The organism is Serratia sp. CY33802 (assembly GCF_052169095.1).
In the GTDB taxonomy this organism is placed as follows: domain Bacteria; phylum Pseudomonadota; class Gammaproteobacteria; order Enterobacterales; family Enterobacteriaceae; genus Serratia; species Serratia bockelmannii.
This window is the reverse complement of the sequence record NZ_JBJNLL010000008.1, coordinates 1-57,211: the sequence shown is the minus strand read 5'-3', so window position 1 is coordinate 57,211 and position 57,211 is coordinate 1. Positions and strand designations below refer to the sequence as shown.

At 59.9% G+C, this 57,211-nt stretch carries 48 protein-coding genes and 1 tRNA gene (1 of these 49 cut by a window edge); 14 read left to right on the top strand and 35 right to left on the bottom strand.

The window, feature by feature from the left end; genetic code table 11:
* On the top strand, positions 1–240 hold the 3' portion of the coding sequence (locus ACJ8HA_RS20140) for an NAD(P)H-binding protein (RefSeq protein ID WP_442515471.1). 399 nt of this gene lie to the left of the window's left edge; only the last 240 of its 639 coding nucleotides appear in the window; the start codon falls outside the window, past its left edge; the stop codon is at positions 238–240.
* On the opposite strand, the gene phnP is transcribed toward ACJ8HA_RS20140, so the two are convergent.
* Genes phnP through phnF form a run of 11 tightly spaced genes read right to left on the bottom strand, consistent with a single transcriptional unit; the run spans position 191 to position 8,496 of the window.
* Positions 191–973: a phosphonate metabolism protein PhnP gene (phnP, locus tag ACJ8HA_RS20135; RefSeq protein WP_167324761.1), complete on the bottom strand. Its 783-nt coding sequence runs from the start codon at positions 971–973 to the stop codon at positions 191–193. The genes ACJ8HA_RS20140 and phnP overlap by 50 nt on opposite strands.
* A 14-nt stretch (positions 974–987) precedes the next feature.
* A complete protein-coding gene (locus ACJ8HA_RS20130) occupies positions 988–1,590 on the bottom strand; it encodes a DapH/DapD/GlmU-related protein (RefSeq protein WP_049294737.1) in 603 nt (200 codons plus the stop codon).
* Complete coding sequence (phnN, locus tag ACJ8HA_RS20125) at positions 1,587–2,156, bottom strand: ribose 1,5-bisphosphokinase (protein WP_016929305.1); 570 nt, start codon at positions 2,154–2,156, stop codon at positions 1,587–1,589. Before phnN ends, ACJ8HA_RS20130 begins: the two co-directional genes overlap by 4 nt.
* Positions 2,156–3,292: an alpha-D-ribose 1-methylphosphonate 5-triphosphate diphosphatase gene (gene phnM / locus ACJ8HA_RS20120; protein WP_197813002.1), complete on the bottom strand. Its 1,137-nt coding sequence runs from the start codon at positions 3,290–3,292 to the stop codon at positions 2,156–2,158. The genes phnN and phnM overlap by 1 nt, the downstream gene beginning before the upstream one ends.
* A complete protein-coding gene (gene phnL, locus ACJ8HA_RS20115; RefSeq protein WP_049208804.1) occupies positions 3,292–3,996 on the bottom strand; it encodes a phosphonate C-P lyase system protein PhnL in 705 nt (234 codons plus the stop codon). Before phnL ends, phnM begins: the two co-directional genes overlap by 1 nt.
* Positions 3,997–4,012: 16 nt before the next feature.
* Positions 4,013–4,801, bottom strand: a complete 789-nt coding sequence (phnK, locus tag ACJ8HA_RS20110; RefSeq protein WP_197813001.1) for a phosphonate C-P lyase system protein PhnK — start codon at positions 4,799–4,801, stop codon at positions 4,013–4,015.
* Positions 4,801–5,661 carry an alpha-D-ribose 1-methylphosphonate 5-phosphate C-P-lyase PhnJ gene (locus tag ACJ8HA_RS20105; RefSeq protein WP_197813000.1) on the bottom strand — a complete coding sequence of 287 codons (861 nt, stop codon included), beginning with the start codon at positions 5,659–5,661 and terminating at the stop codon, positions 4,801–4,803. Before ACJ8HA_RS20105 ends, phnK begins: the two co-directional genes overlap by 1 nt.
* Positions 5,654–6,739: a carbon-phosphorus lyase complex subunit PhnI gene (locus ACJ8HA_RS20100; protein WP_442515470.1), complete on the bottom strand. Its 1,086-nt coding sequence runs from the start codon at positions 6,737–6,739 to the stop codon at positions 5,654–5,656. Before ACJ8HA_RS20100 ends, ACJ8HA_RS20105 begins: the two co-directional genes overlap by 8 nt.
* Positions 6,739–7,320 (bottom strand): phosphonate C-P lyase system protein PhnH, encoded by a 582-nt coding sequence (gene phnH / locus ACJ8HA_RS20095; RefSeq protein WP_049208806.1) that lies wholly within the window; start codon positions 7,318–7,320, stop codon positions 6,739–6,741. Before phnH ends, ACJ8HA_RS20100 begins: the two co-directional genes overlap by 1 nt.
* A 3-nt stretch (positions 7,321–7,323) precedes the next feature.
* Positions 7,324–7,767, bottom strand: a complete 444-nt coding sequence (gene phnG / locus ACJ8HA_RS20090) for a phosphonate C-P lyase system protein PhnG (RefSeq protein ID WP_019453314.1) — start codon at positions 7,765–7,767, stop codon at positions 7,324–7,326.
* Positions 7,768–8,496 (bottom strand): phosphonate metabolism transcriptional regulator PhnF, encoded by a 729-nt coding sequence (gene phnF / locus ACJ8HA_RS20085; protein WP_049186943.1) that lies wholly within the window; start codon positions 8,494–8,496, stop codon positions 7,768–7,770.
* Between the two features lie 226 nt (positions 8,497–8,722).
* On the opposite strand from phnF, the gene ACJ8HA_RS20080 reads away from it, so the two are divergent.
* Positions 8,723–9,778, top strand: coding sequence for a permease (locus tag ACJ8HA_RS20080; protein ID WP_442515469.1), 1,056 nt, complete (start codon positions 8,723–8,725; stop codon positions 9,776–9,778).
* Positions 9,779–9,822: 44 nt separating this feature from the next.
* The gene (locus ACJ8HA_RS20075) at positions 9,823–10,014 is read left to right on the top strand and encodes a hypothetical protein (protein ID WP_421117579.1); all 192 of its coding nucleotides are present in this window, start codon (positions 9,823–9,825) and stop codon (positions 10,012–10,014) included.
* 209 nt (positions 10,015–10,223) lie between these two features.
* Here ACJ8HA_RS20075 and ACJ8HA_RS20070 read toward each other — a convergent pair whose 3' ends face one another.
* The 4 genes from ACJ8HA_RS20070 to ACJ8HA_RS20055 all read right to left on the bottom strand — a co-directional run bounded on the left by ACJ8HA_RS20070 (position 10,224) and on the right by ACJ8HA_RS20055 (position 17,365).
* Positions 10,224–13,121 carry an AAA family ATPase gene (locus tag ACJ8HA_RS20070; RefSeq protein ID WP_197812998.1) on the bottom strand — a complete coding sequence of 966 codons (2,898 nt, stop codon included), beginning with the start codon at positions 13,119–13,121 and terminating at the stop codon, positions 10,224–10,226.
* A 313-nt stretch (positions 13,122–13,434) separates the two neighbouring features.
* Positions 13,435–13,899, bottom strand: a complete 465-nt coding sequence (gene nrdG, locus ACJ8HA_RS20065; RefSeq protein ID WP_197812997.1) for an anaerobic ribonucleoside-triphosphate reductase-activating protein — start codon at positions 13,897–13,899, stop codon at positions 13,435–13,437.
* 168 nt (positions 13,900–14,067) lie between these two features.
* Entirely contained in the window at positions 14,068–16,206 is a 2,139-nt protein-coding gene (gene nrdD / locus ACJ8HA_RS20060; RefSeq protein ID WP_049294746.1) for an anaerobic ribonucleoside-triphosphate reductase, read from the bottom strand.
* 244 nt (positions 16,207–16,450) lie between these two features.
* Entirely contained in the window at positions 16,451–17,365 is a 915-nt protein-coding gene (locus tag ACJ8HA_RS20055) for a LysR family transcriptional regulator (protein WP_049294747.1), read from the bottom strand.
* 105 nt (positions 17,366–17,470) lie between these two features.
* Here ACJ8HA_RS20055 and ACJ8HA_RS20050 point away from each other — a divergent pair, with 105 nt between their 5' ends.
* Positions 17,471–17,995: an NAD(P)H-dependent oxidoreductase gene (locus ACJ8HA_RS20050; protein WP_089181587.1), complete on the top strand. Its 525-nt coding sequence runs from the start codon at positions 17,471–17,473 to the stop codon at positions 17,993–17,995.
* 28 nt (positions 17,996–18,023) lie between these two features.
* Here ACJ8HA_RS20050 and treC read toward each other — a convergent pair whose 3' ends face one another.
* The 3 genes from treC to treR all read right to left on the bottom strand — a co-directional run bounded on the left by treC (position 18,024) and on the right by treR (position 22,256).
* Positions 18,024–19,688, bottom strand: coding sequence for an alpha,alpha-phosphotrehalase (gene treC / locus ACJ8HA_RS20045; RefSeq protein WP_089181588.1), 1,665 nt, complete (start codon positions 19,686–19,688; stop codon positions 18,024–18,026).
* Positions 19,689–19,755: 67 nt separating this feature from the next.
* Complete coding sequence (gene treB, locus ACJ8HA_RS20040) at positions 19,756–21,171, bottom strand: PTS trehalose transporter subunit IIBC (protein WP_025305107.1); 1,416 nt, start codon at positions 21,169–21,171, stop codon at positions 19,756–19,758.
* A gap of 137 nt (positions 21,172–21,308) precedes the next feature.
* Positions 21,309–22,256: a trehalose operon repressor TreR gene (gene treR, locus ACJ8HA_RS20035; protein ID WP_033641688.1), complete on the bottom strand. Its 948-nt coding sequence runs from the start codon at positions 22,254–22,256 to the stop codon at positions 21,309–21,311.
* Positions 22,257–22,680: 424 nt separating this feature from the next.
* On the opposite strand from treR, the gene mgtA reads away from it, so the two are divergent.
* Both mgtA and ACJ8HA_RS20025 read left to right on the top strand, forming a co-directional pair.
* Complete coding sequence (mgtA, locus tag ACJ8HA_RS20030) at positions 22,681–25,389, top strand: magnesium-translocating P-type ATPase (protein ID WP_265527288.1); 2,709 nt, start codon at positions 22,681–22,683, stop codon at positions 25,387–25,389.
* A 211-nt stretch (positions 25,390–25,600) separates the two neighbouring features.
* Positions 25,601–27,991: a beta-N-acetylhexosaminidase gene (locus ACJ8HA_RS20025; protein WP_197812995.1), complete on the top strand. Its 2,391-nt coding sequence runs from the start codon at positions 25,601–25,603 to the stop codon at positions 27,989–27,991.
* 36 nt (positions 27,992–28,027) lie between these two features.
* On the opposite strand, the gene ACJ8HA_RS20020 is transcribed toward ACJ8HA_RS20025, so the two are convergent.
* The 6 genes from ACJ8HA_RS20020 to argF form a co-directional block, all read right to left on the bottom strand.
* On the bottom strand, positions 28,028–31,012 hold the full coding sequence (locus ACJ8HA_RS20020) for a non-ribosomal peptide synthetase (RefSeq protein WP_167324775.1): 2,985 nt from the start codon (positions 31,010–31,012) through the stop codon (positions 28,028–28,030).
* Positions 31,013–31,216: 204 nt separating this feature from the next.
* The gene (gene ridA / locus ACJ8HA_RS20015; RefSeq protein ID WP_004933379.1) at positions 31,217–31,603 is read right to left on the bottom strand and encodes a 2-iminobutanoate/2-iminopropanoate deaminase; all 387 of its coding nucleotides are present in this window, start codon (positions 31,601–31,603) and stop codon (positions 31,217–31,219) included.
* A 159-nt stretch (positions 31,604–31,762) separates the two neighbouring features.
* Positions 31,763–32,227, bottom strand: a complete 465-nt coding sequence (gene pyrI, locus ACJ8HA_RS20010; RefSeq protein WP_004933377.1) for an aspartate carbamoyltransferase regulatory subunit — start codon at positions 32,225–32,227, stop codon at positions 31,763–31,765.
* Positions 32,228–32,239: 12 nt separating this feature from the next.
* Positions 32,240–33,175 carry an aspartate carbamoyltransferase gene (gene pyrB, locus ACJ8HA_RS20005; RefSeq protein ID WP_049204480.1) on the bottom strand — a complete coding sequence of 312 codons (936 nt, stop codon included), beginning with the start codon at positions 33,173–33,175 and terminating at the stop codon, positions 32,240–32,242.
* Positions 33,176–33,464: 289 nt separating this feature from the next.
* The gene (locus ACJ8HA_RS20000; protein ID WP_141997134.1) at positions 33,465–35,033 is read right to left on the bottom strand and encodes an ABC transporter substrate-binding protein; all 1,569 of its coding nucleotides are present in this window, start codon (positions 35,031–35,033) and stop codon (positions 33,465–33,467) included.
* 195 nt (positions 35,034–35,228) lie between these two features.
* Positions 35,229–36,248, bottom strand: a complete 1,020-nt coding sequence (gene argF, locus ACJ8HA_RS19995) for an ornithine carbamoyltransferase (protein WP_049294756.1) — start codon at positions 36,246–36,248, stop codon at positions 35,229–35,231.
* A gap of 162 nt (positions 36,249–36,410) precedes the next feature.
* Between argF and rraB the strand changes: the two genes are divergently transcribed.
* Entirely contained in the window at positions 36,411–36,836 is a 426-nt protein-coding gene (rraB, locus tag ACJ8HA_RS19990) for a ribonuclease E inhibitor RraB (protein ID WP_025305115.1), read from the top strand.
* 177 nt (positions 36,837–37,013) lie between these two features.
* Positions 37,014–37,778: a tRNA isopentenyl-2-thiomethyl-A-37 hydroxylase MiaE gene (gene miaE / locus ACJ8HA_RS19985; protein ID WP_015376459.1), complete on the top strand. Its 765-nt coding sequence runs from the start codon at positions 37,014–37,016 to the stop codon at positions 37,776–37,778.
* A 15-nt stretch (positions 37,779–37,793) separates the two neighbouring features.
* On the opposite strand, the gene ACJ8HA_RS19980 is transcribed toward miaE, so the two are convergent.
* From ACJ8HA_RS19980 to pepA, 5 genes are all read right to left on the bottom strand, one after another.
* Positions 37,794–39,401: a GMC family oxidoreductase gene (locus ACJ8HA_RS19980; protein ID WP_442515468.1), complete on the bottom strand. Its 1,608-nt coding sequence runs from the start codon at positions 39,399–39,401 to the stop codon at positions 37,794–37,796.
* A 226-nt stretch (positions 39,402–39,627) separates the two neighbouring features.
* Complete coding sequence (locus ACJ8HA_RS19975) at positions 39,628–40,131, bottom strand: GNAT family N-acetyltransferase (RefSeq protein WP_004933360.1); 504 nt, start codon at positions 40,129–40,131, stop codon at positions 39,628–39,630.
* Positions 40,132–40,330: 199 nt separating this feature from the next.
* The gene (locus ACJ8HA_RS19970) at positions 40,331–43,207 is read right to left on the bottom strand and encodes a valine--tRNA ligase (RefSeq protein ID WP_049294759.1); all 2,877 of its coding nucleotides are present in this window, start codon (positions 43,205–43,207) and stop codon (positions 40,331–40,333) included.
* A 12-nt stretch (positions 43,208–43,219) separates the two neighbouring features.
* Positions 43,220–43,669 (bottom strand): DNA polymerase III subunit chi, encoded by a 450-nt coding sequence (locus ACJ8HA_RS19965; RefSeq protein WP_025305119.1) that lies wholly within the window; start codon positions 43,667–43,669, stop codon positions 43,220–43,222.
* 231 nt (positions 43,670–43,900) lie between these two features.
* Complete coding sequence (gene pepA / locus ACJ8HA_RS19960; RefSeq protein WP_004933352.1) at positions 43,901–45,412, bottom strand: leucyl aminopeptidase; 1,512 nt, start codon at positions 45,410–45,412, stop codon at positions 43,901–43,903.
* A gap of 282 nt (positions 45,413–45,694) precedes the next feature.
* On the opposite strand from pepA, the gene lptF reads away from it, so the two are divergent.
* Together lptF and lptG are read left to right on the top strand one after the other, a co-directional pair.
* A complete protein-coding gene (gene lptF / locus ACJ8HA_RS19955) occupies positions 45,695–46,789 on the top strand; it encodes an LPS export ABC transporter permease LptF (RefSeq protein WP_025305120.1) in 1,095 nt (364 codons plus the stop codon).
* A complete protein-coding gene (gene lptG, locus ACJ8HA_RS19950; RefSeq protein ID WP_019453290.1) occupies positions 46,789–47,859 on the top strand; it encodes an LPS export ABC transporter permease LptG in 1,071 nt (356 codons plus the stop codon). Before lptF ends, lptG begins: the two co-directional genes overlap by 1 nt.
* 61 nt (positions 47,860–47,920) lie before the next feature.
* Here the strand turns inward: lptG and ACJ8HA_RS19945 are convergent, their stop codons facing one another.
* Positions 47,921–48,679, bottom strand: a complete 759-nt coding sequence (locus ACJ8HA_RS19945) for a DeoR/GlpR family DNA-binding transcription regulator (protein WP_033636877.1) — start codon at positions 48,677–48,679, stop codon at positions 47,921–47,923.
* Positions 48,680–48,879: 200 nt separating this feature from the next.
* Here ACJ8HA_RS19945 and ACJ8HA_RS19940 point away from each other — a divergent pair, with 200 nt between their 5' ends.
* The gene (locus ACJ8HA_RS19940; protein WP_033636878.1) at positions 48,880–49,596 is read left to right on the top strand and encodes a helix-turn-helix transcriptional regulator; all 717 of its coding nucleotides are present in this window, start codon (positions 48,880–48,882) and stop codon (positions 49,594–49,596) included.
* Here ACJ8HA_RS19940 and ACJ8HA_RS19935 read toward each other — a convergent pair whose 3' ends face one another.
* The 5 genes from ACJ8HA_RS19935 to deoC all read right to left on the bottom strand — a co-directional run bounded on the left by ACJ8HA_RS19935 (position 49,597) and on the right by deoC (position 55,534).
* On the bottom strand, positions 49,597–50,241 hold the full coding sequence (locus ACJ8HA_RS19935; protein ID WP_043139423.1) for an acyl-homoserine-lactone synthase: 645 nt from the start codon (positions 50,239–50,241) through the stop codon (positions 49,597–49,599).
* A 1,262-nt stretch (positions 50,242–51,503) separates the two neighbouring features.
* The gene (locus tag ACJ8HA_RS19930) at positions 51,504–51,896 is read right to left on the bottom strand and encodes a VOC family protein (protein WP_049208826.1); all 393 of its coding nucleotides are present in this window, start codon (positions 51,894–51,896) and stop codon (positions 51,504–51,506) included.
* Between the two features lies 1 nt (position 51,897).
* Entirely contained in the window at positions 51,898–53,229 is a 1,332-nt protein-coding gene (gene fucP, locus ACJ8HA_RS19925; RefSeq protein ID WP_442515467.1) for an L-fucose:H+ symporter permease, read from the bottom strand.
* A complete protein-coding gene (locus ACJ8HA_RS19920; RefSeq protein WP_442515466.1) occupies positions 53,226–54,755 on the bottom strand; it encodes a xylulokinase in 1,530 nt (509 codons plus the stop codon). The genes fucP and ACJ8HA_RS19920 overlap by 4 nt, the downstream gene beginning before the upstream one ends.
* A gap of 65 nt (positions 54,756–54,820) precedes the next feature.
* Entirely contained in the window at positions 54,821–55,534 is a 714-nt protein-coding gene (deoC, locus tag ACJ8HA_RS19915) for a deoxyribose-phosphate aldolase (RefSeq protein ID WP_217429009.1), read from the bottom strand.
* A gap of 279 nt (positions 55,535–55,813) precedes the next feature.
* On the opposite strand from deoC, the gene ACJ8HA_RS19910 reads away from it, so the two are divergent.
* The 3 genes from ACJ8HA_RS19910 to ACJ8HA_RS19900 all read left to right on the top strand — a co-directional run bounded on the left by ACJ8HA_RS19910 (position 55,814) and on the right by ACJ8HA_RS19900 (position 57,013).
* Positions 55,814–55,898, top strand: a tRNA-Leu gene (locus tag ACJ8HA_RS19910).
* Positions 55,899–56,111: 213 nt separating this feature from the next.
* Entirely contained in the window at positions 56,112–56,327 is a 216-nt protein-coding gene (locus ACJ8HA_RS19905; RefSeq protein WP_442515465.1) for a hypothetical protein, read from the top strand.
* Positions 56,328–56,632: 305 nt separating this feature from the next.
* Positions 56,633–57,013, top strand: a complete 381-nt coding sequence (locus tag ACJ8HA_RS19900; protein WP_442515464.1) for a putative T6SS immunity periplasmic lipoprotein — start codon at positions 56,633–56,635, stop codon at positions 57,011–57,013.
* Positions 57,014–57,211 lie beyond the last annotated feature (198 nt).

Genomic DNA, 57,211 nt, shown 5'->3' with positions numbered 1-57,211 from the left:
CGCGAACAGCGCTGGCCGCGCCTGACGCTGGTGCGGCCCTCCATGCTGGTGGGGGATCGCCCTGCGCCGCGCCTGATGGAGCGCCTCACGCTGCCGTTGTTCAGGCTGCTGCCTGGCAAATGGCGCGCCGTCTCCGCCAAAGACGTGGCGCAAACGCTGATGCAGCAGGCGTTCACGCCGGGCGAAGGGGTCAGGGTGCTGGAGTCGGATCGGCTGCACTGCTACCGAGGCTCACGCTGAGGTGATCGAACGCCAGCTCCAGCCCGGCGGGCAGTTCATTGTCCAGCAGCCACCGATCGAGATGATGGCTGATGTGCGTCAGCAGCGTGCGTTTGGGCTGCAGCAACCGCTGCGTCTCCTGCGCGCGGGTCAGGTCATTGTGGTTACGCGGCGCCTGCGGCTGAGGCGGCAGGCTGCAATCGAGCACCAGCAGATCCAGCGCCACGTTCTGCAGATAGTCGGCGGTGGCTGGCGGCAGGCCGACGGTGTCGGTCAGGTAGGCCAGCGCAGCGCCCGCCGCCTGGATCAGATAGCCGTGGGTCAGTTTGGAGTGTTGCAGCGGCAGCGGGGTGATACGCATGCCGCCGAGCTCGACGGGAACAAAAGGCGCCAGCGGCGGCTGAAACGCCAGAATACCGGGGTGTTTGAACAGGTCGTCGCAGCCCTGTTCATCCGGCGGGCCATACACCGGAATGGAATTTCCGCACCCCCAACGCAAAGGAAATAACCCCTGAACGTGATCCATGTGGTAATGTGTCAGTAAAAAACGTTGAATTTGCCCCGCCGAAAATCGCCGCTCCAAAGCCGGCAATCCCGCATCCAATAAGGTCGTTTCTCCCTGATAGTTAAGCATGGCGCTGCACGCGCGCCGCCGAAATGCCGGCTCGCGCCGCGCCCGTTGGCAGCTCAGGCAGTCGCAGCCGAACACCGGCACCTGCTGCGCGCCGCCGGTGCCGAGAAAGGTCAGTTGCATCGCTTCCCTCTCCATTAAAGGTACTTCTGCGCAAAGCGGTGGATGTCGCGAAAATCCGCCAGCCGCGCCTGCAGCGTAGCGTGATCCCAGTGCCACCACTGGCTGCGTTCGATACGCTCGATCAGCGCATCGTCGAAGCGCATGCCGATCTTTTTGGCCGCCACGCCGGCGACGATGCTGTAAGGTTCCACGTCCTTGGTGACCACCGCCGCGCTGCCGATCACCGCGCCGTTGCCGACGCTGACGCCCGGCATCAGAATGGCGTTATGGCCGATCCACACGTCGTGGCCGACGGTGACGTGGTGCTCGCGCCGCCAGTCGAAGAACGCCGCGTCGTCTTCCCCCAGCCCGTATTCGGAAGCGCGGTAGGTGAAGTGATGCTGCGCGATGCGCTGGTAGGTCGGGTGGTTGCCGGGATTGATGCGCGCATAGGAGGCGATGGAAACGAACTTGCCGATGGTGGCGTAAAAGATCTGGTTGTGCCCGGCGGTGTAGGAGTAGTCCCCCATCTCCACCTCTTCCAGGATCGCATCGTCGGCCAGATGCACATACTGGCCGAGCCGGGTGCGGTTAAGGGTCACGTTGTCGCCGATTTTCGGCTGGGCAAAGTCGTTCATGGCGTCGCATCCTGAGCTTGTCGGGTGGCGGTTGGCAGCAGCGCCAACAGCGCCGCCAGGGTATCGTCGAGTGGGCCGTCGTTGTGCAGCACCCGGCAGCCAGCGGGCAGACTCTGCTGATATTCCGCCGCCCGTGCCAGCCGCTGCTCGATCTGTTCAGCGCTTTCCCGTCCGCGATCCTGCAGGCGCCGGCGCAGGATCGCGGCGTTGACCTGCAGGCATACCGGCAGCAGCTGCGCGCCGTAGCGCTGCTGCGCCTGCGGCAGGTGGGCGCGCGAACCGTTGACCGCCACGTCGATCCCCTGCAGCAGCCAAAGATCCACTTCGATCCCGAACGCGTAGCGCTGCTGGTGGGCCTGCCAGTCGAGCGCGAACAGCCCCTTGGCGCGGCGGCGCAGAAATTCGGGTTCGCTCAGCGCGATGTGATTCTCGCAGCCGGCGTCTGCCGGCCGGGTGATGTAGCGGTGCGCCACCAGCGGCGCGCGGTCGGCGTCGGCCCGCAGCGCGGCCAGCAGGCTGTCCTTGCCTGCACCGGAAGGCCCCATCAGATAGATGAGCCGCGCCATCAGAACACCTGCCTGCCCTGGCGCCACACGTTCTGCACGTAAACGTGCTCGCCGTGCGGCCGCGCCAGCACCAGATCCGCCCGCAATCCTTCTGCGATGGCGCCGCGATCCTGCAGATCCAGCGCCCGCGCCGGGTTGCGGGTGATCATGCGCACCGCCTGGGGCAGATCGTAGGCGTTGCGCTCGTCCGCCGCGAGGCGAAACGCCGCGTCCAGCAGGCTGGCCGGGTAATAATCGGAAGAGAGAATATCCAGCACCCCCAGCGCCGCCAGGTGGTGCGCCGCCACGTTGCCGGAGTGCGAACCGCCGCGCACGATGTTCGGCGCGCCCATCAGCACCTGCAGGCCCTGCTGGTGCGAAGCGCGGGCGGCCGCCTCGGTGGTGGGGAACTCGGCAATGGCGCTGCCCAGCGCGTAGGATTCGGCCACGTGCGCGGCGGTGGCGTCGTCATGGCTGGCCAGCGAGATGCGGCGCGCGCGGCAGTGGGCGGCGATCGCCTCGCGGTTCGGCGAGGCCCAGCGGGCGGACAGGGCGACCTGCTGCTCCTCGTACTCGCTCATCTGCTGGTCGTTGAGGTGGTATTTGCCCTGATAATATTCGCGGTACTTTTCGCGCGAGGCGAACTGGCGCTGGCCCGGCGAATGGTCCATCAGCGACACCAGCGACACGCCCGGCTTGTCCATCAGCTGTTCGAACAGCGGCAGGGTGCTCTCGTGCGGCAGCTCGCAGCGCAGATGCAGCCGGTGCTCGGCGCGGTTCACCCCGGCGCGCTGGCTGTGGATCACCGCGTCGATCATCTTTTGCAGGTTTTCCAGCCGGTGGCCGCCGTCGCGCACGTCGCCGATCGCCACCGCGTCCAGCACCGTGGTGATGCCGTTGGCCACCATCAGCGCATCGTGGCTGCTCATCGCCGAATGGGCCGGCCAGTCGACGTTCGGGCGCGGGGTGAAGAACTTGTCCAGGTTGTCGGTGTGCAGCTCGATCAGCCCCGGTAGCAGCCAGCCGCCGTCGCCGTCCAGCGCCTGCGGCAGCCGGCTCGGGCCGTCGGCGAAGCTGCGGATCACGCCGTCCTGCATCTCCAGCGAGCCTTGCACCACCTGGTCATCCAGCACCAGCTTAACGTTATTGACGATCATCAGAGGGCCTCCAGCGCCTGTGGCGCCTGCATATCATAAAGCCGGTCGGCGACCTGTTGGCGGACGCCTTCATCATGAAAAATGCCGACGATCGCCGCGCCGCGCGCCTTGGCGCGTTCGATAAGCTGCACCACCGCCGCGCTGTTGCGGCTGTCGAGCGAGGCGGTCGGTTCATCCAGCAACAGAATGGGGTAATCGACGATAAAGCCGCGCGCGATGTTCACCCGCTGCTGCTCGCCGCCGGAGAAGGTGGACGGCGCCAGCGGCCACAGGCGCGGCGGCACGTTGAGCGCAGCGAGCAGCGCTTCGGCGCGGTCGCGGCACTCGGCGCGCTCGACGCCCTGTTCCAGCAGCGGCTGCATCACCACCTCCAGCGCGCTGATGCGTGGGATCACCCGCAGGAACTGGCTGACCCAGCCCAGCGTATGGCGGCGCACCGCCAGAATTTGGCGCGCATCGGCGCTGACCATGTCCAGCCAGTCGCCCTGGTGGTGGATCCAGATATGGCCACTGTCCGGCAGGTAGTTGGCGTACAGCGAACGCAGCAGGGTGGATTTGCCGCTGCCGGAGTGGCCGTGCAGCACCACGCATTCGCCGCCGTGGACCGTCAGGTTGGCGTCGTGCAGCACCGGCAGGCGGGTGCCGTACTGCTGATGCAGCACAAAGGTTTTACTGAGATGTTCAACTCGGATTTGCATAGTCATCTGTTATCGCCTTGGGTTACGACAGCACCGAAGAAACCAGCAGCTGGGTGTAAGGATGGTGCGGATCGTCCAGTACTCGGTCGGTCAGGCCGCTCTCCACCACTTCGCCCTGTTTCATCACCAGCAGACGGTGGGCCAGCAGCCGCGCCACGCCGAGATCGTGGGTGACGATCACCGCCGCCAGCTGCATCTCCACCACCAGGTTGCGCAGCAGATCGAGCAGACGCGCCTGCACCGACACGTCCAGCCCGCCGGTCGGCTCATCCATAAACACCAGCTTGGGGTGGGTGACCAGGTTGCGGGCGATCTGCAGCCGCTGCTGCATGCCGCCGGAGAAGGTGGTCGGCAGATCGTCGAGGCGCGACAGCGGGATTTCGACGTCTTCCAGCCACTGGCCGGCCTGGCGGCGAATGTCGCCATAGTGGCGCTGGCCGATGGCCATCAGCCGCTCGCCGATGTTGCCGCCGGCGGAGACCTGCGGCCGCAGCCCGTCGAGCGGGTGCTGGTGCACCACGCCCCAGTCGGTGCGCAGCAGGCGGCGGCGATCGCTCTCCGCCATGGCGTACAGATCCTGTTCCTGGCCCGCCTGCGGGCGGTAAAGGATCTGCCCGTGCTGCGGCGCCAGCCGCGCCGAGATCGATTTCAGCAGCGTGGTTTTGCCGGAGCCGGATTCGCCGACGATGCCCAGCACTTCACCGGGGTAGATGTTGAACGACACGTCGCTGAAGCCCTTGCCGGGGGCGTACAGGTGGGTGAGCCGGTTCACCGACAGCAGCGGGGTGGTGCTCAAAGGGGTGGAAGTCATCAGTGCTGCGCCTCTTGCGAAGATTGCTCCAGCTGCTGCCGGCAGTAGTCGGTGTCCGAACAGACGAACATGCGGTTGCCCCGATCGTCGAGCACCACCTCGTCCAGATAGCTGTGGCGCGAGCCGCACAGCGCGCAGGGTTCGTCCCACTGCTGCACGCTGAACGGATGGTCGTCGAAGTCCAGGCTCTCCACCTTGGTGAACGGCGGCAGGGCGTAGATGCGTTTCTCGCGCCCGGCGCCGAACAGCTGTAGCGCCGGCATCATGTGCATTTTCGGGTTGTCGAATTTCGGGATCGGCGACGGATCCATCACGTAGCGATCGTTGACCTTCACCGGGTAGGCGTAGGTGGTGGCGATATGGCCGTAGCGCGCGATGTCTTCGTACAGCTTCACCTGCATCACGCCGTACTCCTCCAGCGCGTGCATCTTGCGGGTCTCGGTTTCGCGCGGTTCGATAAAGCGCAGCGGCTCCGGGATCGGCACCTGATAAATCAGGATCTGGTCTTCGCGCAGCGCCGTTTCCGGAATGCGGTGACGGGTTTGGATCAGCGTAGCCTCCGGCGTGCGTTCGGTGGTTTCCACCCCGGCGACGCGCTGGAAGAAGCGGCGGATCGACACCGCGTTGGTGGTGTCGTCGGCGCCCTGGTCGATCACCTTCAGCACGTCGGCGCGGCCGATAACGCTGGCGGTGAGCTGAATGCCGCCGGTGCCCCAGCCGTAGGGCATCGGCATCTCGCGGCCGCCGAACGGCACCTGGTAGCCGGGGATCGCCACCGCCTTGAGGATGGCGCGGCGGATCATGCGCTTGGTCTGTTCGTCCAGATAACCGAGGTTATAGCCGGTCAATACTTCACTCATCGCGGGCCTCCTGACGCTCGCTGTATTCCTGCCGCAGCCGCTTGAGCAGCTCCAGTTCGGCCTGGAAGTCGACGTAGTGCGGCAGCTTGAGATGGGAGACGAAGCCGGCGGCCTCGACGTTGTCGGCGTGGGCCAGCACGAACTCTTCGTCCTGCGCCGGGCCGGCGACGCCTTCGCCGTAGTCGGGGCTTTGCAATGCGCGATCCACCAACGCCATTGCCATCGCCTTGCGTTCGGCGCGGCCGAACACCAGCCCGTAGCCGCGGGTGAAGTGCGGCGGATGGTCCTTTGGATCGACGAAGCCGTTGACCATTTCGCACTCGGTCAGCAGGATTTCGCCGATATCGATGGCGAAACCGAGCTCTTCAGGCACGATCTCCACCGAAACGTGGCCGGTGCGGATCTCGCCGGCGAACGGGTGGTTGCGGCCGTAGCCGCGCTGGGTGGCGTAGCCGAGCGCCAGCAGAAAACCTTCATCGCCGCGCACCAGCTGCTGCAGGCGCGCCGAGCGCGAGCAGGGGTAGACCGGCGGGTTGCGGGTGATGTCGTCCGGCGCGCTGCCGTCGTCCTGTTCCTCCCGCGCCAGCTGCTGGCGACACAATAGATCGAACACGTGGCTGCAGTTGTCCGGCAGCGGTTCGTCGGCCTGCAGCGCGCGCGGCGCCTCGCCTTCCGCCAGCAGCGCGAAATCCAGCAGCCGGTGGGTGTAGTCGTAGGTCGGCCCCAGCACCTGGCCGCCGGGCAAGTCCTTGTAAACCGCCGAGATGCGCCGCTCCAGCCGCATATTTTCGCTGGCCAGCGGCTCGCTGACCGCCAGGCGCGGCAGGGTGGTGCGGTAGGCGCGCAGCAGGAAGATTGCCTCCACCAGATCGCCGCTGGCCTGTTTGATGGCCAGCGCCGCCAGCTCGCGATCGTAGATGCCGCCTTCGGTCATCACCCGATCCACCGCCAGCCCCAGCTGTTGTTCGATTTGTTCCGCGCCGATCGCCGGCAGCGCCTCGTCGCCGCGCCGCAGCTGTTCCTGCAGCTGATGGGCGGCCTCAATGGCTTTTTCGCCCCCTTTTACCGCTACGTACATCAGCACACCTCCACGCGGGTGGTCCGCGGGATCGCCAGCAGGCGATCGCCACAGGTCAGCAAGACATCCAGCCCCAGCGGGAAGCGCTGCGGGCGGTTGACCAGATAATCCAGCAGCGCCGGCGGCAGGCGCGGCGCAATCAGGCGTTGGCTCTCTATGCCGGGGCCGGTCAGGCGCAGCGCGGCGCCGTTCTCCAGCTCAGCAAGCTGCACCACCACCGTGGCGCCGCATTCCGGCGAGATTTCAGTGCCGTGCGGTAAGGCCTGCAGATCGGCGGCCTGCAGTTGTTCATCGAACAGGGCAAAACAGACCTCCTGCGCCGTGGCGGCCAGCGGCGCGCCGCTGTGAAAACGAATGTTTGTTAGCACTTGCTCACTTTTAAGCGCAGCACACAGCAGCAGCGGCGTTTCCTGATCGGCCAGCGTCAGCAGCGCGGCGGTGCTGGCGGCGTTCAGCGGCGCCCAGGCCGGGCCGTTCGGCAGCGTCACCCGATGGCCCGGTTCGCTCAAGGCTTTAAGAATCAAACGGAAAGCGTGCTGCGATTGGTCTATCGGTTGTTCAAAACCGGTCAATAAACTCATGGTTTAATCCCCTCGCACCAGCGTAAAGAAGTCCACCCGGCTTGCGGCGATCGCCCGGGCGCGCAGCTGGCGCTGCTCGTGCTGCAGCGCGGCCAGCGGCGCGATCAGCTGTTGTTGCAGGCGTTCGCCGTGTTCCGGCTGTTGCAGCAGCGCATCGGCCAGCGCGCACAGCTCGGCGTGCGCCTTGTCGCGCCCGGCGATATAGCTGTAGCCGTAGCCGCCGTTGTCCAGCTGCACCACCGCGCGGGTGACCGTCATGTCCCCCAACACGAAGCGGCGGCCGGTGGCGCCCATGCGCCCCTGCAGCTGGGCCAGGCCGATCTCCGGCGCGCGGATGCTGCGGTAACCCGGGCTGAGGTTCAGCGCCTGCCAGTGGCTGCGCAGCTGCTCGGGCCGGCTGTGCGCCAGCACCGACATCCAGCGTTGTCTCGACTCTAAGGCTTGCATTCAGTGCTCCATCGTCAGTTCAATCATGTCGGCGCGGGCCAGGCTGACGGAGTATTCCGCCACGTCTTCGCCGCCGCTGCGGACGTTAAGGGTGCGCACGCACAGCAGCGGCGCGTGGGTGGCGATCTCCAGCAGCCGGCTCTCTTTGGCCTGCGCGCGGCGCGCGCTGATGCGCGTCTGGCGGCGGGTCAGCGGCTGCCGGAGGTGCTGTTCGATAAACTGGTGCAGCGAACCGCTGTGGAACTGCTGCAGCGCCGGCCACCAGTCCAGATCGGGCAGATAGTGGTCGATCACGCTCATCGGCACGCCGTTGACCCGGCGCAGGGTGCGCAGGTGGATCACCATTTCGCCTTCTTCACGCGAGAGTGCGCTGGCGACATGCCCATTGCACGGGCGCAAGACAGCGAGTAAGCGCTCACTGGTGGGATGGCTGCCCTGTTCGAACAGGTTCTGGCTGAAGCGGGTATTGGCGTGCAGCGGGTAGTCGTAAGGCCGCATCAGCACCAGAATGCCAACGCCGTGGCGGCGCTGCAGCCAGCCGCGCTCCACCAGCTGATCCACCGCGCGGCGCAGGGTGTGGCGATTGACCTGATAACGCTCGGCCAGCTGCTGTTCCGAAGGCAGGTAGTCGCCGCAGCGGTATTGCGTGCGCAGCTCCTGTTCCAGCTGCGCGGCGATCTGCTGATAGCGGGTGGGGTAAGTGGTCGGATGTCTAGATAACTCCATCATAATAAAAACCTCGTCATACCGATGGCTGTGCGATGAAGGCGGAGCGGTGCGTTTCATCGTGCGTCTACCCTGTGGTTTTCACGTTGGCATCATGGTGCCGGGCGCAGATGACAATCGCGTTACGCGTCGGTGGCGAACAGATGAACTATTTAGGACAGCCCGGGCGTGCACGGGCGGCGACGGCGCGCTATGCTGGCGCCTCTGTTGACTGACTCTGGCCGCTACCATGCCGCAACCTCTGAACGCCCCTGAACCCGCCCCACGCGCCTGGCCGCTGTGGAAACCGATCCTGTTTCTGCTGGTGGTGGCCGTCGGCCTCTACTACGTCAAATGGCAGCCTTACTACGGCAAGGCGTTCGTGGCGGCGGACAGCCACTCGATCGGCAAATCGATCCTGGCTGACGGCGCCGCGAGCCCCTGGCTGGCGGCCTGGCAGTACGCGCTGGTCTACTTCACCGCGGTGTGGAAGGCGGCGCTGCTCGGCGTGCTGTTAGGCTCGCTGGTGCAGGTGCTGATCCCGCGCGACTGGCTGGCGCGTACGCTCGGCCACCGGCGTTTTTCCGGCACCGTGCTGGGGGCGCTGCTCGCACTGCCGGGCATGATGTGCACCTGCTGCGCCGCGCCGGTTGCCGCCGGCATGCGCCGCCAGTCGGTATCCAGCGGCGCCGCGCTGGCCTTTTGGCTCGCCAACCCGGTATTGAATCCGGCGACGCTGGTGTTTATGGGATTTGTGCTCGGTTGGCCATTCGCCGCCATCCGTCTGGTGGCGGGCGTGGTGATGGTGCTGGGCATCGCCTGGCTGGTGCAGCGCGTAACCGCCCAGGACCCGCAGCCCGCCGCGCCGCAGCCGCCGGTGATGACGGCGCAGAGCGACGAACGGCCGTTTCTCGCCCGCTGGGGCAAAGCGCTGTGGGCGCTGTTTTGGTCGACCATCCCGATCTACGTACTGGCGGTGCTGGCGTTGGGCGCGGCGCGGGTCTGGCTGTTCCCGCACGCCGACGGCGCCGTCGACAATAGCCTGCTGTGGATCATCGGCCTGGCGATCGTCGGCTGCCTGTTCGTTATCCCCACCGCGGCGGAGATCCCGATCGTGCAGACCATGATGCTGGCGGGCATGGGTGCCGGCCCGGCGCTGGCGCTGCTGATGACCCTGCCGGCGGTCAGCCTGCCTTCGCTGCTGATGCTCAACAAAGCCTTCTCCGCCCGGGCGCTGTGCCTGACGGCGGCGCTGGTGGTGCTGTGCGGCGTACTGACCGGCGTGGTGGGGATGGGGTTGGTGTAACTTACCGCTGCTGCTGAGTGGTTCGGTGCTGTCTCAAGGAGGAGATGGAAATGGAACAGCGGAATAAACCTGAAATGGACGTAGAGGCAATGTTGCTGGAGCAGGCGCTGCGTGAAAGGGTGGATGCCACCCTTGAACGCTTAAGAAACGGCACCGCGATTTATCTCAGCCATTCGGAGGCAGAAAAACGAATGGCTTTATTCAAAGCGAAGATCCGGGAGCGTTATCGAGGATGATGTTGAGCGGCGCTAGTTCACAGTTGGACCAACAGTGTTTAGGGGTACTGTTGGTCAGCTTTGAGCGAGGAGCGGAAGTTCGCACATGGTTGTAATACTAACGTTGTCACGTTGGGATCCAGGGGAAGTGGGTCAATTGGTCTACTATCAACTTATCCTAAATTTCACTTTTACAGTTTAATTGCACAATTTGCTCCTTAGACCCCGCGTCAAATTTCGATTTCTGGTGGTTCTTCACCGAATATTTCAATCCATTCTGACTGCCAAGTACTGCTCAGTGAAAACTTCCTGAACTTAGGATGTAAATCCGTCCTAATCAACAACCATTTCTGTTTGATTAGAGAGTTAGAACGCAGCGCGCGTGAAACATTATTTGTATACTTTTTATTGTCATCATTTACTATGTAATCGTTAATTGTTTCTGTAATCTCTGTACCAATGCTGGTCTCAAAACCAAGATAGGAACGTATCACTAGGGCGACAAAGATGAGAGGGATATACTCACTTCCGCAGGACATGACATTTTCAAGAGATAATGGCTTGAATGAAGGTGGGATGTCTATCTCTTCACCGGATATACTGTTTTTTTCAATTCCATCACCGAAATCGAAGGATAAATTACCGTGATCACTTTTCTCACGGTTAGCGGTAAACTCGTCGTTGTTACCTATGTTACGACTGAACGAAGCCACCAGTCGGCTTATACTTTTTTCGGTTAAGAGTACGTCTGTTTGAGTTCTCAATAATGATAAAGTCAGTTTTTCTCTTAAATACTCTGATGACAAATATTTTGATATTATAACTGGTATCTGACTTTCTTCGACTAGATCAATGATTTCATGATTGGTGTTAATACTCTTATCATTATAAATCGCATTAATCAGTCTGGTGAGTTCTTGTTTTGCTTCGTTATAGGGCTTTTTTTCATGGAAAGGCAAATAAAGAGATGTTAACGACAGGTAAATTGATGTATGACAGATGTCGAGTATCAAACAAGTGCCTAAAGGCGATATACGAAATGTATGGACTGAGCTAACAGTGTACTCTATGTTGAAGTCACTGTCAGAGGGTAGTTCAATACATTCAATAATTCTTTCTTTAACCGAACTCTCAATTGCTTTGCTAATCCAGTCTTTTTTATACCCGTAAAGTGATGCAAATCGGATTATCCTTTCAAGGCTAATTCCTTTTGCAATTTCGCCGGGGGAAACAGCATCATTCAGAAAATAGAGTATTCTTAACTTCAGGAAATAACATTGGTTTACGTTTTGATAGGGCAGGTAAACATTCGGTATATATGCTTTTTCCGTGTGATCGGGATGGTAGGTGAGTGTGGAGATAACATCCCTTTTACGCCATGCTGACTCGTTTCCCAATTGGTAGTGTACGTGTTTAATCAATTGATAAAAGTTTCTGATATTATGCCAAGACACGGAAGATAATATTTCTAGAATTGGCATGCTCTCATTTGATAATTGAAGATTTTTCCTCAGCACATCAGCGTAGAAATTCATTTTATCTAAGAAATCTTGAAGCTGATATTTTTTTCTCCAGTCTCTAATCCTAAAGTCTTCGTTCAGACACTCTTTAATATACTTTATCCTGGTCGAAATTAGTTTGTTAAAGTCCGGTGATTTGAGATGAATGATTTTGTCTTCTGGCCTAACGTCCAGAAAGCCTTTATCTTTATTCTTAAAGAAGGTGAACTCCCTGAGTGTGATAATGACTGTTGCACCCGATGCTTGGGTTATTAAATGAGATAAAGCATAAATTTCCTCTTGGAAAGACTCTGAAGCCCGGTCGACATTATCAATCACAATAATAACGGATTTATTTTCCTTGACACGCTTTTGGAATATTTTTAATACTAGATTCTGCCGGTTGGCGCTTTCCCTCTCCAGTAGTTCAGCTTCTTTGACCATAAGCATTTCTGAGTTTTTGGCAAATATATCTTTGTAGGGGCCGTTTTTTAACACTTTAATTTCATGAGCAAACGTGATGCGTAGTTCATCTAATGTAAACTCGCTTTCATACTCGTTTTTTATCTTGTCATGTAGATAATTGAATACGATATTTTTCACATCAATGCTATGTTTTGATACGTCATTTATCAAATCTATGATGAGCGGGGTGGCATATATGTTCTTTTGCTGTCTTGCTTCTACTAAACATTTAGTTACCAGAGTGGTCTTTCCACATCCAACGGCACCAGTAATGATGATAACTTTACCAGTATGATGCTCCAGGATGAATTCTTTACCTTCAGAAGGTGAGAGGTCTAACGCATCATTAGGAAGAAAACTGGGTTTTGAATCTTTTAACGCTCTTTTTATTTCCCCTTTAAACTGATCCAACTTAGAGTCACTGACAAAGCAGTGCTCTAGCATTTTTCGCTGATTGTTTTCTGTTATCTGGGAAAAAAAGTTTTCATAAAAATCATCAATCCATTGATTGTCTTTGTTGCTATCCCAAATGAAATCATGGACATGATCTTTTAGCATGTAACACACTTCTGACGGTACATGGTTCAGTTCTGAGAGATAGCTGTCCAGATTATTCTTTTCTGTGCTATCCCTAGAGATGAGGTTATACATGAGATCAAATGAAAACTCATCTCCAAAGATATTCCCAAAATAAACGCCTTTCATTGAGTCAGTTGTTTTACCTGCTTTTGGCAGCATTGGGCAAACAAACCACTCTGCACCATTTGTGATCAATGCATATTGAACCGCTTTTTCGACACAGTATCTTTGTGCCTGATCGATCACCTCAGAGATTTTTTTATTGAATGCTTTTTTAAGATAGGCGACAGAGTATTCGTTTAAGGTTAGGGTGTTTTTGGGGAGTCCGAAGGTCACGCCGATTTTTTTTGCTTCAACCACAAGGCGAGGTGTTCTGTCCGTACTCAGTATATAATCGGCATACCCCGCTGTTCTGCAATACGCTTCCGGCGTAAATTCTTCTTTATTCCAACCCAGTATATTTAGGATCTCATCTATCACCAGTAAGCGGCTTTCAGCTTCATTTGCTTCAAAAAGAGTATCTTTTCGAGCAATATACCGTTCCTGAACTTCCTTGAATTTTTCGAAAGCCTTTTCTCTGCTCATACTTAGCCCCAATAAGAGTATTGAAAATTTTTTGATCCGTGACACTTGTCTCAATGCTCATGCTTCTCTGTTTAATTTATAACCTGTTATCGCATCTTTCTGAGACAACTGAAATAGGGATGACATCATTTTTTATGAGTAATCCTGCTTTCATGGAAAATTACAGCTGACATACTTTCCTTTGGTTAGTACAGACCATTTTAGAAACTTCCGCTACTGGCACAAAGCAACCTATCAGATCAGGTTTAGCTCTGTACCGTAGCCATACCCGGTTGAACTGGGACCAATACATGTTGCGACACGTACCACCAGCTCATCGCAACCTATGCACCAACTGGTTGCTGCTGCCACGCCAAATCAGCGCTGGGTCTTTCAAATCCTGCACGAACTTGCCGTCGATCAGCACGTTGATCCTGTCCACCACCTGCATTTGCTGTGCGTCCAGCTCCGCCAGCCGGTAGCCGGTCCACAGCCAGATATCCTTACCGGGGGATTCGGCGCGCACCCGTTTCACCAACTGCAAGATGCTCGGCACGTTGGCCGGGTGCAGCGGATCGCCGCCGGAGAGCGACAGCCCCTGGCGCGGCACGCGCGTATCGTTCAGATCGGTGATGATGCGGTCTTCCAACGCCGGGGTAAACGGCTGGCCGGAGTTGAGCCGCCAGGTGCTTTTGTTGTAGCAGCCGGGGCACTGGTGCACGCAGCCGGAGACAAACAGCGTGCAGCGGGTGCCGGGGCCGTTGACCACGTCGATCGGGTAGTACTGGTGATAATTCATGTGAGGCCTGCCCATCAGGCTATTTTACTGGCCATTTTGCCTCCGGGCAGTGCTCCCAATCCTCACGTACTGCGTGTACGCTGCGGTTGGTGTGCGCTGGCCGAAGGCAAACTGGCTGTGACAATCACGCCTGATGAACAGGCTTCTGCCTAGGCTGCACGGCGCTTTTCAGCCGAGCTGCCCGTTGCCGAGGTGTTTCACCCGGCGTTTCACCTCTTCCTGCTTGCCGGCGTTGAACGGCCGGGCATCGGGGCTGCCGAGATAGCCGCACACCCGGCGGGTGACCGAGACCTTGGCCGAGTCGTGGTTGCCGCATTTCGGGCAGGTGAAGCCTTTGCTGGTGCAGGAGAATTCACCGGTGAAGCCGCATTCGTAGCACTCGTCGATCGGCGTGTTGGTGCCGTAGTAAGGCACCCGGGTGTAGCTGTAGTCCCACACGTCTTCCAGCGCCTTCAGGTTGTGCTGCAGGTTCGGGTATTCGCCGTAGCAGATGAAGCCGCCGCTGGCCAACGGCGGGTAGGGCGCTTCGAAGTCCAGCTTGTCGTACGGATTGACCTTCTTCTCCACGTCGAGGTGGAAGCTGTTGGTGTAATAGCCCTTGTCGGTGACGCCCGGCACCACGCCGAAATCGGCGGTGTCCAGCCGGCAGAAGCGATCGCACAGGTTCTCGCTCGGCGTGCTGTAGAGGCTGAAGCCGTAGCCGGTCTCGTCTTTCCAGGCGTCGACGGCGGCGCGCAGCCGCGCGACGATCGCCACCGCTTTGGCGCGCAGCGCCTCGTCGTCATACACGTGGTTTTTGCCGCCGAACAGCGCATTGATGGTCTCGTGCAGGCCGATGTAGCCCAGCGAAATCGAGGCGCGGCCATTCTTGAATATATCCGCGATATTGTCGTCGGCCTTGAGCCGCACGCCGCAGGCGCCTTCCATGTACAAGATTGGCGCCACCCGCGCCTTGATGCCTTCCAGCCGGGCGATGCGCGTCATCAGCGCCTTTTTCGCCAGCTGCAGGCGCTGATCCAACAGCGCCCAGAAGCGCGACTCGTCGCCCATCGCTTCCAGCGCGATACGCGGCAGGTTGAGGCTGATGACGCCGATGTTGTTGCGGCCGTCATGTACCAGTTCGCCGTCCTGCTCGTAGGTGCCGAGGAAGCTGCGGCAGCCCATCGGCGTTTTGAACGAGCCGGTGACCTTCACCACCTGATCGTAGTTGAGGATGTCCGGGTACATGCGCTTGCTGGCGCACTCCAGCGCCAGCTGCTTGATGTCGTAGTTCGGATCGCCGTACTGGTGGTTGAGGCCGTCGCGGATGGCGAACACCAGTTTGGGGAACACGGCGGTCTTGCGGTTTTTACCCAGCCCGGCAATGCGGTTTTTCAGGATCGAGCGCTGGATCAGGCGCGACTCCCAACTGGTGCCAAGGCCGAAGCCGAAGGTGACGAACGGCGTCTGGCCGTTGGCGGTGTGCAGGGTGTTGACCTCGTACTCCAGCGACTGGAAGGCGTCGTAACACTCTTTCTCGGTGCGCGCCATGGCATAGCCTTTGGCATCCGGGATCTGCCATTCTTCCGCCACCTGCAGGTGTTTGCGGAAGCTCTCGTCGACGAACGGCGCCAGAATTTCATCGATGCGGTTGATGGTGGTGCCACCATAAATATGGCTGGCGACTTGGGCGATGATCTGCGCGGTCACGGCGGTGGCGGTGGAGATCGACTTCGGCGGCTCAATCTCGGCGTTGCCCATCTTGAAGCCGTTGGTCAGCATGCCTTTCAGATCGATCAGCATGCAGTTGAACATCGGGAAGAACGGCGAGTAGTCGAGATCGTGGTAGTGAATTTCGCCGCGTTCATGGGCCAGCACCACGTCGCGCGGCAGGATGTGCTGCTTGGCGTAGTGTTTGGCGACGATGCCCGCCAGCAGGTCGCGCTGGGTGGGGATCACCTTGCTGTCCTTGTTGGCGTTTTCGTTCAGCAGCGCGCGGTTGCTCTGCTCGACCAGGCCGCGAATTTCCTGATTCAGGCGGCCGCGCAGCTCGCGCGCCACGTCGCGATCGTGGCGGTATTCGATATAGGCGCGCGCCAGCTGTTTGTATTCGCCGGCCATCAGCTGGTTTTCCACCGCCTGCTGGATCTCGTGGATATCGACGCGCGGCTGCTGCTCCATGCGCTGAGCGACCACGCGGGCGACGGTGGCGCAGTAGTCGGCGTCGACCACGCCCACCGCCAGCGCGGCGCGCTCGATGGCCTGCGCGATGCGCGCTTCGTCAAAAGGTACCTGGCAACCGTCCCGCTTAATCACTACTGGTTTCACGTTGTACTCCTTGTTCCCCGAGGGAGCGTTCATACCCGCCTGGCGTGGCGAGCAACCGTCAAATTTCGCTTATCCACAGGGCAAAGCCGCAGCGCGTAAGGGCTGTGGCGGCGTGTGGATGATTTTGTGGATAACTACTATATATAGGTGTTCGCAATTCTTAATGCACTATATATAGATATTGGCGCGATTCTTTTGATGTAGAACAAGGAAAACGGAAGAGCGTGTGCAAGCTGAACAGACGTCAATCGCCGGTTGGCCGATCGCGAAAATGTTCCAGCAGAAAATCGACCCAGACGCGCACCCGCGGCGGCAGATCCGCCGAAGCGTAATAGAGCCACAGCTGCACCGGGCGCGGCCAGCATTCCGCCAGCACCGGCCGCAGCGTGCCCTGCACGAAGTGTTTCTCGACGTACCAGTGCGCCAGGTTGACGATGCCGAGCCCGGCCAGCGCCGCATCCAGCAACATCTCCGGGCGGCTGACCACCAGCCGGCCGTTCAGATCCAGCGCCAGCGTTTCGCCCTGATGGCGCAGCTGCCATTTGACGTGGCGGCCGTTGGCCGGGTTGCGGTGCAGCAGGCAGTCGTGCCGCAGCAGATCGTGCGGCGTTTGCGGTTCACCGCGCCGCGCCAGATAGTCCGGCGATGCCGCCAGCACCATGTGCATCGGGTAGAGCGGGCGGGCCACCAGCCGGCTGTCGGGATCGACCCGGCTGCCGATGCCGACGTCGAAACCTTCGCCCACCAGATTCACCACCCGGGCATCCAGCGACAAATCGAGATCGATCTGCGGGTAGCGTGCCAGAAATTGCGGGATCAACGGCATCAGCATCTGGCGGCCGAAGCCGGGGATCATCGTGACGCGCACCACGCCGGCAGGCGCCTGCCGTTCGCCGCCGGCGCTTTCCAGCGTCGCCGCCAACGCCTGCCACAGCGGCGCTACCTGTGCCAGCAGCGCTTTGCCCTCGTCGGTCAGCAACACGTTGTGGGTGTTGCGCTGAAACAGCCGCAGCGCCAGCTTCTCTTCCAGCGCGCGGATGTTTTTGCTGACCGCCGCCGGCGTCACGCCCAGCTGGCGGGCGGCGGCGGAGAAATTTTGCGCCTGCGCGGCGGCGAGGAAGGCCGGCAACAGGCGATGCACGTCAAAGGGCAGCGACATAGTGGTTGATACTTTCGGTTGAAATTGAAGTGACCTCTAACAGCCTACACCCGAAGCGGCGGAAATGGAAAAATGCCCTCATCTTCTTATGACCGAGGAATCGTTATGCCACGCATTTTAGTGTTAACCGCCCACCGCACCCCCGACGAGTCGCGCATCAACAAAGCGCTGATCGAGGCCGTACGCACGCTGCCTAACGTGACCGTACATGAGCTGATCCGCGCGTACCCGGATTACCGCATCGACGTGGCGCGTGAACAGGAGTTGCTGCAGAGCCACGATGCGGTAGTGATGCTGTTCCCGTTTTACTGGTACAGCTCGCCGGCGATCCTCAGCGAATGGCAGGATGCGGTATTAACCTACGGTTTCGCCTACGGCAGCGAGGGCACTAAACTGCACGGCAAGCCGTTGCAGCTGGTGGTGAGCACCGGCGGTAACGCGCAGGCTTATACGGCGGAAGGGTACAACCGTTATCCGGTGCAGGATCTGCTGCTGCCGTTCCACGCCATGGCCAACCTGACCGGCATGGATTACCTGCCGCCGCATTTGGTGCAGGGCGTATTCGACATGAGCGACGAACGCCTGGCGCAAGAGGCCGCCGGCGTGGTGGCGCTGCTGGGGAAATGGTAGGGCGCAGCGCTCGCCGCGCCCTGCGGGGTTAGTCTTCGAGTAGCCACCACACCGCTTCGAACGGCCGCAGCGTCAGCGCCTGCGGCTGATCCGCCGAGTCGCTGTAGTTGCTCATCAGCGGGCGCCACTGCGCGGAGGCTTCCACGCCCTCCGCCGCCCAGGCCAGCGGTTCGCGGCTCAGGTTGGCCGCGACCAGCAGGCGCTGGCCGTTCCAGCTGCGCTGATAGCACCACAGCGCCGGGTGTTCCGGCGCCAGATCCTGATAGTCGCCGTGGGTCAGCAGCGGATACTGCTTGCGCAGGGTGATCAGCTGGCGATAGGCGTAAAACACCGAGTCGAGATCGGCCAGCGCCGCGTCGGCGTTGATCTGCGGGTAGTTCTCGGCGCAGCCGATCCATGGCGTGCCGGTGGTGAAACCGGCGTGCGGTGCGGCGCTCCACTGCATCGGCGTGCGGCCGTTGTCGCGCGATTTGTCGGCCAGGATCGCCAGCAGCTCGGCGTCGCTGCGGCCCTGGGCGCGCAGTTCGGCGTACATGTTCAGGCTTTCCACGTCGCGATACTGCTCGATGGCGCGGAAGCCGGGGTTGGTCATGCCGAGTTCTTCGCCCTGATAGATATAAGGCGTGCCCTGCATGCCGTGCAGCACCATCGCCAGCATTTTGGCGGCCGGCACCCGCAGTGCGCCTTCATCGCCGAAGCGCGACACGATGCGCGGCTGATCGTGGTTGCACCAGAACAGCGCGTTCCAGGCGCGGTTATGCATCCCTTGCTGCCAGTGGCGGAAGATCTGCTTCAGTTCCACGTAATCCGGCGCCGCCCGCGTCCATTTTTCACCGCCGGCGTAGTCCACCTTCAGGTGGTGGAAGTTGAAGGTCATCGACAGCTCTTCGCCGCTCTGCGCCGCGTAGCGCTGGCAATGCTCAAGCGTGGTGGAGGACATCTCGCCCACCGTCATCAGGCCGCGCGGCTGAAACACGTCGCGGCTCATCTCCTGCAGGAACTCGTGGATGCGCGGGCCGTCGGTGTAGAAGCGGCGGCCGTCGCCCTGGCTGTCGGACGGGAAGTCCTGCTGTTTGGACACCAGGTTGATCACGTCGAGGCGCAGGCCGTCGACGCCTTTGTCCGCCCAGAACTGACACACTTTCTTCAGCTCTTCGCGCACCGGCGGGTGTTCCCAGTTGAGATCCGCCTGCTCGGCGGCGAACAGGTGCAGGTAGTACTGGCCGCTGTCGGCGTGCCACTGCCAGGCGTTGCCGCCGAACTTGGAGCGCCAGTTGTTCGGCGGCGTTTCACCGTCGCCGTCGCGCCAGACGTAGAACTGACGATACGGGCTGTGGCGATCCTGCGCGGCCTTGAACCACGGGTGCTCGGTCGAGGTGTGGTTGAACACCATGTCCATCACGATGCGGATACCGCGCTGGTGGGCGGCGGCGATCAACTGCTCGAAGTCGGCCATCGTGCCGTAAGCCGGATCGATGGCGCAGTAGTCCGCCACGTCATAGCCGTTGTCCACCTGCGGCGATACGTAGACCGGCGTCAGCCAGATGGCGTCGACGCCCAGTTCCTGCAGATAGTCCAGCCGCCGGGTCACCCCGGCCAAATCGCCGTAGCCGTTGCCGGTGCTGTCCTGAAAACTCTTCGGATAAATTTGGTAGATGACGCCGTTCTGCCACCAGGGGGTTGGGTTGCTCATAGTTCAATACCTTTGAATCGTGACAACGAGCCCGCGTGAGCGGGCCCCTACATTCATCTTGCGTCAATCAAACCGGCAGCTCGCCGCGGGCGGCCTTGCGTTTGTAGACCATGATGGTCAGCACCAGCGGGATGACGATCGCCACCAGAATCGCCAGCGAGTAAATCAGCCAGAACTGCGGCTTGATGGACAGGATGCCCGGCAGGCCGCCGACGCCGATGCCGTTGGCCATCACGCCGTCCAGCCCGCAGATAAGGCCGGCGATCGCGGAGCCGATCATCGCGCACAGCATTGGGAAGCGGTATTTGAGGTTGATGCCGTACATCGCCGGTTCGGTCACGCCGAGGTAGGCGGAGATCGCCGCCGGCACCGAGATTTCACGCTCGTTGGCCTTGCGGCTGATGATGATGATGCCGAGCACCGCCGAGGCCTGCGCGATGTTGGACAGCGCAATCAGCGGCCACACCGGGGTGCCGCCCATGCTCTGGATCATCTGCATGTCGATAGCCAGCGTGGTCTGGTGCACGCCGGTGATCACCAGCGGCGCATACAGGAAGCCGAACAGCGCGGCGCCCACCGGCGCGAAGCTGCCGGTCATCACCGCTTTCACCGCCCAGGCGACGCCGTCGCCGATCATGCGGCCGAACGGCCCGATCAGCGCGTGTGCCAGGAACACCGCCAGCAGCAGCGAGACCACCGGCACCACCACCAGATAGAGATAGTCGGGAACGATCTTTTTCAGCCGGGTTTCGATCCAGCCCAGCGCCATGCCCGCCAGGATCGACGGGATCACCTGCGCCTGATAGCCCACTTTCTGGATCACGAACCAGCCGAAGTTCCACACTTCCGGCGTTTGCTGGCCGAGCAGGTAGGAGTTCATCAGCTGCGGCGACACCAGGGTGACGCCCAGCACGATGCCGAGCACCGGCGTGCCGCCCATCTTTTTCACCGTCGACCAGCAGATGGCCACCGGCAGGAACATGAAGATCGCTTCACCGAGCAGCCACAGGAAGTCGTAAACGGTTTTCCACGCCGGGTGCATCTGCGCCAGCGTTTGGCCGTCGGACATCGGGATGTCGCCGATCACGTTGCGGAAGCCGAGGATCAGACCGCCGCTGATCAGCGCCGGCAGCAGTGGGAAGAAGATCTCGGCGAAGTGGGAGATGGTGCGCTCAGTCCAGGTCATGTTCTGGCGCGCGGCCACCTTGGCCTGCTCCTTGTCGGCCTCGTTGACGCCGGTGCTGGCGATCAGCGCCTGATAGTAGTCGCCGACGTCGGTGCCGATCACCACCTGGAACTGCCCGGCGTTGGTGAAGCAACCCTTGACCATCGGCAGCGCTTCGATCTCTTTCGGTTTCGCCTTGTTGGGATCGTTGAGGACGAAACGCAGCCGGGTAATGCAATGGCTGACGGTGGCGATGTTCTCGCGGCCGCCGACCAAAACAATCAGGCGATCAATATCCTGCTGTTTTACTTTGCTCATTATGGGATACCTGCAGAGGTGTTGACTGAGTAATGATCAAAGCTTAGCCACTCGGCTTTTTGAATGAAATGGGAACGTTCCCGGATTGGGGCGAGGATCACAAAATGACAAAAAATGGTCAACTTCTCATCAGGTCGTCAGGAAAGTTTGCTGGGCACCACCAGGCGGCGGATCCCCTGTTCGCCACTGAGCTGTGCCAACAGCTGCTGCGCCGCCAGCAGGCCGGCGCTGCCGTAGCCGAACTCCACCGACAGGGTGTCGGGGAACAGGAAGCTGAGCAGCGGGGTGTTGCCGATGGCGCATACCTGGATGGCGCGCGTCGGCTGTTGTTGCAGGTATTTGATCGCCCCCAGGGCGATGCTGTCGGAGGCGCAAATCAGCGCGCTGGTGTGCGCGTCAATCACTTCGGCGGCGTGCTGGAAACCGCTCTGGTAGCTCAGTTCGCCCAGCGTGGCGCGCGGCGTGAGCGTGAGGCGTTCACAGGCGTCGAGATAGGCCTGGTAGCGGCGTTGGCCGGTGGTGGCGTCGCTGAGCTGCACCCCCAGATAGCCGATATGCCGATGCCCTTGCCGATACAGGCGATCCATCAACAGGTTCACCGCGCCGGCGTCGTCATAGCAGACAGACGAGAAGCCGTCGTATTCGCGCACCATCACCACCATTTTTTCCTGCCACGGCTTGAGCATCGCCGCGGTCAGGCCGGTGAAGCCAAACAGGATCACGCCGTCGACGTTGCGCTGATGCAGCACGTGCAGATGCTCCTGCACCAGGCGAGTTTCGAACTGGCTCTCCATCACGATCGGATCGAAGCCCTGCTGGTACAGCAACGGCAGCATGGTGCGCACCGCCTGGTTTTCCGACGGCGAATCGAGACGGGAAACGATAATGCCCACCACTTTGTCGCTCTGGCCGCGCATGGCGCGTGCCGACTTGGAGGGGGTAAACCCTTGCTGACGGATCACCGCTTCCACCCGTTCACGGGTTTGCGGGCTCACGCTGCCTTCATTGTTCAACACGCGTGAGACGGTGGATTTACCTACGCCGCTCAGGCGTGCGATGTCCTTGATGGTCAGCCGGTTTTGCATGGTTTACTTTTCGTTGAAGTGGACAGGCGTAACATAACGGCCTGTAAAACAATGCCCGTCAGCATAGCTCATTTTCCGACGCGGATCTTGATGCAAAACGGGATTGTTGCACTGCGCTGAACGGCCGCTCCTGCCGCTCTGTTTTTCCCTTTACCGGAGGTGATCCCCCATATGGACCCCGACCCGACTGCTTTAGACACTCACTCGGTTCTCCGGTAAAACCTCTCCGCCTGGCGCTGCTGTTTTACCGGTGAAGTACATCACGGTAACCGGTAGCGCGCGCTTCGTCGTTCGCTCCTGCTGCTGAAAAAAAATAATAAGGATCTGCGTTGGCAGAGGCTTTTGGCGCACCCGCCATCCGCCCGGCCGATGACGATCCCCGTTTACCCGCTGCCGTGAGGCACCGGGCGACGAGGTGCGAACCATGAAACTGAAAAAACTCCCCCGCCAGCTGCTGGGCCTGTTCGCCCGCGGCCTCCCGCGCCGTTTGGTGCGCCGCGACAGCCTGCTGGACAGCGTCGGCGGCGCTGCGCGTGACATGCCGGCCGGCCTGGCGCAGCAGCGGCTGGCATGCGCCGCCGCAGAAACGATGCAGCTCTTTGAGCGTTTTCACAGCCATCCGGAAGGCATCACCGCCCATGAGGCGGAACAGGTGCGCCAGCGCTGCGGCGAGAATGTCATCGACGATCAGCAGAAAGAGGCCTGGTGGCAACACCTCTGGCACTGCTACCGCAATCCGTTCAACCTGCTGCTGACCGCGCTCGGCATGATCTCTTACGCTACCGAGGATCTCACCGGCGCGTTGGTGATCGCGCTGATGGTGCTGATCTCCACGCTGCTGAACTTCATCCAGGAGGCGCGCTCCAACCGGGCGGCCGACGCGCTGAAGGCCATGGTGAGCAACACCGCCACGGTGATCCGCAGCGATGCGCTCACCGGCAAGAGTGAGCACGTGGAGCTGCCGATCGCGCAGCTGGTGCCGGGCGACATCATCAAGCTGGCGGCCGGCGACATGATCCCGGCGGATCTGCGCGTGCTGTCGGCCAAGGATCTGTTCATCAGCCAGGCGGCGCTGACCGGTGAATCGCTGCCGGTGGAAAAATCCGCGGCGCCGCAGGCGTTGGCGGCCGATCCGCTCGACTGCCAGAACCTGTGCTTCATGGGCACCAACGTGGTCAGCGGCACCGCGCTGGCGATGGTGATTGGCACCGGCGGCGGTACCTATTTCGGCCAGTTGGCGCAGCGCGTCACCAGCCAGGATGAGCAGCCGAACGCCTTCCAGAGCGGCATCAGCAAGGTCAGCTGGTTGCTGATCCGCTTTATGCTGGTGATGACGCCGATCGTGCTGCTGATCAACGGCTACACCAAGGGCGACTGGTGGGAGGCGGCGCTGTTCGCGCTGTCGGTGGCGGTCGGGCTGACGCCGGAGATGCTGCCGATGATCGTCACCTCGACGCTGGCCAAAGGGGCGGTGAAGCTGTCGCGTCAGAAGGTGATCGTCAAACGGCTGGACGCCATCCAGAACTTCGGCGCGATGGACATTCTGTGCACCGACAAGACCGGCACCCTGACTCAGGACAAGATCGTGCTGGAGCGCCATACCGACGTGTTCGGCGCCAGCAGCGAGCGGGTGCTGCGCTACGCCTGGCTGAATAGCTTCTACCAGACCGGGCTGAAAAACCTGCTCGACGTGGCGGTGCTGAGCTGCGCGGAGCAAAATCAGCAGCCGGAGGCGCTGCAAAACTACCGCAAGGTGGATGAGATCCCGTTCGATTTCGTGCGCCGCCGCATGTCGGTGGTGGTGGCCAAAGACAACGAGTATCACGAGCTGGTGTGCAAGGGCGCGCTGGAAGAGATGCTGGCGATTTGCAGTCACGTGCGCCACGAAGACGAGGTGATCCCGCTGAGCGAGGCGCTGCTGGCGAGGATCCGCCGCATCACCGACGATCTCAACCAGCAGGGGCTGCGGGTGGTGGCGGTGGCCAACAAGATCCTGCCGGCGCAAACCCATGAATACGGCGTGGCGGACGAGTCGGATCTGATCCTCGAAGGCTACGTCGCCTTCCTCGATCCGCCGAAGGAAAGCACCGCGCCGGCGCTGGCGGCGCTGAAACAGAACGGCGTCACGGTGAAGATCCTCACCGGCGACAACGAACTGGTGGCCGCCAAAGTGTGCCGTGACGTCGGGCTCGAGGCCGATCATCTGCTGCGCGGCAGCGAGATCGAGCAGATGGACGACGAGCAGCTGGCGCAGGCGGCGGCGCGCACCACGGTGTTCGCCAAGCTGACGCCGCTGCACAAGGAGCGCATCGTCAAACTGCTGCGCCGCCAGGGGCACGTGGTGGGCTTTATGGGCGACGGCATCAATGACGCGCCGGCGCTGCGCGCGGCCGATATCGGCATCTCCGTTGATTCGGCGGTGGACATCGCCAAGGAAGCGGCGGACATCATCCTGCTGGAAAAAAGCCTGATGGTGCTGGAGCAGGGGGTGATCGAAGGGCGCCGCACCTTCGCCAACATGCTGAAATACATCAAGATGACCGCCAGCTCCAACTTCGGCAACGTGTTCAGCGTGCTGATCGCCAGCGCCTTCCTGCCGTTCCTGCCGATGTTGCCGCTGCACCTGTTGATTCAGAACCTGATGTACGACATCTCGCAGATCGCCATCCCGTTCGATAACGTCGATGACGATCAGATCACCCAGCCGCAGCGCTGGAACTCCGCCGATCTGGGGCGGTTTATGGTGTTCTTTGGGCCGATCAGTTCGATCTTCGACGTGCTGACCTTCAGCCTGATGTGGTGGGTATTCAAGGCCAACACGCCGGAAATGCAGACGCTGTTCCAGTCCGGCTGGTTCGTGGAAGGGCTGCTGTCGCAAACGCTGATCGTGCACATGATCCGCACGCGCAAAATTCCGTTTATCCAGAGCCGCCCGTCCTGGCCGCTGTGCATCATGACGCTGGCGGTGATCGCCACCGGCATCGGCCTGGTGTTCTCGCCGCTGGCCGGCTTCCTGCAGCTGCAGGCGCTGCCGCTCGGTTACTTCCCGTGGCTGGTGCTGATCCTCGCCGGTTACATGGTGCTGACCCAGTGCGTGAAAGGCTGGTTCGTGCGCCGCTACGGCTGGCAATAACCCGCTCGCCCCCTCCGGCCGGGAGGGGGCAACTGTGATCCCGTCCGCTTTTTCACCGCAACGGTTGGACATCTGTTCTGTGCTGAGTCTTTATCTACAGCGTTGGCTGTTTTCTCCTGCGCCTTTCAAGCCACCGCGTTGTTGTTTATCGCCTAGCGGTGGTTTGAAATTCATTGGGGATATTTTGTTTTTTTCCTCTGAGGAATTTCCGATGCACAGACCTTTCCGTTATACGCTACTGGCTTCATCGTTATGGTTTTCTTGCGGCGCGCTGGCGCAGCCGGCGGGTGATTTGCCGCTGATGCCCTGGCCGCAGCAGGTGGAAGTGACGCAACCGGCGGGAAAGCTGGTGCTGGATCGCCGCTTGTCCCTGACGCTGCAGGGCGATGATTTGGGCGACGCGCTGCCGCGCTGGCGCCAGCGCATCGAGTTACAGACCGGCTGGACGCTGGCGCCGAGGGAAGAAGCAAACGGCGCGGCGATCAAGGTGGTGATCAAGGACCGGGTGGCGGCGCAGCCGCTGCCGGGCAGCGATGAGAGTTACCGGCTGGCGGTCACGCCGCAGGGCGCCACGTTGATCGCCAATACCCGCTTCGGCGCGCTGCATGGCATGGAGACCCTGCTGCAACTGCTGCAGACCGACGGGCAAAATACTTTCCTGCCATTGGTGGACATTCGCGATGTGCCGCGTTTTCCGTGGCGCGGCGTGCTGCTGGATTCGGCGCGCCATTTCCTGCCGCTGCCGGACATTCTGCGCCAGCTTGACGGCATGGCGGCGGCCAAGCTCAACGTATTCCACTGGCACCTGACCGACGATCAGGGCTGGCGCTTCGCCTCCGAGCATTACCCCAAATTGCAGCAGCAGGCCAGCGACGGCCAGTTCTACACCCGTGAGCAGATGCGGCAGGTGGTGGCTTACGCCACGGCGCGCGGCATTCGCGTGGTGCCGGAGATCGACATGCCGGGGCACGCCTCCAGCATCGCGGTGGCCTATCCCGACCTGATGAGCGCGCCGGGGCCGTATCGCATGGAGCGCGAGTGGGGCGTGCATAAGCCGACGCTCGATCCGACCCGCGACGAGGTTTATCAGTTTGTCGATACGATCGTCGGCGAGCTGGCGGCGATCTTCCCCGATCCTTATCTGCACATCGGCGGCGACGAAGTGGACGCCAGCCAGTGGCGGGCATCGCCGTCGATTCAGGCGTTTATGCAGCAGAACGGGCTGGCGGATACCCATGCGCTGCAGGCCTACTTCAACCAGAAGCTGGAAAAGATCCTCGAGAAACACCAGCGGCAGATGGTCGGTTGGGACGAGATCTACCATCCGTCGCTGCCGCGCTCGATCGTCATTCAATCCTGGCAGGGGCAAGACTCGCTGGGCGCCAGCGCGCAGGATGGCTATCAGGGCATCCTCTCCACCGGTTTCTACCTCGATCAGCCGCAAAGCACCGCCTATCACTACCGCAATGAAATTCTGCCGCAGCCGCTGGGGGTTGAGACGGCGGTGCAACCCGGCGAGCAGGCGCAAAGCTGGCGTTTCAGCATGCCGCGTCTGAAGGGTAGCGCGGTGGAGGGCAGCTTCACGCTGATCGAGGGCAAGCAGGGCTGGCGCGGCTTTATCGATTTCAACGGCAAGTCGCGCCGCGCGGTGCACGACATCGTCTGGCGCACGCCGCAGCAGGTGACGTTCCGCGTCGATACCTGGATGGGCGACACGCGGCCGGTGTTCACGCTGCAGCAGGACAAGCTCAGCGGCTATACGCTGGTCGGCAACGTGCGTTACCCCACCCAGGGCGAGAAACTGGCGGCGGCGCCGGCGGGCAAGATGCCGGTGGTGCCGGACGAGAAAGGGCAGGCCAATATTCTCGGCGGTGAAGCGGCGCTGTGGGCGGAAAACGTGCGCGCGCCGCTGATCGATCTCAAGCTGTGGCCGCGCGCCTTCGCGGTGGCGGAGCGGCTGTGGTCGGCGCAGGACGTTACCGACGAAAGCAACATGTACCGGCGGCTGGCGGCGATCGACGCCTGGTCGGTGGTGTCGGTCGGCCTGCAGCAGCATGCGGAAACGGCGCGCGAATTCACCCGGCTGAGCAACAGCGTGCAGATCGCGCCGCTGCAGATCCTGGCCGAGGCGGTGGAACCGGCGCAGTATTACACCCGCCAGCACCTGAAGTTCCAGGCCGGCAACTATCACCAGTTCGAACCGCTGAACCGCTTTGCCGATGCGCTGCCGCCGGAGAGCGGCGCGGTGCGTGACATGCATGCCCAGGTTGCGGCTTTGCTGAAGGATAAGCGCGATAAGGCGGCGGCGCAGGCGCTGCGCGAACGGCTGCAGCGCTGGCAGGCGAACGGCGCGGCGCTGCAAACGGCGATCGCGGGCAACCGCACGCTGCGGGAGCTGGCGCCGGTGGCGCAGGACGTCGATGCCCTGGCCGCATTGGGGTTAACGCTGCTGGATCGCCATCAGCAGGACAAACCGCTGAGCCGGGCCGAGGCCGAACAAGCGCAGCGCCGGCTGGATGCGGCGGCGCAGACGCGCGACGAAGTGGTGATTGCCGCGGTGTACCCGCTGGAGGCGCTGCTGCGGGGGCTTAAAACGGAGTGAGGGTGACGGGGCTCGGCCAGTTGAGCCCCGGTTTCATTACGCCTGTAGCGACAGCGGCGCATACCCGATGGCGTGCTGCAGGTAATTCAGCAGCAGCTGGCGGGTGAAGCGCGGCTCATCGATACCGCTGCCCTGCAGGAAGCGTTGCAGGTTGCTGCAGTCCCACCGATAGGTGTCTTGATAGAGCTCCACCGTCGATAGCTCGTCCACCATAGGATCCTTGAACAGGCTGAGCAGCGGGTACAGCGGCGCGTCGCTGTCGTTTTCCCATTGGGCCCGCCACTGTGCGAAGGGCAAGGGACGAAAACGATAACCGAACTCGCGCTCCAGCAGGCTGAAAAACTCACGCAGCGTCAGATTATTGTCACCTTGATGGATCAGGTTGAATTTCTGCCCCAGCGCCTGCGGATTGCGAGAGACGTGGGCGATGGCCCGGGTCATGTAATCCACCGTGGTCAACCCTTCGCGCATATCCCGTAAATCCGGCACCGTGCCGCTGCTGATGCAGGTTTTCACCAGCCGTCCCCACCATTGATAATCGGCGTTGACGCCGGTACGGCTGTGGCAGGTGGCGTAGCCCAGGCGGAAGGTCATCAGCGGCAGGCCTTGCGCCGCCGCCAAATCGGCAATTTTCTCCATCACCCATTTGCTGCGCACGTAGCCGATATCGCGGCTGACCGCCGGCAGGTTTTGGTCGATATCGTCGCTTTCCCGCATCACCCGCTTGCCGGTGTGCAGATGCCCCCAGCTGTATACGGAGATGGTCGACAGCAGCATCAGCGGCTTGGTGCGGCTATGCGCCGCGAAGCGAATGATTTCCCGCAGGCCCTGCACGTTGTCGCGCTTCATGTAGGCGTAAGGCTGGATAAAATTCACCGCGCTGGCCGAATGGTAAATCAGATCGATATCTCGGCTTAACGCCCTGTAGGCCGCCGGCGTCAGCGAAAAGTCGTGTTCCGCTACGTTGCCAGGCACGATATGAATGCGCGCGTGCTGGCTGGCGTTCAGCGCGATCCGGTAGCGCTGCAGCACCGCCTCCAGCCGCTGTCTCGGCGGCAGTTTGGCGCCGTCGCGCACCAGACAGTACAGCTCGGCGTCGGTGGTGCGCAGCAGATCGGCCAACAGATGCGCGCCGACGAAGCCGGTGGCGCCGGTCAGCAAAATGGCGCGCGGCGCGCTGATTTGCCGCGGATCGAACGTCGGATCGATGACGAGATCCGACGGCAAATAAACATCATCCTGCAAGGCACGCGCTTCGCCTTGCCGCTGTGTCGGTTGCCGGTCTCTGCGTTGTGCCAGTGCCTGCGCCAGGGCGCCCAGAGTGGGATATTCATAGATGTCGTGCACCGAAGTCTCGACGGCAAATGCCTCGGCCAGCGCCGCCATCAGTTTGGCCGCCAACAGCGAATGGCCGCCCAGCGAGAAAAAATCATCGTCGGCTGCGGGCTGTTCCACTTTCAGCAGCGAGCGCCAGAGATCGGCGACGACGCGCTGGTCGGCGGTCAGCGGCTGCGCAACGCCGACACTGACGCTGACCGGTTGGTAATGCGCCAACAGAGCCGCTTTGTCGATCTTGCCGTTGTTGTTCAGCGGCATGTGTTCCAGTAAACGATAATCGGCGGGCAGAAATGCGGTGGGCAGCGTTTCTTTCAGTTTCTGTCGGACGCGTGCGGTCACGTTTTCGCTGTCACTCTCCGCGATCAGAAACGCCACGATTTTCTTGCCCAGCGGATCGTCAGCCATTGCCACGGCGGCCACCGCTTTACGGACGCCCGCAACCTGCAGCATGGCGTTTTCGATTTCGCCCAGTTCAATGCGATTGCCGCGGATTTTGACCTGATCGTCGATACGGCCCAGATATTGAATGCGGCCATCCGCCAGCCAACGAGCCCGATCGCCGCTGCGGTACAGGCGCAATCCGGCGAAGTGAGGCGGGGTGATGAAGCGCTCGGCGGTCAACGCCGGATTGTTCAGGTAGCCACGGGCCAGACAGCGACCGCTGATATACAGCTCGCCGGGGCGATCGCCGATCACGGGCTGCAGTCGGTCATCGAGGATGAAGATTTCGGTATCGCCGATGGGCTGCCCAATGCTGGCGGGCGGGTTTTGCGTGGCGCAAGCCACCCGGTTGCAGGTGGCGAATATGGTGGCTTCCGTCGGGCCGTAGTAATCGATCAATGAATAATCGATGCCGCGCAGATCGACCGGATGAAGTTTCTCCCCTGAGCTGAACAGATACCGCAGCGCCAGATTGGCCGGTTGCGGCGCGCCGACCACTTCGGCAACCAGTACGGCGGGCAGGCTGGCGTGGGTAATGCCCTGTTCGGCAAAGTAGGCCAGCAGGACTTCCGGCTGCAGGCGAGCGTCTTCCGGGGGCAGATACAATGTGCCGCCGCTGGTCAGAGGCGACCAGATCTCCCATTGCGCGACGTCGAAACTCAAGCCGGCGATCAGCGTAGAACGACTTTCGGCATCCATGGCGAATTGCTTGTTATGCCAGAGAATTAAATTCAGCAGTGACTGATGTTCTATCAGCACACCTTTCGGTTTGCCGGTGGTGCCTGAAGTGAAAATGAGATAAACGATGGCATCGGGAGACGGAGAAATTAACGTTATATTCTCCTGCGAAGAAGTTGATATATTATCAATATAAATAATATCCTCGCTGAAGTTATTTTCCGAAAGCGCTATCGTCGCGTTGCTGGCGAGTATTAAAGGGGAACCGCTTTGCGTGACGATATCCTGTATTCTTTTTTCCGGGTAACGGGCGTCGATGGGAATATAGCCTGCGCCGGCTTTGACGATCGCCAACATACCGATCAGCATTTCCGGCGTGCGCAGCGTGACGAGCGGCACATAGCTGCCGGGCGCCACGCCCCGCCGTAGCAACAGCGCGCACAGTGCGCTGCTGGCTTCATCCAATTGACGGTAGGTCAGGTGTTTATTATCGCCGACGACGGCGGTTTTTTCCGGATAACGGGAAACTTGTTGGATAAAATAATCCAATACGCTAGGTGCCATGGTTATCTCCTGTCATTATTCACGAAGTGAACGAAATGAAACAGCAATGACCCGGCCGGGTGAAAAACAATTATAGGCGTATTTTTATTGAGGAATTGTAAATGTGAACGATATTACGCTATCGCTATAAATTAATTGGGTTAATAAAATGATTATCAATAAAAACGGCCAGTCTGCACTGGCCGTGATTCGCATGCGTGTCGATTAACGACGCACGGCGATGGCTTCGATTTCGATCTTCACGTCTTTCGGCAGACGCGCCACTTCTACGCAAGAGCGGGCCGGGAACGGCGCGCTGTGCTCGGTGAAGAAGGCTTCGTACGCGGCGTTGACGGTGGCGAAGTCGTTCAGGTCTTTCACGAATACGGTGGTTTTCACGATGTCGGCAACGATCAGGCCGGCGGCTTCGACGATCGCTTTAACGTTTTCCAGCGACTGGCGCGCCTGAGCGGCGACGTCGTCGGCGACGGCGCCGGTTTTCGGATCGACCGGGATCTGGCCGGAAGTGATGATCATGCTGCCCAGATCAACGCCCTGCACGTAAGGACCAATGGCTGCCGGGGCGAGTTCAGTGCTGATATTACGTGACATGTTTTCTCCTGATAGACCCGTTGTCTTTCACGCCGCCGCGCGGTCGGCCGCAGCGTAAAATTCGGTGGGTAGCAACGTGGGTAGAGTAATTTTCAGAGGACCCATTATAGGGCGTCACCGGGAGAATGACAGCGCCATCTCCCGGCGCCCATGCCGGGCTTAGTCCGCCTGCAGTACCACCTGATGCTCGAACTCTTTTTCGCAGTAGCGGCATTTCAGGTGCACTTCGCCGCCGCGCGATTTGACGCTGAAGCTCGACGCCACCGGCTCGCTGCGGCTGATGCAGTTGCCGTTCGGGCAGGTCAGCACGCCGTCGATGTGGTCCGGCAGGCTGAGGGTCAGTTTGCGCACCACTTCATAGTTATCGATGCGGTTTACCGTGGCCTTCGGCGCGTACATCGCCAGCTGGTTGGCCTGCTGCTCGGTCAGGAAAGTGTTCTCGATCTTGATCAGATCCTTGCGGCCCAGCTCGTTGGAGGGCAGGTTCAGGCCGATGGTGATGCGCTGGTCGGTGGCGGTCAGCTTGAACAGCGTCAGCAGCTTGAAACCGATCTGCGCCGGAATGTGGTCGATCACCGTGCCGCATTTGATCGCTTCGACCTGCAGTTTGTTGTCGTGAGTCATGGCGGTTCCCCCTTAAAGAGCCAAATCTGCGTTGAGCACCAGCGCCAGCAGCGCCTGACGGGCGAAGATGCCGTTGCCCGCCTGCTGGAAGTAGTAAGCGTGCGGCGTTTTATCCACGTCGGTGGCGATCTCGTCGATGCGTGGCAGCGGGTGCAGCACCTTGAGGTTGGCGCGCGCGCCGGCCAGATCCGCGGCGCGCAGCACGAACTGCGCCTTCACGTTGGCGTACTCGGAAGGATCGAGGCGCTCTTTCTGCACCCGGGTCATGTAGAGAATATCCAGCTCCGGCACCACTTCTTCAATGCTGCTGTGCAGGCTGTACTCGATGCCTTTCTCTTCCAGCATTTTCAGGATGTAGGCCGGCATCGCCAGCGCGTCCGGGGCGATGAAGTAGAAGCGGTTGCCTTCGAATTTGGCCAGCGCCTGGGTGAGCGAGTGCACGGTGCGGCCGTATTTCAGGTCGCCGACCATGGCGATGCTGAGGTTGCTCAGGCGCCCCTGGGTTTCCTGGATGGTGAACAGATCCAGCAGGGTCTGGGTCGGGTGTTGGTTGGCGCCGTCGCCGGCGTTGAGCACCGGCACGTTGCCGGAGAACTCCGAGGCCATGCGCGCCGCGCCTTCCTGCGGGTGGCGCATCACGATGGCGTCCACGTAGGTGCTGATCACCGAGATGGTGTCGGCCAGGGTTTCGCCTTTCTTGCCAAGCGAGGTGTTGCTGCCGTCGGCGAAACCGACCACCGAGGCGCCGAGGCGGTGCATCGAGGTTTCGAACGACAGGCGGGTACGGGTCGAGGCTTCAAAGAAGCAGCTGGCGATCACCTTGTGTTTCAACAGTTCCGGCTGCGGGTTGGCTTTCAGACCGGCGGCGGTGCGCAGCACCAGCTCCAGATCCTCGCGGCTGAGATCGTTAATAGAGATGATGTGTTTGTGATACAGCGGGTTGGCCATTTTTCACTCCTCCTCGACGCGTGCCCGTGGCGCGGGACTTTTTAAGGCAAAAAAAAGCCCCTCAATGAGGGGCTTGAAAAGATCGGTTTAGCAACAGGAGAAACAACGGCAGCTGGCCGCCGATAGGCAGTCGGTTTTGTCGATTGCGGCTAACAAAACAAACGTCGTTTTTCATGCTTTCTCCTGGCAAATTGTGGCGCATTATACTCGCGCTTTTCGCCACTGCAAGCGTTAAAACGCCGTTTTTTGCCGCCCCGCAATCGATTGGCCGGCGATGGCCGCTCGCCGGCTATTTGCTGACGCGATCGTAGTAGACCATGTCGGCGTTCAACCCTTGTTGATAGCCTTTGACGTTGTCGCGCAGCACCACTTCGGTTTTAGCCTGATCGATAAACACGTACGGCGAACTGCGCTGCAGCTCCTGCTGCATGGCGGTGTACAGCGCGCGGCGCTTGGCCGGATCGGCTTCGGCCAGCGCCGCCAGCGTCTGCTTATTCAACTGCGGGATCTGCCAGCCGTTCAGCCCGGCCACCGTGCTGCTCTTGCCGTCGTTGTAAGCGAAGGCGCTGGCGTTGGAGTGGGCGTCGAAGTAATCCGGGATCCACAGGCGGATCGCCGCCTGATGCTGCCTGGCGCGCACGCGGGAGTAAACCTGGCTACCCGCGGCCGGCAGCAGCTCGACCTTCACACCGGCGGCGGCGAAGCTGCCCTGCAGCGCCTGCGCGATGGTGATGAACGGCGGTTTGTTCTCTACGTCCAGCGTAAAGGCGGCGTGGGTGATGCCCGCCTTGGCCAGGATGGCTTTCGCCTTAGCCGGATCGTAGCTGAATGGGTTGGTCTCCAGCGCGCCCGGCAGCCCGACCGGCAGGAAGCTCTGGTGCACGAAGTATTGGCCCTTCAGCAGATCCTTCGTGATGCCCTGATAATCCACCAGATAGCGCGCCGCTTCCCAGAAGGCCGGGTTGTTCAGCAGCGGATTGGCGCCGTTGCCGGTGTTGAACACCAGGTAGTTTTGCTCGGCGGACGGGATCTCCAGCACCTTGACGCCCGGCTGGTTCTTCAGCGTGTCGGTCTGATCGGCGCCGAGTTCGCGGGCGATATCAGCGTCGCCCTGCTGGATCAGCAGGCGGCGGGTGGCCGGATCCGGTACGTTTTTAATGATGATGTTTTTCAGCTGCGGCTTGTCGCCCGGCGAGGTGGGGTTGGCGTCCAGCACGATCGCCTGATGCGGCTGATAGACGCGCATCTTGAACGGGCCGCTGCCGGCGGAGTGCATTTTCAGCCAGGCGTTGCCGAAGTCGCCGTCTTTGACGTTGGCCAGCGCCGCCTTGCTGTCGACGATCGAGGCGATCGGCGTCGAGAGGATATTCAGCGCCACCGCCGGGCTGACGTCCGCCGTCCAGCGCAGCTGCACGGTATGGTCGTCGATCTTCTTCAGCTGCGCGTCGATGTTGTCCGGCTGCCAGCCGAGCACGTTGAGGATGAACGCCGGCGACTTGTTCATTTTCACCGCGCGGCTGTAAGAGAAGATCACGTCGTCAGCGGTCAGCGGATTGCCGGAGGCAAACGCCGCCTGCGGCCGCAGTTTCACCGTCAGCGTTTTAGCTGCCGCATCGCCCTGCCAGCTTTCCGCCAGCACCGGCGCCACCTTAGCCGGATCGTCGCGATCCGCCTGCACCAGACGCTGATACAGGCTGGGCACTGTCTGGATGCTGGAGAGTTCGTTGGCTTCCGCCGGATCGAGGCTGACGATGTCATCCAGCGATTGCACCACCACCAGCGTATTCGGCGGCGTGGCGGCTAACGCGGCGGTGGGCAGGGCGGCGAGCAGGAACAGCGGCAAGAGTTTGGCTTTCATCGGTGTGTATCCCCTGAAGGCGCCGCAAGGCGGCGCTGAGAACGGTTTGTTATCGTTGGTTTTTACGGCGCGGGCGCCGTCGGCCTGTCACGGTAGAACCTTTGCCGGCGGCGGGCAAAGGCCAATCCGCTATTTGATATTCCAGGAATATATTAGCCGCCCTGGCCGGGGGTGCCAGGGCGGAGGGGGGTACAATCAGAGGGTTTCGCTCAGCGTGGCGACCAGCACCGCCTTGATGGTATGCAGCCGGTTTTCCGCCTGATCGAACACCACGCTGTGCGCCGATTCGAACACCTCGTCGGTCACTTCCATGCCGCCGTGCAGGTCGTACTGCTGCGCCATCTGCTTGCCGAGCGTGGTTTGGTCGTCGTGGAAAGCCGGCAGGCAGTGCAGGAACTTCACGTTCGGGTTGCCGGTCAGCTTCAGCATCGCCATGTTGACCTGATACGGCCGCAGCAGCGCGATACGTTCCTGCCAGGTCTCTTTCGGTTCGCCCATCGACACCCACACGTCGGTGTAGAGGAAATCGGCGTCTTGCACCCCTTCGGCGATGTCTTCGGTCAGGGTGAGTTTCGCGCCGGTTTGCTGCGCCAGCGCCTGGCATTCGGCCACCAGCTCCGGCTGTGGCCAGCAGGCCTTCGGCGCCACCAGCCGCAGATCCATACCCGCCAGCGCGGCGGCTTCCAGCAGCGTGTTGCCCATGTTGTTGCGCGCGTCGCCGACGTACGCCAGCTTCACTTCACTCAGCGCCTTGCCCGGCAGGTGTTCCTGCACGGTGAGCAGATCCGCCAGCAATTGGGTGGGGTGGAACTCGTCGGTCAGGCCGTTCCACACCGGCACGCCGGCGTGTTCCGCCAGGGTTTCCACCAGCGCCTGGCCGTAGCCGCGATACTGAATACCGTCGTACAGGCGGCCCAGCACCCGGGCGGTATCTTTCATCGACTCTTTATGGCCGATCTGGCTGCCGCTTGGGCCGAGATAGGTCACCTGGGCGCCCTGATCGAATGCGGCAACTTCGAAAGAGCATCGCGTGCGGGTCGAGTCTTTTTCGAAGATGAGCGCAATGTTTTTGCCCTGCAGCCGGCGCTGTTCCTGCCCCTGCTTCTTGGCCTGCTTCAGATCGGCCGAAAGCCGCAGCAGCGCCTGCAGCTCGGCGGGGGTGAAATCCATTAACCTCAGAAAGTGACGTTGGTAGAACGCATTACCGGTGCTCATAGTCCGATTCCCTGATTGCTTAATTGAATTAAAATTCACTTTATATGTATGAATATTCAATTTCAACCCCGGCGAGGAAATCTTTCACGTTTATCGTGGAAGCAATGTCGGCGGTGTGTGAAAATAGAAGGAATGAAGGCCATTTGACTTGAGGATATAGGCATGGCAAACCGCGAATTGCTGGAAGAACAACGTGAAGAGACCCGCCTGATCATCGAAGAACTGCTGGAAGACGGCAGCGATCCGGACGCGCTCTACACCATCGAGCACCATCTGTCCGCCGAGAAATTTGAGGTTCTGGAGCAGGCCGCCGTTGAAGCCTTCAAGCTGGGCTACGAAGTGACCGACGCCGAAGAGCTGGAAGTGGAAGACGGTTCGATGGTGATGTGCTGCGACGTGATCAGCGAAGTCGGCCTGAACGCCGAGCTGATCGACGCTCAGGTAGAACAGCTGGTGGCGCTGGCGGAGCGCTGCGGCGTCAACTACGACGGCTGGGGCACCTACTTCGAAGATCCGAACGGTGAAGACGGTGAGGATGACGAAGACGGCGACTACATCGACGAAGACGACGACGGCAAACGCCACTGATTAATCCCGCTTATTCACATGGGCCGGCTCTCGCCGGCCCCTGATATCCCCGTCGTCTTTCAAGCTGCAGCGTTGTTGGCTGCACTCTCTCACCCCAGTCACTTACCTGAGTAAGCTCCTGGGGATGAGTGAGCTGGCCGCCTAGCTGCGACTTGAAATACATAGGGCAATGACGCCATGACATACCAATCCCTGTTAGCCCCGATTTTAAGCTTCCTGCACTGTGAAACTCCCGACGCCTGGATCGACGCCGCGCGCCGTCCGGAAAACCTGCAGCTGTTGCTGACCGACCACCTGGTGTGCGAGCTGAAAGCCGCACAGACCGGCATGTGGCTGATCCGCCGCTATGTGGCGGACAAAGAGAGCGGCGACGCGCTGTTGGCGCTGCTGCGGCCCTACGAGGCGTTTCTGCACGAAGCGCAGGGCGCGCCCGACACGCTATTCCGCCAGGGCCAGTTCACCCGCAAGATCCTGCCGAAAAACGGCTCGGCCTACGGCCAGGATCTGGCGGATCGCATGGTGCTGTTGATCAAGGAAGAGTTGCACCACTTCTCACAGGTGCTGGAGATCATGCAGGCACGCGGGATCCCATATCGCAAGATCACCGCCAGCCGCTACGCCAAGGGCATGATCCGCGAGATCCGCACTCACGATCCGGCGACGCTGATCGACAAACTGATCTGTGGCGCCTACATCGAAGCGCGATCCTGCGAACGCTTCGCCAAACTGGCGCCACACCTGGATGACGAGCTGAACCGCTTTTACGTTTCGCTGCTGCGATCCGAAGCGCGGCATTATCAGGACTACCTGACATTGGCCGAGCAGATCGCCGGCGGCGACATCAGCGAACGGGTGGCGCATTTCGGCCGCCTCGAAGCTGAGCTGATCCTGTCGCCGGACAGCGAGCTGCGTTTCCACAGCGGCGTGCCCGCCGCCGCCTGACGTTGAAGCGCGCCCTTACTGCGGCGCGCCCAGCAACAGATCCACCGCCTTTTCCGCCAGCATGATGGTCGGCGCATTGGTGTTGCCGCTGGTGAGCTGCGGCATCACCGAGCAGTCGATCACCCGCAGCCGTTCAAAACCGTGCACCCGCAGCTGCGGATCGGTCACCGCGTCCTGTGGCGACGGCCCCATGCGGCAACTGCCCACCGGGTGATACACCGTCTTGCAGAAGTTGCGCACGAACTCTTCCAGCTGCGCTTCATCGCGCGTCCACTCCGGCTGCGGCATCAGCAGGTCTTTGATCAGCGGCTTCAGCGCCGCGGTTTGCAGGAAATCCAGGCCGAACTTCACCGCGCGCACGCTGCCGGCCAGATCGTCCGGGTGGCCGAGGTAGTTGGCGTGCAGCTTGACCGGATCGCGCGGGTTGCTGCTGCGCAGCTGCACTTCGCCGCGCGCCTTCGGCTGCAGGTAGCCGACCTTGAGCGTGAAGCCGTGAATGTTCGGCAGCGGCTCGCCGGGCACGTCGTCCCAGCTGTCCAGCAGCGGCAGGAAGTGGATTTGCACGTCCGTCCGGCCGTCGCCCTGGCTGTCGGTGAAGGCGGCGCCTTCCAGCACGTTGGACGAGAGCACGCCGCTGCGAAACGCCAGCCACTGCGCGCCGTGGCTCAGCGCCTGCAGGCCGCGGTCGGCGCCGAACAGGCTGATCGGCTCGCGGGTGCTGACGTTGATCGACATGTGCAGGTGGTCGTGGAAGTTTTTACCCACCGGCAGATCCGCCCGCACCTCGATGCCCAGCTGCTGCAAGTGGTCGCGCGGGCCGATGCCGGACAGCATCAACAGCTTCGGCGAACCGACCGCGCCGGCGCTGACGATCACCTCTTTGGTGGCGCGCGCGGTGACTTCCGCGCCGCCGTTCTGGCTGTAGACCACGCCGGTGGCGACGTTGCCCTCGAAGGTCAGCCGGTGCGCCAGGGCGTTCAGTTTCACCACCAGCCGCCGTTCGTCGCGCACCGCCTTCAGGTAGGTGCGGGCGGTGCTGGCGCGTTCGCCGTTGTGGGTGGTGGTTTGGTAGAAACCGACGCCGTGCTGGCTGTCGCCGTTGAAGTCGTTGCGATAGGGCAGGTTCAGCTCCTGGCCGGCGCGGATAAACGCCATGCTGAGCGGGTGGCGGTAGCGGTTTTCGCTGACCGGCAGCAGCCCGTCGGCGCCGTGGTAGTCGTCGGACAGGCTTTCATTGGCCTCGGCGCGTGTGAAGTAGGGCAGCACCTCCCGGTAGCTCCAGCCGGTGCAGCCGTAGCGTTCGGCCCAGTCGTCGTAGTCCTGCGGCTGGCCGCGCAGGTAGATCATGCCGTTGACCGAACTGCTGCCGCCCAGCACCTTGCCCTGCGCGATCTGCATGCGGCGGTTGTTGGCGTGCGGTTCCGGCTCCGTCTCGTAGGGCCAGCTCTTTTTGGCGATGATCTTGGCCACCCCGGCCGGCATCTTGATGAACAGGTTATTGTCGTCGCCGCCGGCTTCCAGCAGCAGCACCCGCGCCTGGGTGCGGCGGATCAGCTGCGCCGCCAGCACGCAGCCGGCGGATCCGGCGCCGACGATGATGTAATCAAAGGTATTTTCCGACATGACAGCTCTCCGTGCGCGATTGGGATACTGGCAGAGTAACGCGGGGGAAAAAGCGGTCAATTTGCGATCGTTAATTTATTAACGAACTTCACATTAAATTTACATTATGGTTTTTAACGTCAGTTTATCTGCTTGAAAAACGGCGTCATAGCGAGTTTTACTGATTGATTGCGATATTAATAAAATGGCGCAGCACGCTGCGCCATGATAGAGAGACGGGGGACGATTACAGCGTTTTCAGCATGGTGACTTCGCAATCGACGTGGCCGGTGGCGCCCATCGCGTGGTCGATGTGTTCGAAGCCCAGGTGTTCGTACAGCGCAACGGCCTGCGTCAGGCTGGCGGTGGTCTCGAGGTAACAACAGCGGAAGCCGTGCTGGCGGGCGAAATCCAGCGCCTGTAGCGCCAGGCGTTTCGCCAATCCTTTGCCGCGCAACACCGGCAGGAAATACATCTTCTGCAATTCGCAAATATCGTCTGCGCCGCCCTGCAGCGGCGCGATGCCGCCGCCGCCGGCGACCTGGCCGTCCACTTCGATCACCCAGTAAGCGCTGCGCGGCAGGCTGTAGAGCTGATACAGGGCGTCCAGATTGGGATCGGAGACGGTATAGCCTTTATCCGCCGTCAGGCCGTGCTCGGCGGAGACTTCGCGAATGACGTGAGCAATGGCGGGATTGTCTTCCGCCGTGATGGGGCGCACCAGCAGGCGCGCCGGGGTTGCTGTTGTCATGTTTACACTCGCCATTGAAAGAGACCACGTTCGTTTTTCGTTTTTATCGCAGCACGAAACGCGCCGGGGATTATTTCCCGGCGGCGTCCCTGCAGCAGTAATATCTTGTAATAACATCTAACCCGGCCCGGATGCAACGGCGATAAAAAAACAGCGGGGAAGACCCCGCTGTTTTCAGGCGTTGGCGTGAGCCGGTGGATTACAGTGCGGCGATGGTCGCCTGCTGTTCCTGCAGCTTCACTTTGCCTTCTTTGCAGGCCGCCAGACGATCGCGTTCTTTGGCAACCACCGCCTCCGGCGCGCGCGCCACGAAGCCTTCGTTCGCCAGCTTGCCTTCGATCGAAGCGATTTCCGCATCCAGTTTACCCATCTCTTTGGCCAGACGCGCGATCTCGGCGTCCTTGTCGATGAAGCCGGCCATCGGGATCAGCAACTCGGCGCCGTCCACCAGCTTGGTGACGGAGACCGGGCCTTTCTCACCGGCTGGCAGCAGCGCGATGGATTCCAGGCGCGCCAGACGGGCGATAAAGCTTTGGTTCTCCTGCACGCGGCGCTGGGCGTCGGCGCTGCAGTTGCGCAGCAGCACGTCGAGCGCTTTGCTTGGCGCGATGTTCATCTCGGCACGGATATTGCGCACGGCGATGATGGTTTGCTTGATCCACTCCAGATCGTTCAGCGCCTGCTCGTCTTCCAGCGCGGCGTCGTAGGCCGGGAACGGCTGCAGCATGATGGTGTCTGCGGTCGTGCCGGTCAGCGGCTTCACGCGCTGCCAGATGGTTTCGGTGATGAACGGAATGATCGGGTGCGCCAGGCGCAGCAGCGCTTCCAGCACGGTGATCAGCGTGTGGCGGGTGCCGCGCTGTTCCGCTTCGCTGCCGTTGCTCACCACCGGCTTGGTCAGCTCCAGATACCAGTCGCAGAACTGGTTCCAGGTGAATTCGTACAGGATGTTGGCCGCCAGATCGAAGCGGTAGGTGTCCAGCGCTTCGCGGTAGGCTTTTACCGTGCGGTTGAATTCGGCCAGGATCCAGCGATCCGCCAGCGACAGCACTTTCTCGCCGCCGTTGAAGCCGCAGTCGTGCGCTTCGGTGTTCATCAGCACGAAGCGGCTGGCGTTCCACAGCTTGTTACAGAAGTTGCGGTAGCCTTCCAGGCGCTTCATGTCCCAGTTGATGTCGCGGCCGGTCGAGGCCAGCGCCGCCAGGGTGAAGCGCAGGGCGTCGGTGCCGTGCGGCTCGATGCCGTTCGGGAACTGCTTCTCGGTGCGCTTGCGGATTTTTTCCGCCAGCTGCGGCTGCATCATGTTGCCGGTGCGTTTTTCCAGCAGATCTTCCAGCGAGATGCCGTCGACCATGTCCAGCGGATCGATCACGTTGCCTTTGGACTTGGACATCTTCTGGCCTTCGTCGTCGCGGATAAGGCCGGTCATGTAGACGGTCTTGAACGGCACCTGCGGCTTGCCGTTTTCATCCTTGATGAAGTGCATGGTCAGCATGATCATGCGCGCGATCCAGAAGAAGATGATGTCGAAGCCGCTGACCATCACGCTGGTCGGGTGGAAGGTTTTCAGCGCCTCGGTCTGCTCCGGCCAGCCCAGGGTGGAGAAGGTCCACAGGCCGGACGAGAACCAGGTGTCCAGCACGTCTTCGTCCTGGGTCAGCACCACGTCGGCGCCCAGGTTGTTCTCGCTGCGCACTTCTTCTTCGCTGCGGCCCACGTAGACTTTGCCGTTCACGTCGTACCAGGCCGGGATGCGGTGGCCCCACCACAGCTGACGCGAGATGCACCAGTCCTGAATGTCGCGCATCCAGCTGAAGTACATGTTTTCGTACTGCTTCGGCACGAACTGGATGTCGCCCTGTTCGACCGCTTCCACCGCCACTTTGGCCAGCGGCGCGGTGCGCACGTACCATTGGTCGGTCAGCATCGGCTCGATCACCACGCCGCCGCGGTCGCCGTAAGGCACCGTCAGGTCGTGCGGTTTGACCTCGTCCAGCAGGCCCAACTGATCGAAGGCGGCAACCACCGCTTTACGCGCGGCGAAGCGCTCCAGGCCGCGGAACTCGGCCGGGATCTCGTTGCAGTAGTCGGTGCAGACTTCGCCCAGGGTGTTGAACACTTCCGCTTCCTGACGGATGTCGCCGTCGAAGGTCAGAATGTTGATCATCGGCAGGCCGTGGCGTTTGCCGACTTCGTAGTCGTTGAAATCGTGCGCCGGGGTGATCTTCACGCAGCCGGTGCCTTTTTCCATATCGGCGTGTTCGTCGCCGACGATGCGGATGCGGCGGCCGACCAGCGGCAGAATGATCTCTTTGCCGATCAGGTCTTTATAGCGTGGATCTTCCGGGTTGACGGCCACGCCGGTATCGCCCAGCACGGTTTCCGGACGGGTGGTGGCGACCACCAGATAGTCTTTGCCCTCGGCGGTTTTCGCGCCGTCGGCCAGCGGGTAGCGCAGGTGCCACATGGAGCCTTTGGACTCGCGGTTTTCCACTTCCAGATCGGAGATGGCGGTGCGCAGCTTCGGATCCCAGTTCACCAGGCGCTTGCCGCGGTAGATCAGGTCTTCTTTGTGCAGACGGACAAACACTTCGCGCACCGCGTTCGACAGGCCTTCGTCCATGGTGAAGCGCTCGCGCTCCCAGTCCACGGAGTTGCCCAGACGGCGCATCTGACGGGTGATGGTGCCGCCGGATTCCGCCTTCCACTGCCAGATTTTGTCGATGAACGCATCGCGGCCGTAGTCGTGGCGGGTTTTGCCTTCTTCCGCGGCGATCTTGCGCTCCACCACCATCTGGGTGGCGATGCCGGCGTGGTCGGTGCCCGCCTGCCACAGGGTGTTTTTACCCTGCATGCGCTGATAGCGAATCATGGTGTCCATGATGGTCTGCTGGAACGCGTGGCCCATGTGCAGGCTGCCGGTGACGTTCGGCGGCGGGATCATGATGCAGAAGCTTTCCTGGCTGGTGTCGCCGTTCGGCTTGAAGTAACCCTGATTCTCCCAGTGATCGTACAGCTTCTGTTCGATCTGTTTTGGGTCGTATGCGGTGTCGAGCTGACTGTTTGTCTTTTCCATTCTTTATCGTATTCAGTGAGTTGGCGGCGTAGCCGTGGTCAAATGGAAGCCGACGCTGCGATAGGCCTTGTAACGGTCGCGCGCCAACTGTTTCAGAGTGTCTTCGTAAGGAACGAAGTCTACCACTTCATGGAAAGCGGTAGCAAAATCGGCAAACTGCGGCAGCAGGGCGATCAGCAGATCGCGCGGGGCATTGCCGCGCTTGCCGGGCCAGCACAGTTCCACCGGCGCGCCGTAGTGCGGCCCTTCGCCGGCCAGATTGTGCGGCACGAATTCATGCGGCTCGCGCTGCCACAGCGCTTCGTCCAGCCGCTGGGCCTGCTCCTGGCTCTCGCAGGCGATCAGCACCCGCTTGCCGGAACGGAAGCCGCTGGCGGCAACGGCGCAGGCCACGGCCTCATGGGCGCTGAGCGCGCCTGACGGTTCCGCGTTGTCGAGCAAATAAAACGTCGCCTGTTTCATTAAGGATCCACCGCTGCCGATAAAAAAACAGGGCACAACATGTAGGTTGCGCCCTTTTTGGGAACGGAGCAGATAACTCTACCCCTTCGCTGCTGAGAGGATTATATACCCAATAGATTTCAAGTTGCAGCTAGGCGGCAAGTTCGTTCATCCCCAGGAGCTGACATCAAGTCAGTGACTGGGGTGAACGAATGCGGCCAACAACGCTGCGGCTTGAAAGATGAAGGGTATTTAATCGTCGCCGTTCAGACCTGCACGGTTCAATAGGAACTGCGACAGCAGCGCCACCGGGCGGCCGGTCGCGCCCTTGGCTTTACCGGAGCGCCAGGCGGTGCCGGCGATATCCAGGTGTGCCCAGGTGTACTTGCGGGTGAAGCGCGACAGGAAGCAGGCGGCGGTGATGGCGCCACCAGGGCGGCCACCGATGTTCGCCATGTCGGCGAAGTTGGAGTCCAACTGCTCGTAGTACTCGTCGGCCATCGGCAGGCGCCAGGCGCGGTCGCCGGCCTGCTCGGAAGCGCCCAGCAGCTCGTGCGCCAGCGGGTTGTGGTTCGACATCAGGCCGGTGATGTGGTGGCCCAAGGCGATCACGCAGGCGCCGGTCAGGGTGGCGATGTCGATCACCAGCTCCGGTTCGAAGCGCTCGACGTAGGTCAGGGTGTCGCACAGCACCAGGCGGCCTTCGGCGTCGGTGTTGAGCACCTCGACGGTCTGGCCGGACATGGTGGTCAGCACGTCACCCGGACGGTACGCCCGGCCGCCCGGCATGTTTTCACAGCCGGCCAGCACGCCGATCACGTTCAGCGGCAGATTCAGCTCCGCCACCACGCGCATCACGCCGTACACGGTTGCTGCGCCGCACATGTCGTATTTCATTTCGTCCATGCCGTCGGCCGGTTTGATCGAGATGCCGCCGGAGTCGAAGGTCAGCCCTTTGCCTACCAGCACGATCGGCTTAGCGTCCGGATTTGGGTTGCCCTTATATTCCATCACCGACATCAATGATTCGTTCTGCGAACCGGCGCCGACCGCCAGATAGGCGTTCATGCCCAGCTCTTTCATCTGCTGTTCGCCGATGACGCGGGTGGTGATGTTGGTGCTGAAGGCGTCCGCCAACTGACGGGCCTGCGAGGCCAGGTAGCCGGCGTTACAGATGTTCGGCGGCATGTTGCCGAGATCTTTGGCCGCCTTGATGCCGGAAGCCACCGCCAGGCCGTGCTGGATAGCGCGCTCGCCGCTGGTGAGCTCACGGCGGGTCGGCACGTTGAACACCATTTTGCGCAGCGGACGACGCGGTTCCACCTTGTTGCTTTTCAGCTGATCGAAGGTGTAGAGCGTCTCTTTGGCGGTTTCTACCGCCTGACGCACTTTCCAGTAGGTGTTGCGGCCTTTCACGTGCAGTTCGGTCAGGAAGCAGACCGCTTCCATCGAGCCGGTGTCGTTGAGGGTATTGATGGTTTTCTGGATCACCTGCTTGTATTGGCGCTCATCGAGCTCGCGCTCTTTGCCGCAGCCGATCAGCAGGATGCGCTCGGAGAGAATGTTGGGCACATGGTGCAGTAGCAGCGTCTGCCCGACCTTGCCTTCCAGTTCGCCACGGCGCAGCAATGCGCTGATATAACCATCACTGATTTTGTCGAGTTGTTCTGCGATAGGGGACAGGCGGCGCGGTTCGAAAACGCCGACTACAATACAGGCACTGCGCTGTTTTTCCGGGCTACCGCTTTTTACACTGAACTCCATGCACTCTCCTGAATCTTAAAGACAAAGGCGGACGCTACGGCTAGAATAACCGACTCCGTAACGATCTCCTGCCATTTGAGTTAACGGATTATGTTAACCTGAACGGCATAAATTGCTCTGTTTTGGCGACTATAAGCAAGTTCCTATAGGACACCCAAACGGCTTGATGTTGTAATACTATTTTAGCTGTGAAGGTTGCCATATGATGAGAATAAATGGCGGATTAACGATGAAATTATCGATTTTCCTGCAAAAAGACAAGTTTTCACAGGCGTAATAAGCGTGATCATCATAAGATATCTGGTACGGGAAACGCTCAAGAGCCAAATCGCCATCCTGTTCATCCTGCTTCTGATCTTCTTTTGTCAGAATTTGGTCAGGGTGTTGGGCGACGCGGTGGACGGCAATATCCCGACAAACTTAGTACTCTCTCTGCTCGCGTTGGGCGTGCCGAAAATGGCGCAGCTCATCCTGCCTTTGAGCCTGTTTCTCGGCTTGCTGATGACGCTTGGGCGGTTGTATACCGAGAGCGAAATCACCGTTATGCACGCCTGCGGGCTGGGTAAACGCACCCTGATTATCGCCGCCATGATCCTGGCGCTGCTCACCTCTGCGATCGCGGCGGTGAACGTGTTTTGGGCCGGCCCCTGGGCCTCGCGCTATCAGGACGTGGTGGTGAACGAAGCCAAGGCCAACCCGAGCATCGCCGGGCTGGCGGAAGGGCAGTTCAAACCCTCGCAGGACGGCAACGCAGTGCTGTTTATCGGCAACGTGAAGGGCAGCACCTTCAACGACGTGTTCCTGGCGCAGCTGCGGCCGAACGGCAACCAACGCCCGTCGGTGGTGGTGGCCGAGCACGGCAACATCGTGCAGCAGAAAGACGGCTCGCAGGTGGTGACGCTCGACAAGGGTACCCGCTTTGAAGGCACCGCGCTGCTGCGCGACTTCCGCATTACCGACTTCACCGACTACAAGGCGGTGATTGGCCACCGCACCGTGGCGGCGGATAACACCGAATCCGAACAGATGTCGATGCAGACGCTGTGGGAATCCGACGATCCGGACGCGCGCGCCGAGCTGCACTGGCGCCTGACGCTGGTGGTCTCGGTGGCGCTGATGGCGCTGCTGGTGGTGCCGCTCAGCGTGGTGAACCCGCGCCAGGGCCGCGTGCTGAGCATGCTACCGGCCATCCTGCTGTATCTGATCTTCTTCCTGCTGCAGACCTCGCTGCGCTCCAACGCCGGCAAGGGCAAGCTGGATCCGATGCTGTGGCTGTGGCTGGTTAACGGCGTTTACTTGGCGATCGCGCTGGCGCTGAACCTGTGGGATACCGTGCCGATGCGTAAGCTGCGCGCACGCCTGAGAGGAGCGGCCTGATGTTTGGCGTATTAGACCGGTATATCGGTAAAACGATTTTCAACACCATCATCATGACGCTGTTCATGCTGGTGTCGCTGTCCGGCATCATCAAGTTTGTCGATCAGCTGCGCAAGGTCGGCCAGGGCGAGTACACCGCGCTGAGCGCCGGCATGTACACCCTGCTGAGCGTGCCGAAAGACATCGAGATCTTCTTCCCGATGGCGGCGCTGCTTGGCGCGCTGCTCGGCCTGGGCCAACTGGCGACGCGCAGCGAACTGGTGGTGATGCAGGCTTCCGGCTTCACCCGCCTGCAGATCGCCGGCTCGGTGATGAAAACCGCCATTCCGCTGGTGCTGCTGACCATGGCGATCGGCGAGTGGGTAGCGCCGCAGGGCGAGCAGATGGCGCGCAACTACCGCGCCCAGCAGATGTACGGCGGCTCGCTGCTCTCCACCAAGAGCGGGCTGTGGGCGAAGGACGGCAACGATTTCATCTACATCGAGCGCGTCTCCGGCGACAAAGAACTCTCCGGCGTGAACATCTACCACTTCAACGATCAGCGTCGCCTGGAGACGGTGCGTTATGCCGCCACCGCCAGCTTCGAGAACGGCCTGTGGCAGCTTTCGCAGGTGGACACCTCGGATCTGACCAACCCGAAACAGGTGACCGGCACCCAGACGCTGACCGGCGAATGGAAAACCAATCTGACCCCGGACAAGCTGGGCGTGGTGGCGCTGGATCCGGATTCGCTCTCCATCAGCGGGCTGCACAACTACGTGAAGTACCTGAAGCAGAGCGGCCAGGAATCCAACCGTTACCAGCTCAACATGTGGAGCAAAATCTTCTCGCCGCTGTCGGTGGCGGTGATGATGCTGATGGCGCTGTCGTTCATCTTCGGCCCGCTGCGCAGCGTGCCGATGGGTATCCGCGTGGTGACCGGCATCAGCTTCGGCTTCCTGTTCTACGTGCTGGATCAGATCTTCGGCCCGCTGAGCATGGTCTACAGCATGCCGCCGGTGCTGGGCGCGCTGCTGCCGAGCATGCTGTTCCTGCTGATCAGCGTGTATATGCTGCTCAAACGCAAGTAGCGGGGCGATCGGTAGTGAAGAAAGGCGTGGCCGTGGGGCCGCGCCTTTTTTGTTGGGAGGATTAGCTAACGCTCAGCAGCGCGATGCCGGCATCCTGATAGGCCTGCGCATCTTCCGGCAGGCGATCCAGCACCAGGGTATCGATCTGTGCAGGGGAGGCGAACTGCGCCAGCGAGGTGTTGCTCAGCTTGGAGTGATCGCACACTACGATCACTTGATTGGCATGCTCCACCATCGCGCGCTTGGTTTCGGCCAGCATGATGTCGGCCACACAGGCGCCTTGTTTCAGCGACAATGCGTTGGCACCCATAAACGCCTTGTCGATGTTCAGCGTATCCAGCAGCGAACGGCCGTTGATAGCGACCGCGCAGTGATAACCCTTTTTGACGATGCCACCCAGCAGGATGATCTGGATCGATTCGACGTCTTCCAGACTCTTGGCGATCATGAAATCGTTGGTGACCACGGTCAGATTGCGGCGCTGGCGCAGATGGCGGGCGATCTGCAGGGTGGTGGTGCCAGTATCCAATACGATGATGTCGCCGTCTTCCACCAGGCCGGCGGCCAATTGACCGATTTGCTCCTTGGCGCTGAGGTTCACCTCTTCACGCTGATCGGAGCCGACCTCGAAGCTGGCACGGGTGCGCAGAATGGCGCCGCCGTGGGTGCGTGTCAGCATACCGGCGTCTTCAAGAATGCGCAGATCGGTGCGGATGGTGGCGCCGGAGACGTTAAAGCGCGAGCTCATTTCCCCCACGGAGAGCTTGCGCTTCTCCTTGAGAATGGCGAGGAGTTTTTCCTGGCGCTCTTCTGCGAACATGCTCACTCATTCACTCCTGACAGGCACAGTGGACGTGCGGCTAATATACCCCGCGTATCGGCGGCAGGCAAAGCGCTTGCCGGCCGCCGCTGGCAATATTCCACCGGGCATTATCCGTGCGAGATGTGAAGGTTACGGCGCGTCGATCCTTTTTGGTATAGTCTACCCAGCAGCGTATTGGGTAGCGGGGCAGGCAGTTAATGGAATATGAAGAGAATATCAGTCACATTATCAGCAAGCATCTGGAAGCGGCATTAGGCGATTTCGGCGAGCTTATCTGGGCCTACGTGGTGTTATCCAAGAAAGATATGTCATGTATCTTTGGCGTCACCAATTATCCCGGTGAATGGGTAAAGCAATATAAAGAGCAAGGGCTACAATATACCGATCCGGTAGTCATTACGGCGCTCAATCGCCTGACGCCTTTTGCCTGGGATGAAAATCTGATGGCCGGTGCCGGCTTCCGCTTTTCTGAGTTGTTCGAGCAAGCACGCGAATTCGGCGTAGCCGACGGCTATACCTTCGTGTTGCATGATTTTAATAATAATCTGGTGACCCTTTCCTTTACCCTCGCTGCCGAGCGCAAGGCGGAAACCATGCAGATGCTGAATCAGCATAAAGGCGATATTTCGTTGCTGCTGGCATCGACCCATGAGATGTATTTGACGCTGACTTCACTGTCCGAAAAAAACACCGCGCGCCAGGAAAAAAACGCCCGTTTTACCGAGAGAGAAAACGAGATCCTCTATTGGGCCAGCGTAGGGAAAACCTACCAGGAAATGGGTATGATCCTGGGGATCAAAACCTGCACCATCAAGTTTCATATGGGGAACATTGTTAAAAAGCTGGGGGTGGCGAATGCCCGGCATGCTATCCGTTTAGGGATGGAACTTCAGCTGATTAAACCGGTGGGGTGATTAGAATGCAGGTTCGTCGCTCAACGGCCAGGCGTTTAGCATGTGCTCGTCTTGCGTATTCAACTTTTTGAATATTTTGTTTTTTAATGCCTCCTGGCTCTGACGATCAACGTGGCCCAACAGCAAATGAACGGGCTCGTTCTTTTCCGATATGCCTGTCTTCAGCAGCGTGACGTTCCAGCCGGAGCTTTTGATGATATGCAACATCGGATGGCTGGAGACGGCCAGTATGCCGTCATAGCCGTGTTGCCGCGCATAGTTGATCAGCGATAAGAACAGCGCCAGAGTCACAGGGAACCGGCGACCCAGCAGTGACTGGGTTCTTTCTTTATCAACGAAAAAGCGTGTGGATTCGATGAAATTCCCTTCTGGAATGACGATGTCATGAAAGAAAGAGGAAAATGCGCTGTTGAGCATATTCTTGTGTTTCATATCAATCATCCTGGTACCACAAACTATCATGTTGTCCTTTACGCCAAATATATAGTTTGTCTTATCATTATCAAACTCATCCAGCTCCTTGCCGTCTGAACAGTTCACGGCCCATTGCAGCCTGTCTTTAAAGACATTTTTCCTTAAAACATAAAGATCTGCTGATTTTTCGGTGCTCATTGATGCGTAGTTGGTGCTGTAAATATTAAACATAATGTTACCTTTGAATAAATTAAGAGAAATAACTTTATCCAGTAACATCAGCGAAGTTTCACTACGAGCATGCCGGTGCGTGAGAATGATAAGGCTTTTTAAGCGATCGGCGCTAACCTTATTATGCCGTGCCGCGAGGCAGTTTCAGGGCAATGGCACAGCTAACACAGCAGGCCGGCGAAATTGAACGGCCTGGCCGATTAAAGACAGGAGAGGATTCCAGAATTGCTATCATGGGCTGCCCGGCCTTGTCTGCCATGGCGAAATATTAACTGGTGATTTTATAATGAATGGTGTCTTAATTATTTTAATAGTGAATTGGTGATATTTTCCTACTGAAGATTTGCCTATAAGGCATGACTTCGTCGTCCCGCAGAGGAATAAGCGTGAAAATGGCGGCCAGTGTGATTTTTACAGTATGTCCTCGGACCTGTACTCCTGCGTGACCAAGTCCGCTCTTAAAAAATATCTGATAGAGATCACATTATTGTAATGACAGGAACGGTGCTATTTCGTGATGGTTCTGCGGGTATGTTGGGCTGCTGGGTGAAATGAGCAATGTGTGGTGGTCTTGATAGAACGCCGTGGCGGCTGAGATACAGAGCGAAAAATAGTGCTAGCACCCGATTTCCGCTATGTGAAATAATAACCCAACTGAACTGATGAAGGTCTAGTAGGGTACTATACTTTAGTCTAACTAGCTTCTAACTCCCTAAGGCGATACACTTTTCTAGTCAATTTTTGATGAAAAAAACATAAAAAAAACCTGACCTCGTAGGGTCAGGCTGCCAAGATCGGCCAACACCAGGGAAAATTTTCTTACACCATCTTAAAGCTATCAACTCAGCAGAGGCAAGTGTTCTCTGCTGGTTTTTAGCTTTGGGTTGCTGTTTTGTTACGTATGCACGCTATTTTCTGTTGGTTCTAGATAAAATCCCATATCAAGAAATAACATCTCTCCCCTGACAACCCCGTTCCCATTGACTTATTCCAGTTATGACTGCCGTAGATGAAAAAATAGTGTTGTCGAAATGTTGTGCAAACATATTTTTTATTGGCTGAATTATTGTGATGCAATTATTTTCAGCATTGTTATCCCGGTTCGGGATTATTTGGCATCGTTTACATAGATCGGGGGAGTAACAAGCATAACCCGACAAGCGGCGAGCCAAGGTTATAAAGACGCGTGAGCTGACAAAAAAGCGAATGAGGCCCGATGGCTTATAACAGCCATCGGGCCTTGTGCTATGTGGGAAGAAACATTACAACGGTTGGCTGAACTCCACCCGCTCACCGTCCGGCCCGGCGATCATCAGATAGCGCACGCCGTTGGCGCCGCTGGGCTGCAGCGTCGGCCCTTCAATCACCGGATAGCCCAGATCCGCCAGCCAGCGTTGCGTGGCCGCCAGATCGGTGACCCGCAAAGCGATGTGGTCGATACCATAGGCGCTGGCGGGGCGAGTCAGCCCTTCGGCGGGTAGCTGGTATAACTCCAGCGTTAACTCACCCAACTGCAAAAACTGTACGGTGACGGGGCCGCTGAGCGCCAGCGTTTGCCGGGGTTCGAAACCGAGTGAACGATAGAAGCCGGCGGCTCGTTCGATATCGGCGCAGCGCAAACCGACGTGCATCAGCCCGTTAATTCGGTGTGCCATATCAAATCCCCTTGCGCGCGCAGTAGAAGCCATAGAAGGCGACGTAGGCGAAGCAGATCAGCGGCACCGCGAAGGCGATCTGCATATCGCCGCCGTTGAGATCGGAGATGATGCCCATGATTAACGGCACCACCGCACCGCCGATGATCGACATCACTACGATCGAACCGGCTACCTGAGTTTCTTCGCCCAGCCCTTTGATCGTCAGGCCAAAGTTGGTTGGCCAGCACAGCGCCATGCAAAAGTTGACGCCCATGATCGCCACCACCGCCAGCAGGCTTTGGATGTTGACGGCCAGCAGCAACAGCAGCACGCATACCGAACAAAACACGCCGAGCAGCCGCGCCGGGCTGAACTTTTTCATCAGCGCGGTGGTGACCACCTTGCCGGCCGAGTAACAGACCAGCGTGGCCAGCAGCCAGTAGGTGGCTGAATGCTCGGTTGCCCCCTGTTCAATCATCTGCACAAAACGAATGGTGAAACTCCACAGCCCTACCTGCGCGCCGACATACAGGAACTGCGACAGCACTCCCAACCGGAAGCGCGGCAGCGCCAGCAGGATCTTCAGCGATTGCATCAGCGGCTTGCCCGCTCCCTGGTGCGAGCGCTGGGTTTTGCAGGCGGGGAATTTCACCGCCACGAAGATCAGCGCCAGCACGATCAGCACGCTGCCGATGATCAGATAAGGTGTGACCACCTGCGACACCATCTGGGTGCGTGCCGCTTCGGCCGCCGCCGGTGGCATCTGCAGCAGCTCGGCGTGGCTGGGATCGTTTTTGCCGAACACCAGCTGCTGGCCGATCAATACGCCAAAAATGATCCCCAGCGAGTTGAAGATCTGCGAGAAGTTGATGCGCTGGGTGGAGGTTTCCAGCGGCCCCAGCAGGCTGGAGTAAGTATTGGCGGAGGTTTCCAAGAACGACAGCCCGGTGGCGATCACCCCCAGGCAGGCCAGGAAGGCGCCGTAGGTCATGATCTGCGCTGCCGGGATAAACAGGAAGCAGCCGAGCGCGTACAGGCACAGGCCGATCACGATCGCCACCTTGTACGAGTAGCGTTTGATCACCGCTGCGGCGGGCAGCGCCATCACGAAGTAGCCGAGGAAGAAGATCGACTGCACCAGTGCGGTTTGGGTATCCGACAGATCGAACCCTTTCTTGAACTGGGCGATCAGAATATCGTTCAGGTTGCCGGCCATGCCCCACAGGGCGAACAGGCAGCAGACCAGCATCAGCTGCAGCCAGGGCGTGGCGGGCAGATAGGCGCTGCGGTCGATACTTTCGGCCGCGGCGTGTCGTACCACGTCGCCTTTGTTAATCAGAGAGTCGCTCATTGCGGTGTTCCTTCATCCGGAGAAAAAGAGAACGAGCTAATAACGTCAAGCTGCTCGTAGAGGGGCTGCGCCTGGCGGTAGAGCTGTTCGAACAGCTCGAAGCAGCGCAGGTAGTGTTCGTGTTGGCGCGGATCGGGGGTAAATTCGCGCTCGATGCTGACGGTGCGGCTCACCCCTTGGGCGAAACTGCTGAACAACCCGACGCCGACCCCGGCGACTATCGCGCAGCCGGTAGTGCCGTTCTCCTGATTGCGCGTTTGCAGCAGCGGCAGGTTGTAGACCGAGGCTTTGATCTGCAGCCACAGCGGGCTACGTGCGCCACCGCCCGAAGCGATCATTGCCTCCGGTTCCTGCGCGTGGCGCCTGAGCTGCTGCAGATTGCGCAAGGACGCCAGTGCCACCCCTTCCAGCACCGCGCGGTAGAGGTGCGGCTGTCTATGTTTGCGCTGCAGGCCGAAGAACTGCGCGCGTGAGTTGGTGTGTTCCGCCAGCCGCTCGCCAGTCAGGTAAGGCAGGAAGAGCAGCCCTTCGGCTCCCGGCGGTACGTCGGCCGCCATATCGAGCATCTGCTGGTGGCTGAGTTGGCCGGCGCTCAGCGCCGAACGCGCCCAGCGCATGGCGTCGCCACCGGCGTCGAGCAGGGTAAAGCCGCCCCAGGCCGAGTTGGCCAGGTGCAGGTTGTTGACGCTGGCAGAGAGCAGCGGGTGTTCCGAGACCACGGTGAGTAACGTGGAGGTGCCGGTGCTGTCGGAGGCGATGCCGGCCTGATAGACGCCGGAACCGAGCAGAGTAGCGGCCATATCTGCCGTGCCCGCCACCACCGGCACGCCCGGCGGCAGACCGGTGGCGCTCGCCGCTGCGGGCGTAATGTGGCCAATCACCTCGCTGGAGAGATGGATGGTGGGTAACTGATCGGCACGCAACCCGAACTGCCGCAGCGCCTCTGGCGACCACTGCAGCGTGGCGCTATCCATCAGGTAATAGCAGGAGGCTTCGCTGTAATCGGTGACGCGTACGCCGCAGAGCCGGAAATTGACGTAATCCTTCGGCATCAACACCGTGGCGATGCGCTCCCACTGCGATGGATGATGCTCGCGCAGCCAGGCTAGCTTGAACGCCGGCCAGGCGGCGGTGGGGGGATTGTTCAACAGCTCAAGCCAGGGCTGCGGCGGCTGTTGGTGGCTAAAGCGGGCTACCTGCGGCTGCGCGCGTTTGTCGTTCCACAGCATGGCGCGATCGACGACCAGTTCGCCGTCGGCATCGAGCAAGACCGTGCCGTGCATTTGCCCGCAGGCGCCGACGGCGGCGATACGCGGCCAGTATTCGGCGTAGCGAGCGTGCAGCTCCTGCGTACACTGGCAGACACTCTGCCACCACAGCGAAGGCGGTTGTTCCGACCAACCGGCCTGCGGCGTGATCTGCTCGTACTCGCGCTGCGCGAAGCCAAGGATTTCCCCGGTGTTGGTGACCAGCCCGGCGCGGGTGCTGCCGGTACCGATATCAAGGGTAAGAAGTAAATCTTTCATTGTTATCACTCCCGTGGCGGATGGCGCGGGCCACCCGCAGAAGCGTGCGCTGGGATCGCGCAAGATTAGTTATCGTTCAGTTCCGGGAACAGGCCTGGATCCTGTTCAAGCTGCTCCAGCACGCGCTGGGTGGCCGCCGCGCTCATGCCGAAGCGGCGCACGCCCAGCCGATATAGCGCGCGCACCGTGTCCAGATCGCGAATGCCGCCAGCCCCTTTGATCTGGATGCGGCCACGCAACTGATCGGCGATGATCGCCACTTTCTCTACCGTGGCGCCGGTCGGTGCCCAGCCGGTGGAGGTTTTCACCCAGACCATGCCGACCTCGACGGCGATGTCGCACACCCGACGGATTTGTTGCTCGTTCAGATAGTGCGTCTCCAGAATGACTTTGGCCGGTACCGGCGTGGCGGCCTCGACTACCCGGCGCAGATCCTCGCGCACGTAGTCGTAATCCCCCGACAGCACCTTGCCGATGTTCACCACCATATCGACCTCGCGCGCGCCCTCGGCGATCAGCTGGCGCACCTCCTGCACCTTGAGATCGGTGGTCTGCCCACCGCCGGGAAAGCCGACCGGCCCGCCAATCATCACGTCCGCCTGGCCGTGCTCCGGCAGCAGGGTACTGAGGAAACGCGTCCAGCACGGCAGCACGTGCACCGAGATGATGCGATAGCGACTGGCCAGTGCGGCGCAGTGGCGCACGTCTTCCTCGGTATTGGTGGCCTGCACCGCGCTCAGATCGATCAACCTGGCCATGCGTCTGGTTGTTTCATTCATTGCTTTTATCCTTCTTTTATTTTCATTTGATTTTATTTATTCACCTTATTCTCTTTCATATGGCTTTAAAATCAGCATTTGGTGAAATTGTGATCGGATCTGCGATTTTGTTGCGAGGAGGGTGAAAGTGTGGGAGGAAGATGCGGCAAACGCCGCAATAAGAGGGTAAACGGGGATTGTGACGCTTTTTTCAACATTTAACTCATTGAATGCCTGATAACTCTTGCGCACCGATCGCGGGAAGGTATAATGCACCCGTTTTCCGCATACTACTTCAGTGCCGAAGTGGCGAAATCGGTAGACGCAGTTGATTCAAAATCAACCGTAGAGATACGTGCCGGTTCGAGTCCGGCCTTCGGCACCATTAAGTACCGCGCGAACAAGAAGCCACCGAGAGGTGGTTTTTTTGTGCCTGGAATCTTCCTGCTGTAATTACCTACCCACTTTACACTGTATTGACGTATTTCCCATTTCATTAAAAACCGGATCTTCCTGATGCTTTCCTAAGGCCTATCTGATTGACCTTAAAGGCTAAAATGGCGTTTCATTGAACCCTTTCGGATCAAGGAGTTCCAGGATGGAGCCACAACAGGAAGGTATCACGCGGGCGTTAACGCCGGGCGAAGTCAATCTGGCACGCTCGGTGTTTGGCAGCACCATTTTCTATCAGAGCGTGTTGGTTCACTGCGACAGCTACCTGCCGTTTGGGCTGCAGAATCAGTACACGGCGATGAGCCCGAATGGGGAGTTGTACTTTCGTAGGTCACTCTATGAAAGAGATTATGCGAACTAGGATCCTGAAGCTCAGCATCTTTTTATTCATGAGATGGCACACGTTTGGCAGCACCAGAAGGGCATGTGGGTACGTACCCGTGGGCTTCTCAGTTGGGCGGTAAGTTATCAATATCGGCTTGATCAACCTTTGCTGCGCCACTACAGCATGGAACAGCAGGCATCGATAATTGCGGACTATTTCATTCTCAAGAGATATGGGACGAATACCTTCTTCCGCTTGCCAAACAGGAAACTCATCGGGATAGTGGACAGACGGACATTGTCACAATTTCAACCCATCATCAGAAGCGCAGGGCTGCCGCTATGAGAAAATATTTATTCCTTCTTCTTCCTCTTTTTATCTCAGGTTGCCCAACCGGTGACAGGTTTAATCTCTATCAAGTACAAAGTAAGATCGTAGACGGTAAAGTCTGCGTCTTTTTTAATGAGAACGATATCGTAAAAAATGAATCCATACTGAATATCGCCATCTGGAAGCAAGGGGGCGATACCTACGTATACGAAAAATCATATGCTTACAGCCCGATAACGTTGGATGCCAACAAGTGTGTTCCAGGTATCGGTGAGTTTAGTTTTATCGCTGGTGAAGGATACACCGTGTTGGTCAGAACGCCGCTGAATTCATACAGAACCGAGTTTTCCTTATGGAAAAAAGGGGAGGGGGTCGTGTTGAAGCCAAACTAAATTTAAGCGAGCTGGCATGGCGATGAGAATGAGCCACGCAGGAATTTTAGCTTTGTTGTCTTTCGGCTGCAGGCATATGGATTTTTTCAGGGGTAGAATCCACGCTGGTAACGAAAAAATCCTGTGATTGGTAGGTAAGTCGGGGGGGGGGGGGGGGTTATTCCAATAATTTCATAGTGAGAAAATGTTTTCTTTTGG

Coding starts and splice junctions, on each gene's coding strand:
- phnP (WP_167324761.1), bottom strand. CDS start 973: ATGCAACTGACCTTTCTCGGCACCGGCGGCGCGCAGCAGGTGCCGGTG.
- ACJ8HA_RS20130 (WP_049294737.1), bottom strand. CDS start 1,590: ATGAACGACTTTGCCCAGCCGAAAATCGGCGACAACGTGACCCTTAAC.
- phnN (WP_016929305.1), bottom strand. CDS start 2,156: ATGGCGCGGCTCATCTATCTGATGGGGCCTTCCGGTGCAGGCAAGGAC.
- phnM (WP_197813002.1), bottom strand. CDS start 3,292: ATGATCGTCAATAACGTTAAGCTGGTGCTGGATGACCAGGTGGTGCAA.
- phnL (WP_049208804.1), bottom strand. CDS start 3,996: ATGACTATGCAAATCCGAGTTGAACATCTCAGTAAAACCTTTGTGCTG.
- phnK (WP_197813001.1), bottom strand. CDS start 4,801: ATGACTTCCACCCCTTTGAGCACCACCCCGCTGCTGTCGGTGAACCGG.
- ACJ8HA_RS20105 (WP_197813000.1), bottom strand. CDS start 5,661: ATGAGTGAAGTATTGACCGGCTATAACCTCGGTTATCTGGACGAACAG.
- ACJ8HA_RS20100 (WP_442515470.1), bottom strand. CDS start 6,739: ATGTACGTAGCGGTAAAAGGGGGCGAAAAAGCCATTGAGGCCGCCCAT.
- phnH (WP_049208806.1), bottom strand. CDS start 7,320: ATGAGTTTATTGACCGGTTTTGAACAACCGATAGACCAATCGCAGCAC.
- phnG (WP_019453314.1), bottom strand. CDS start 7,767: ATGCAAGCCTTAGAGTCGAGACAACGCTGGATGTCGGTGCTGGCGCAC.
- phnF (WP_049186943.1), bottom strand. CDS start 8,496: ATGATGGAGTTATCTAGACATCCGACCACTTACCCCACCCGCTATCAG.
- ACJ8HA_RS20080 (WP_442515469.1), top strand. CDS start 8,723: ATGCCGCAACCTCTGAACGCCCCTGAACCCGCCCCACGCGCCTGGCCG.
- ACJ8HA_RS20075 (WP_421117579.1), top strand. CDS start 9,823: ATGGAAATGGAACAGCGGAATAAACCTGAAATGGACGTAGAGGCAATG.
- ACJ8HA_RS20070 (WP_197812998.1), bottom strand. CDS start 13,121: ATGAGCAGAGAAAAGGCTTTCGAAAAATTCAAGGAAGTTCAGGAACGG.
- nrdG (WP_197812997.1), bottom strand. CDS start 13,899: ATGAATTATCACCAGTACTACCCGATCGACGTGGTCAACGGCCCCGGC.
- ACJ8HA_RS20055 (WP_049294747.1), bottom strand. CDS start 17,365: ATGTCGCTGCCCTTTGACGTGCATCGCCTGTTGCCGGCCTTCCTCGCC.
- ACJ8HA_RS20050 (WP_089181587.1), top strand. CDS start 17,471: ATGCCACGCATTTTAGTGTTAACCGCCCACCGCACCCCCGACGAGTCG.
- treC (WP_089181588.1), bottom strand. CDS start 19,688: ATGAGCAACCCAACCCCCTGGTGGCAGAACGGCGTCATCTACCAAATT.
- treB (WP_025305107.1), bottom strand. CDS start 21,171: ATGAGCAAAGTAAAACAGCAGGATATTGATCGCCTGATTGTTTTGGTC.
- treR (WP_033641688.1), bottom strand. CDS start 22,256: ATGCAAAACCGGCTGACCATCAAGGACATCGCACGCCTGAGCGGCGTA.
- mgtA (WP_265527288.1), top strand. CDS start 22,681: ATGAAACTGAAAAAACTCCCCCGCCAGCTGCTGGGCCTGTTCGCCCGC.
- ACJ8HA_RS20025 (WP_197812995.1), top strand. CDS start 25,601: ATGCACAGACCTTTCCGTTATACGCTACTGGCTTCATCGTTATGGTTT.
- ACJ8HA_RS20020 (WP_167324775.1), bottom strand. CDS start 31,012: ATGGCACCTAGCGTATTGGATTATTTTATCCAACAAGTTTCCCGTTAT.
- ridA (WP_004933379.1), bottom strand. CDS start 31,603: ATGTCACGTAATATCAGCACTGAACTCGCCCCGGCAGCCATTGGTCCT.
- pyrI (WP_004933377.1), bottom strand. CDS start 32,227: ATGACTCACGACAACAAACTGCAGGTCGAAGCGATCAAATGCGGCACG.
- pyrB (WP_049204480.1), bottom strand. CDS start 33,175: ATGGCCAACCCGCTGTATCACAAACACATCATCTCTATTAACGATCTC.
- ACJ8HA_RS20000 (WP_141997134.1), bottom strand. CDS start 35,033: ATGAAAGCCAAACTCTTGCCGCTGTTCCTGCTCGCCGCCCTGCCCACC.
- argF (WP_049294756.1), bottom strand. CDS start 36,248: ATGAGCACCGGTAATGCGTTCTACCAACGTCACTTTCTGAGGTTAATG.
- rraB (WP_025305115.1), top strand. CDS start 36,411: ATGGCAAACCGCGAATTGCTGGAAGAACAACGTGAAGAGACCCGCCTG.
- miaE (WP_015376459.1), top strand. CDS start 37,014: ATGACATACCAATCCCTGTTAGCCCCGATTTTAAGCTTCCTGCACTGT.
- ACJ8HA_RS19980 (WP_442515468.1), bottom strand. CDS start 39,401: ATGTCGGAAAATACCTTTGATTACATCATCGTCGGCGCCGGATCCGCC.
- ACJ8HA_RS19975 (WP_004933360.1), bottom strand. CDS start 40,131: ATGACAACAGCAACCCCGGCGCGCCTGCTGGTGCGCCCCATCACGGCG.
- ACJ8HA_RS19970 (WP_049294759.1), bottom strand. CDS start 43,207: ATGGAAAAGACAAACAGTCAGCTCGACACCGCATACGACCCAAAACAG.
- ACJ8HA_RS19965 (WP_025305119.1), bottom strand. CDS start 43,669: ATGAAACAGGCGACGTTTTATTTGCTCGACAACGCGGAACCGTCAGGC.
- pepA (WP_004933352.1), bottom strand. CDS start 45,412: ATGGAGTTCAGTGTAAAAAGCGGTAGCCCGGAAAAACAGCGCAGTGCC.
- lptG (WP_019453290.1), top strand. CDS start 46,789: ATGTTTGGCGTATTAGACCGGTATATCGGTAAAACGATTTTCAACACC.
- ACJ8HA_RS19945 (WP_033636877.1), bottom strand. CDS start 48,679: ATGTTCGCAGAAGAGCGCCAGGAAAAACTCCTCGCCATTCTCAAGGAG.
- ACJ8HA_RS19940 (WP_033636878.1), top strand. CDS start 48,880: ATGGAATATGAAGAGAATATCAGTCACATTATCAGCAAGCATCTGGAA.
- ACJ8HA_RS19935 (WP_043139423.1), bottom strand. CDS start 50,241: ATGTTTAATATTTACAGCACCAACTACGCATCAATGAGCACCGAAAAA.
- ACJ8HA_RS19930 (WP_049208826.1), bottom strand. CDS start 51,896: ATGGCACACCGAATTAACGGGCTGATGCACGTCGGTTTGCGCTGCGCC.
- fucP (WP_442515467.1), bottom strand. CDS start 53,229: ATGAGCGACTCTCTGATTAACAAAGGCGACGTGGTACGACACGCCGCG.
- ACJ8HA_RS19920 (WP_442515466.1), bottom strand. CDS start 54,755: ATGAAAGATTTACTTCTTACCCTTGATATCGGTACCGGCAGCACCCGC.
- deoC (WP_217429009.1), bottom strand. CDS start 55,534: ATGAATGAAACAACCAGACGCATGGCCAGGTTGATCGATCTGAGCGCG.
- ACJ8HA_RS19905 (WP_442515465.1), top strand. CDS start 56,112: ATGGAGCCACAACAGGAAGGTATCACGCGGGCGTTAACGCCGGGCGAA.
- ACJ8HA_RS19900 (WP_442515464.1), top strand. CDS start 56,633: ATGAGAAAATATTTATTCCTTCTTCTTCCTCTTTTTATCTCAGGTTGC.